This window comes from Vreelandella sp. EE27, from assembly GCF_968206495.1.
The window spans coordinates 3051899-3108996 of record NZ_OZ309109.1; the positions used below are offsets into that span (position 1 = coordinate 3051899).

Genomic DNA, 57098 nt, shown 5'->3' on the forward strand with positions numbered 1-57098 from the left:
ATAGAGGTACTGGATGGCCGCCGCGTCGTAGAGCATCGGGCCTTCCGGATTCACGTAGTTGTACGTGTAGCTACCGTTGCCACTCTCTTCGAAGATATAGCCCATGTCGCGGTAGGGGCTATAGGACATCACGCTCAGTTGGTAGGTGTCTTCCGAGCCGGGAACGACCACGCCCGAGCCCGACTGCTCGAAGGAGTGCTTCAGCCCCAGGGCGTGGCCGATCTCATGCACCAGCGTATGGAAGTCGTAGGAGCCTTCTGCAAAATCGCTGTTCTGACTCGCGGTGTTGATCCACACATCGCCGCCCACCTCGCTGACGCTATAGTCCACCAGGTTGCCCTGCCAGTCGTTACGGTATTGAGCAATGGAGGGGTAATAAGCCCAGGCGGCGGCGTTATCGGTCACCGCGCCGGAGAAGCCAAAGCGCAGGTCGCCCTGGGTCTGAGCGTTGTCTGCCACTTCGACGAAATTGATATTGGCGACATCCGCCCAGGTCTGCAGCGCCTGGCGTACGGCCTGTTGCTGAGCGGCATCCAGCCCCACCAACTGGTTGGGTTCGCCACTGCCGTAGTTGGCCTGCCAGGTACTGGTTCGCACATTGGGAAAACTGTAGGTCAGCGTCACGCCATTACCTGACCCAACGCCCCACGCCGAACCGCCCAGTAGAGAGTCGATCATGTCATCGCCGGAATAGGCATACGTTTCATCGTAGCCGCGGCCGCCAAACTGCTGCGTCAGGTTGTAGTCGGAGACGTACTCGCTGCCATTGACGAACTCCACCCCCTCCATGGCCGTCGCTTGCGTGGCGCTCACCTGTGCCTGCGCCGTGTGGTTTTTTGATGCGTCCGCGAAGCTTCGTACTGCGTCTTGAAAATACTTCATTCCTGACTACTCCCCTGCCAAGCATATTGAATAATTAGATGAGTCATTATTGGTCTAAGCCGAAAGGCTTAGACGTTAGCTTAACTTAACTATTCATAGCCGTCAGTTACCCTTTGCCTTTCCTTTGCCTTTCATTTCCTGGCCTGCACGACGTGGCACGGGGGGGAATGCAAAAGCCCCGGCCTTAGCCGGGGCTTTTTAAACGCTGCCTCATACGGGCTAACGCCGGGGTGCTATCAAGCGTCCGGCAGCGCCGCGATCACCATGATCTCGACCTTCCACTCCGGCCTGGCGAGTTTGGCCTCGGTCGCGGCGCGCACCGGCGGCGTGTTGGCGCCGATCCAGGCTTCCCAGGCGGCGTTCATCTGGTCGAACTCGGCCATGTCGGTGACCCACACCTGGGCGGAGATCAGGTGCACTTTCGAGGAGCCCGCTTTTTCGAGCAGCTCGTCGATGCGCGACAGCACCTGCTCTGTCTGGCCTTTCATGTCGGCGCTGGCATCGCCCGGCACTTGGCCTGCCAAATAAACGGTGCCGTTGTGGATCGCCACCTGGCTCATGCGGGCGTTGCTGTCGTGATAGGTTACGCTCATGTCTTTTCTCCCAACCGTGATTAAAGATGCTTTGGGATAGTACATGAAGCAGTGGCGGGCGTGTCGAGAAACGCGCCCAGGGCAATGCGCGGGCACGGCGCAAAGGGCTTGCGCCTGAAAGGCTATTTAGCAGGACATAAAAGTAGTAGGGCGTAGAGTAGTAGCGCAGAAAACAGCAGGGCATAAAAAAGGGCCTGACGAAAAACGTCAGGCCCTCAAAAGATGGTACCGGTGGCCAGACTCGAACTGGCACGCCTTTTACAGCGGCGGATTTTGAATCCGCTGCGTCTACCAATTCCGCCACACCGGCAATGGCTGGGCATTATACGGAGAATCGCCGCCAGGTCAATCACATCGACTGACTTTATGATGCGAAAGCGCTATCCTATGGCGCCTGTTTGATCACTGAAAAGAGCTTGCCCATGCAGCGCGCGGACTTCCACTTCGAGCTACCCGATGAGCTGATTGCTCGCTACCCCTCCGAGCAGCGTAGCGACTGCCGTTTGTTGTGCGTCGATGCCGAAAACGGCGCGCTTGCGCATCGCCAGTTCACGGAGCTGACCGAGCTTTTGGCGCCGGGCGATCTACTGGTCTTCAACGACACCCGCGTGATCCCTGCCCGCCTGCACGGCCACAAGGCCAGCGGCGGCAAGGTGGAAATGCTTTTAGAGCGCCCGCTGGATAGCCACCGGGGGCTTGCCCACCTGCGCTCGAGCAAGTCGCCCAAGCCTGGCACCGAGCTGATCTTTGAAGGCGACATTCGCGCCGTGGTGGAAGCCCGCCATGATGCGCTGTTCGAGCTGCGCTTTTTGGGCGAGACGCCGATGATCGCGCTTCTGGAACGCCACGGCCATATGCCGCTGCCGCCCTATATCACGCGGGAAGACGAGCTAAGTGATCGCGAGCGCTACCAGACCGTGTACGCCCGCCGCGAAGGCGCGGTCGCCGCCCCGACGGCGGGGCTGCATTTCGATCAGCCGCTGCTGGACGCGCTGGCCGAAAAAGGCGTGGACAGCGCCTTCGTCACGCTGCACGTGGGCGCGGGCACCTTTCAGCCTGTGCGGGTGGACAACATCCTCGAGCACCACATGCACAGCGAGTGGATCGAGGTGTCCGAGGCGACCTGCCAGAAAGTGCGCGACACCCGCGCAGCGGGCAACCGGGTCATCGCCGTGGGCACCACCAGCGTTCGCTGTCTGGAAAGCGCCTGCCAGAAAAGCGCCGATGGCGAGATCGCCCCTTATAGCGGCGAAACCGATATCTTCATCTACCCGGGTTACGAGTGGCGCTGCGTGGATGCGTTGATCACCAACTTCCACCTGCCGGAATCGACGCTTTTGATGCTGGTCTCCGCGTTTGTGGGGTACGCGCATACCATGCACGCCTACCAGGCAGCGGTGGACGAGCGCTACGCCTTTTTCAGCTACGGCGACGCCATGCTGCTGACCCGTTGAGCACGCCTTCTTTTATTAGCGCTTCACCGACGATTATTGACGAGTACGACAATGCGAAATGAATGCTTTATGCGCTTCGAGCGCCTGGCGGAAGACGGCCGCGCTCGGCGCGGGCGCCTGCACTTTCCCCGCGGCACGGTCGAAACCCCGGCGTTCATGCCGGTCGGCACCTACGGCACCGTGAAAGGCATGACGCCGGAAGCGGTCAAGGAGATCGGCGCGGAGATCATCCTGGGCAACACCTTCCATTTATGGCTGCGCCCGGGCACGGAAGTGATCGAAGGCCACGGCGACCTGCACGATTTCGCCCAGTGGGATAAGCCGATTCTCACCGACTCCGGCGGCTTCCAGGTCTTTTCGCTGGGCGAGACCCGCAAGATCACCGAGCAGGGCGTGCACTTTCGCTCGCCGGTGGATGGCAGCAAGGTCTTCATGGGCCCGGAAGAGTCGATGGCCGTGCAGCGCTCGCTGGGCTCGGACGTGGTGATGATTTTCGACGAGTGCACGCCCTACCCGGCCACCTTTGACGAAGCCGAGAAGTCCATGGAGCTCTCGCTTCGCTGGGCCCAGCGCTCCCGCGATGCTCACGGCGATTCGCCTTCGGCGCTTTTTGGTATCATCCAGGGCGGTATGCACCCCGATCTTCGCGAGCGCTCGTTGAAGGGCCTTTTGGAGATCGGCTTCGATGGCCTGGCGATCGGCGGACTTTCCGTCGGCGAGCCCAAGGAAGAGATGATCAAGGTGCTGGACTATCTGCCCACCTGGATGCCGGACGACACCCCCCGCTACTTGATGGGTGTGGGCAAGCCCGAGGATTTGGTGGAAGGCGTGCGCCGCGGTGTGGACATGTTCGACTGCGTGATGCCGACCCGCAACGCGCGTAACGGCCATCTTTTCGTCTCCACGGGGACGGTCAAGATTCGCAACGCCACGCACCGCCACGACACGCGCCCACTCGATGACGAGTGCGACTGCTATACGTGTAAAAACTTCTCGCGCGCCTACCTGCACCACCTGGATCGTTGCAACGAAATGCTGGGCTCGATGCTCAATACGATCCACAACCTACGGTTCTATCAGCGCGTCATGGCGGATTTGCGCGCGGCAATCGAAGCGGGTACATTGACCGCCTTTGTGGAAGGGTTTTATGCCCAGCGCGGCCTGCCCGTGCCACCGCTTGCGAATTGATCGCCACGCGCTTTGGCGCGTGGTTTAACCGCTTCACCCATTAACGTCTAACCCAGGAGTTCGCTCGATGCTGGATTTCTTTATCTCCCCGGCGCATGCCGAAGGAGCCGTCGGCGGCGGCGGCGGGATCGCCCAAATCGTCATGTTGGTCGGTTTCGTACTGATTTTCTACTTCCTGCTGTGGCGCCCGCAGGCCAAGCGTGCCAAGCAGCACAAGCAGCTGGTGACCAGCCTGGACAAGGGCGATGAAGTCGTCATCGGCGGCGGCCTGGTGGGCCGTGTGACCAAGGTGTCGGATGAGTTTCTCACCCTGGAAGTGTCCGAAGGCACCGAAGTGAACGTGCAGAAAAACGCCGTGGCCGCGGTGCTGCCCAAAGGTACTATCAAGTCCATCTAATCATTGCCCCACCCTGCCGAACGTGCCAGCCACCCCGGCACGGGTGACATGGTCGATGATGGTAAACGTTGCCGTACGTGGTTCGACCGCGTACGGCAATTCCGTATGTCATTGAAGGCAGGGCTTACATGCTCAACCGTTACCCCCTGTGGAAGTATCTACTGATACTGGTCGTCTTGATCGTTGGCCTTATCTACTCGCTTCCCAATTTATTTCCCGCCGACCCCGCCATTCAGGTAAGCAGCGCCCAGGGCGACACCCTCGACGAACGCGAGATTTCGCGCGTCCAGCAGGCGCTGGCCGATAACGACATCGACGTGACCGGCACCGAACTGCAAACCGGCCAGTGGCTGATTCGCCTGCAAAGCGACGACGACCAGCTCAACGCTCGGGATGTAGCGTCTGAGGTACTCGGGCCCGACGCGACCGTGGCGCTGAACCTGGCCGACGCGACCCCCGGCTGGCTGCAGGCGTTTTCCGCCTCGCCCATGACCCTGGGTCTGGATTTGCGTGGCGGCGTGCACTTTTTGCTGGAAGTGGACATGGACGCGGCCATTACCCAGCGCCTGGAAGTCAACGCCAGCGCCATGCGCGAGCTTCTGCGCGATGAGCGTATCCGCTACCGCAATACCGAAATCGACGGCCAGTCGCTCTCGCTGGACTTTGCAAGCTCGGATGACCGGGACGCCGCAAGACGCCTGATCAGCCGCGAATTCCCCGACTTCGATTACGCAAGTGAAGGCAGCGGCCGCTCATCGACACTGGTAATGTCGATGAGCGATCAAACCGTCAGCGAGATCCAGGACTACGCGGTCAACCAGAACCTGACCACCCTGCGCAACCGGGTGGACGAGCTGGGTGTGGCGGAGCCCATGGTGCAGCGCCAGGGGCCGAGTCAGATCGTGGTCGAACTGCCCGGCATTCAGGATACCGTGGCCGCCAAGCGCATCGTGGGCGCGACGGCGAACCTGGAATTCCGCCTGGAAGCGCGCAACGACACCCCGGACATGGAAACCGAAACCCACGTGTTTCGTAACCAACCGGGGCGCTCGGCGGAGCTGATGCGCGATGTGATCATCACCGGCGACAGCGTTTCGAGCGCGAGCAACAGCTTCGATGAAAACGGCCGCCCCCAGGTCAACATCAACCTGGACGGCACCGGCGGTACGCTCATGAACCGCGCCACGCGCACCAATATCGGGCGCAACATGGCGGTGCTGTTCATCGAGCACAAAAGCGAAGACACCGTGGTCACCGACCCGGACACCGGCGAAGAGACCATCGAGCGCGAGCCCTACGTGGAGCGCGGCCTGATCAGTCTGGCGACTATCCAGAGCGCGCTGGGTAACAGCTTCCGCATCACCGGCCTGGACTCCCCCACCGAAGCCGCCGAGCTTGCGCTGCTGCTGCGCTCCGGCTCGCTGGCCGCGCCTATCTACTTTGCGCAAGAGCGTACCATCGGGCCAAGCCTGGGCGCCGAGAACATCGAGCGCGGCCTGCTATCGGTACAGATCGGCCTGCTGTTGGTGGTGCTGTTCATGCTGGCCCGCTACAAGGTGTTCGGCGTGTTCGCGACCGTGGCACTGGGCTTGAACCTGACCATGCTGGTCGCGGTGATGTCGATGCTGGGCGCCACGCTTACGCTTCCCGGCATTGCGGGTATCGTACTGACCCTGGGGATGGCGGTGGACGCCAACGTGCTGATCTTCGAGCGCATCCGCGAAGAGCTTAGAAACGGGCTGTCGATTCCCCAGGCGATTCACGCCGGCTACGAGCGCGCCTTTACCTCGATCGTCGATGCCAACATCACCACGCTATTGGTGGCGGTGATTTTGTTCTCGATCGGCACCGGTCCGGTGAAAGGCTTTGCCGTAACGCTCTCAATCGGCATTTTGACGTCGATGTTCACCGCGCTGATGGTGACGCGCGCCATGGTCAACCTGACCTACGGCAGCAAACCCGTCAAAAAGCTATGGATCTAATCACCATGTTCCGGATCCTTGCGCTTCGCCCCGACTTCAAGAGGTGGTCATGAAACCCCTATCACACCTGCAAATCGACTTCATGGGTCGGCGGAAGTTGGCGTTTATCGCCTCCGCCATCATGCTGGTCGTGTCGATCATCGCCATCGCCGTTTTCAACCTGAACCTGGGGCTGGATTTCACCGGCGGCACGCTGATCGAAGTGCGCTACGGCGCAGCGCCGTCGTTGGATGCCGTGCGCCAGCTACTGGAAAGCAACGGCTTCCAGGACGTCTCGGTACAAACCTTCGGTGCCTCCACCGAGGTGTTGATTCGCCTACAGCAGGCGTTCGACCCGGACGTCGGTACCGAAGTGGTCGGCCTTTTACGCGAAAGCGGCGACAGCGTTAACCTGATTCGCGCCGAGTTCGTCGGCGCCCAGGTGGGCGATCAGTTGCGCGATCAAAGCGGGATGGGCCTGATGGTAGCGCTTGGCGTGGTCATGCTCTACGTCGCCCTGCGCTTTCAGTACAAGTTCGCTATTGGTGCGCTGCTGGCCCTGGTGCACGACGTCATCATCGTGGTCGGCGTATTCGCGCTGTTCCAGCTCGACTTCAACCTGACCGTGCTGGCGGCGATTCTGGCGGTCATCGGCTACTCGCTCAACGACACCATCGTGGTTTACGATCGTATCCGCGAATCGATTCGCACCTCGCAGATCGACGATATGCCGCAGATCTTCAATGAAGCGATCAACGCCACGCTGTCACGCACGCTCGCCACCTCCGGTACCACGGTGCTGGTACTACTGGCGCTGCTGATTCTGGGCGGCGACATGATCCAGAACTTCGCCGTGGCGCTGCTCATCGGCATCGTGGTGGGTACGTTCTCCTCGATCTACATTTCCGGGGCGCTGCTGCTGCCGCTGAAACTCTCGCGGGAAGATTTGATCCCGACGAAGAAAGTGATCGACGAAGAGGAAGAAGAGCTGCCGTAACGGCGCTTTTCGACCCCAGGGCTCGACCAAAAAAAGCCCCTGCCGGGAAACCGACAGGGGCTTTTTACGATTCACTACTTACCACTCACTATTTACCACTTACCACTCACGATTCACGATTCACGATTCACGATTCACGATTCACAACTTACGATTCACCACTCACAAACATCAAACGTGCGGCGCCAGCTGCTTGATCAACGCCTTGTAGAGGCGCGGGCCGGCGGCCATCAGCTGGCCTTCGGGCTTGATCGAGGGCTGGCCTTGCAGCGTACCGGTCAAGGCACCGGCTTCTTTTAGCAGCAACGAGCCCACGTGCAGATCCTGCTCTTCGAGACCGAGCACGAAGAGGCTATCCACACGCCCGCAGGCAAGCTCGCAGATATCCAGCAGGCCGCTACCGGTGGCAATCAGCGTGTCGGTTTGCGGGGCTACGTGCTGGGCCACGCTCAAATAAGCGGGAAGATGGGTATCGCGTAGCCAGGAAGGCGGCAGGCTCATCGCCATGCGGGTACCGGGAAGCGCGGTCGATTTGCTGACGCGCATACGCTTGTCGTTGTGCTGGGCGCCGCTGCCGCGGCTGGCGATGTACTCGTCGTCGCCGAAGGGGGAAATCACCACTGCGTGTTCCGGGCGGCCTTTTTTAAGACACACCACGGAAAGTGCAAAGCCTTTACCCGCCACGGACAAATTGGAGTAGCCGTGAAGCGGTTCGATGTTCCAGACGATGTCGGCGCCGTCGCCTTCGCCCGCCTTGTGCGGGGTATAGCGGCCGCTTACGCCGTGCTGCGGGTAGCCGCGCTGGAGCTGGTGCACCACGGTGGCTTCCGCCTTGCGCGCGGTGTCTTCTAAAAGCCGCTCGAGGTTGGACTCCTCATGAGCGTTTTCGATACGCTCGCGAACGCGTAAAAATTGTTCAACGGCGCTACGCGCAGCGCGCAGCGTAAACTGGACCATCGGATTCATGATCAAACCTTGCACAGTGATGTTAAAGAACGGCGGCACAGAAAGGGTGAACGTGCCTTTGGCGCGCAATTCTAACAGAGCCCCCTCGGGCTTGCTATCGACTCATGATAAACTGCGCGCTTAACGTCACTACCGAGCCTTTTCATGCTTGAGCGCATCCGCATCGTTCTTATCGGCACCAGTCATCCCGGCAATATCGGCGCCGTTGCCCGCGCCATGCACAATATGGGACTCGCGGACCTCCGTCTGGTCGCACCGCGCTGCGAGGTCATCACCCAGGACAGTATCTCCCGCGCCTCGGGGGCGGACCATCTGCTGCACAGCGCCCAGGTGGTGGGCAGCCTCGAAGAGGCGGTCGCGGACTGCACGTTGGCCGTCGGCGCCAGCGCCCGTTCGCGCACCCTCCCCTGGCCGATGCTCTCGCCGCGCGAGCTGGGCGATACGCTTTCCACCGAGTGCCGGGCGGATAACGCCCAGGTAGCGCTGGTATTCGGCCGCGAGGACAGCGGCCTGACCAACTCAGAGCTTCAGCGCTGCCACGCCCACGTGCATATCCCCACCAACGCGGACTTCAGCTCGCTGAATTTGGCCGCGGCCGTGCAGGTGATTAGCTACGAATGCCGCGTGGCCTGGCTTGCGGGCCAAGAGGCTTCGCCAGTCGAAAGCGACGATACGCTTGCCACCCATGAAGAGCTCGAGCGCTACTTCGAGCACCTGGAACGCACGCTGATCACCATCGATTTTCACGACCCGGAAAAGCCCCGTCAGCTCATGGCCAGGTTAAGGCGGCTTTACCTGCGCGCGCGGGTCGAAAAATTCGAGATGAACATTCTGCGCGGCGTGCTCACCGCCACGGAAAAAGCGGCGGGCGAAAAGCCGCGCTAAACTGACGCCACGAACTCAAAGGCCGCGGCCCGGGGCGCGACTCTGTCGTGCGCCCGGCGCCCTGGCCTAACGAAAATGCGCTGTTGCCTGAACGAAGGACCCCCCATGTTTGAACGTTTGCGTGAAGATATTAATAGCGTGTTCGACCGCGACCCCGCGGCGCGCAACTTCCTCGAGGTACTCACCAACTACCCGGGCCTTCACGCGCTGCTGCTTCACCGCGGCGCTCACTGGCTCTGGAAGAAAAACCTCAAGTGGCTGGCGCGCACGATTTCGACCTTCGCCCGCGCTCTGACCGGCATCGAGATCCACCCGGGGGCGACCATCGGGCGTCGCTTTTTCATCGACCACGGCATGGGCGTGGTGATCGGTGAAACCGCGCTGGTCGGCGACAACGTAACCCTCTACCAGGGTGTGACCCTGGGCGGCACCAGCTGGAATAAAGGCAAACGCCACCCGACGCTAGGCGACGGCGTCATCGTCGGTGCCGGGGCAAAGATTTTGGGGCCGTTCACCGTAGGCGCCGGGGCGAAGGTGGGCTCCAATGCGGTGGTCACCAAGGAAGTACCCGCCGGGGCGACCGTTGTGGGGATTCCCGGCAAGGTCGTTCAGCGCCCGGACCCGGACGTGGAAGCCGCACCCGAGGTCGACCCGGCCCGGCGCGAGGCCATGTGCCAGAAATTCGGCTTCGACGCCTACGGCGTGAGCCAGGACATGCCCGACCCGGTGGCGCGCTCCATACAGGCGATACTCGATCACATGCACGCCGTCGACGGACGCATGGAGCGCATGTGCGCAACCCTTGGCAAGCTCGACGCCAGCTACCGCGAAGGCCGCCTGCCCGAGCTCAACGACGAGGATTTTGCCGGCGTGCTGGACGAACACGAAACCGGCTGCGAAGGCCTTGAGCCCGGACCCACGACGCCGCCCCCCGCATCCAAGACGGACGATACCCAGCGCTAGCCTGACACCCCCGCCCGGCAGGCGCCCGGAAAGTCACTGACCATAATAGTTGACCAAAGTACTCGGGATTTCCCATAATGGTCCTCTATTTTTGTCAGTGCGCCCAAGGTTGGCACCGGGATTTCCTATGCGTTTGACCACCAAAGGCCGTTACGCCGTGACGGCGATGCTCGATTTGGCGCTTCACGCCGAGCAAGGCCCCACGTGTCTGAACGATATTTCAAAGCGTCAGGAGATTTCGCTTTCGTACCTGGAGCAGCTGTTTGCACGGCTGCGCCGGGCGGGGCTGGTCAAAAGCGTGCGCGGCCCCGGCGGCGGCTATCTGCTGGTCCGCGAACTCGACGACATCAGCGTCGCTCAGGTGATCGACGCGGTGAACGAAAGCGTCGATGCCACGCGCTGTCAGGGTATGTCGGATTGCCAGCAGGGCGATATCTGCCTGACCCACTACTTATGGTGCGAGCTCTCCGGTCAGATTCGCCAGTTTCTTGATGACGTCACACTGGGCCAGCTCGCCAAGCGCCCGGACGTCTTGCAAACGGCGACTCGTCAGCGCCACCGCGTCGATGCGAGCATCCTCGCCTCTTCCCAATGATTTAAAACGCCGCTGGAACCCATGACGACGACTTCCGCCCCCCCGCTTCCCGTTTATCTGGACTACGCCGCCACCACACCGGTGGATGAACGCGTGGCCGCTGTCATGCAGCGCTACTTGACGGTGGATCAGCTCTTCGCCAACCCGGCCTCGCGCAGCCATATGCTGGGCTGGCAGGCCGAGCAGGCCGTCGAGCAGGCGCGCCGCCAGGTAGCGGATACGATTGGCGCAGACCCCAGGGAAATCGTCTGGACCAGCGGCGCAACGGAAGCCGACAACCTGGCGCTGACCGGTTTCATGCGCGCCAATCGCGAGCGTGGCATGCACCTGGTGACCTCGACCATCGAACACAAGGCGGTGATCGATACCGCCAAGGCCCTGGAGCTCGAGGGCTTCGAGGTCACCTGGATCACGCCGGGAAGCGATGGCCGCACCACGCCAGAACAGCTCAAGGCGGCGCTTCGCGACGACACCATCCTGGTCTCGCTAATGGCGGTGAACAACGAACTGGGCGCGGTCAACGACATTGCCGCACTCGCCAAAACGGCCCACGAATTCGGCGCGGCGTTTCACACCGATGCCGCCCAGGCGGTGGGGCGTATTACGCTCGACGCCGCCGCCCAGGAAGTCGACCTGATGTCGCTTTCCGCGCATAAAACGTATGGGCCGAAAGGAATAGGCGCGCTTTACGTGAAACGCCATCCGGATATTCGTGTCGAAGCGCTTATCCACGGCGGTGGCCACGAGCGCGGTATGCGCTCGGGCACGCTGCCCACCCATCAGATTGCCGGTATGGGCGAGGCGTTTGCATTGATGCGCGAGGTCGGCGAGGCCGACCAGGTCAACATCGCGCGCCTGAACGCACGGTTTTTGAAAGGCCTTGAAGGGCTGGGCGGCGTGCACGTCAACGCGGCAAGCGAGCACGCCGTGCCCAACATCGTCAACGTGGCGTTCGAAGGCGTGGACGGCGAGCCGCTTTTGATGGCGCTGCGCGATCTGGCGATATCCACCGGCTCGGCCTGTAACTCTGCAAGCGTCGAACCCTCTTATGTATTACTGGGCACCGGTATCCCGCGAGAGCTCGCCCACTCATCGCTGCGCTTTAGTTTTGGGCGCTTTACGACCGAACACGAGATCGATCATGCGCTTGGCCTGATCCACCATGCGGTGAGCGGTTTACGCACACCGCCGCGCTAAGGCCGAAACGTTCAAGGAGCATGCCAATGGCAACACTAACGATTACCCAGGACGCCGCTAAACAGATCCGTCACGTGCTCGATGAGCGCGGTCAGGGCCTGGGGCTTCGCGTCGCCGTCAAACCAAGCGGCTGCTCGGGCTATAGCTACGTGCTGGACTTCGCCGACGAAGCGAAAGACGACGAAGTACGCTTTGAAGAGCATGGCGCCAGCGTCTATGTCGACCCGCAGGCACTGGAAATGCTCGACGGCAGCGAAGTCGATTACGTCAGCGAAGGCCTCAACCGCTACTTTCGCTTCAACAACCCCAACGTCAAGGATGAGTGCGGCTGCGGCGAGAGTTTCACCGTTTAGCCGAACCGGTATTCATCCCCGCTGGGAGGCGCTATAATCGCGCCCACTTGGCTTGGCGCTTGGCGTCTGCCACGAGATTTTTGCGCCGCTTCATGATGAAGCGGCACTTTCTGTTATATACCCTCTAAGGAGCTACACCATGGCGACCGAACGCACTCTTTCCATCATCAAGCCCGATGCCGTTGCAAAAAACGCGATTGGCGACATCATCGCGCGTTTTGAAAGCGCCGGTCTGCGCGTCGTTGCCGCCAAGATGCTCCATCTTTCCGAAGAGAAAGCGGGCGGTTTCTACGCCGAGCACAAAGAGCGCCCCTTCTTTAAAGATCTGGTCGGCTTCATGACTTCTGGCCCGGTCGTCGTTCAGGTACTGGAAGGCGAAGGCGCCGTTGCCAAAAACCGCGACCTGATGGGTGCGACCAACCCGAAAGAAGCCGAAGCGGGCACTATCCGCGCCGACTTCGCTGAAACCATCGACGCCAACGCCGTTCACGGTTCCGACTCCGCTGAAAGCGCCGAGCGCGAAATCTCTTACTTCTTCGGCAACGACGAAATCTGCCCGCGCTAATCCCGCGCTGGCGTTTCACACGCGTTGCTGGCCATTTTTGCGGGGGTTCGCCCCCGCCCTTTCCAAGCGCTGAGCCATGACCACCACCGTAGCCCAACATACGCCGGATGCGACCGTCGCCTCCAAGTCCTCCTCTGATGCATCCGCTGCACCGGCGCTGCAAAATCTGCTGGGGCTTTCCCGCGCGCAGATGGAAGCCTTCTTTCTATCGATTAGCGAGAAAAAATTCCGCGCCGCCCAGATGATGAAGTGGATTCACCAGGAGGGCGTCGACGATTTTGCCGCGATGACCAACCTTTCCAAAGCGCTGCGCGAGAAGCTCGCCCAGGTGGCGGAAGTTCGTGGGCCGGCGGTGGTGTACGAAGGCACCTCGACGGATGGCACTCGCAAGTGGGTGCTCGAGGTGGAAGATGGCAGCTACGTGGAAACGGTGCTGATCCCGGCGGAAAACGGCAAGCGCCGTACGCTCTGCGTCTCCTCCCAGGTGGGGTGCTCGTTGGACTGCAGTTTCTGCTCCACGGGTAAGCAGGGCTTTCAGCGCAACCTGACCGCCGCCGAGATCATCGGCCAGGTGTGGGTCGCGCAACGCAGCGTCGGCCCGCGCCGCGACACGGCCAACCGCCCGGTGACCAACGTGGTCATGATGGGTATGGGGGAGCCGCTTCTGAATTTCGACAACGTCGTGCCAGCCATGAAGCTGATGCTCGACGACAGCGGTTACGGCCTCTCCAAGCGCCGGGTGACGCTTTCCACCTCCGGCGTAGTCCCCATGCTCGACAAGCTCGGCGACGAGATCGACGTGAGCCTGGCGATCTCGCTGCACGCCGCCAATGACGAGCTCAGAAACGAGCTAGTGCCGATCAACCGCAAGTACAACATCCGCGCGCTTTTGGATGCCTGCCACCGCTACCTGGCCAAGTGCCCGGAAAACCGGCAGGTGACGATCGAATACACCCTGATCAAGGATGTGAACGACCAGCAGGAGCACGCCGAGCAGCTCGCCGATCTGCTCAAGGAACTTGCCTGCAAGATCAATTTGATTCCGTTCAACCCGTTTCCCAACTCAGGGTACGAGAAGCCCTCGCGCAATCAGGTCATGCGCTTTCAGCAGTGGCTTTACGACCTGGGTTACAACGCCACCGTACGCATGACGCGTGGCGACGATATCGACGCCGCCTGCGGGCAGCTCGTGGGGCGTGTGAAGGACCGCACCAAGCGTAGTGCGCGCCATATTCAGTCGGTACAGCTCGACGCCGACTAACGCGCCTTGACTTCCATCCGGCACAGCGCTTTGATGGACCCTGTTTCGACCTGGCATAATGGTCTGATAAACATCGGCGTTTGGTTAACATCGACGTTTGATAAAGCCCGTCACCTGAGACGGACCGGCGTCGAGCAGGTAGCGGTTTAACATTCACCCACGAGGGCGTACATGATTGACGGTAGGCGCGCGACCCCCTTTAGAGTATCGATACTGCCCGTGCTGCTGGGTAGCCTGATGCTCGCCGGGTGCGCGACGACCAGCACGCCTTCCTCGCAGCGCACCGGTCAGGACGCTGCCAGCGCCTACAGCGAACTCGGCATTGCCTACCTCGAGCGCGGTAATCTTCCCCGCGCGCTTAACGCCCTCGACCGCGCCCTCGAAGCCGACCCGCAAAATGCCGAGGCACTTCAAGGCATGGCGCTGGTCTATCAGCAACAGGGCGAGAACGCGTTGGCCCAGCGCTATTTCCTAAAGGCCGTCGAGGCGGCGCCCTCTTTTACCCGCGCGCGTAACAACTACGCAGCGTTTTTATACCAGCAGGCCCGTTTCAACGAGGCCTGCGAGCAGTTGGAGCTCGCGTCCCAGGACGCTCAGTACGCCAACCGCGCCCAGCTTTTTACCAATTTAGGGCAGTGCTACGTGGCGTTGAACGATGTCAACCGCGCCCGCGAGCGGTTCGCGCGTGCCCAAAGTATCGACCCGCGAAGTCCGCGCGGGTATTTAATGTTAGCCGAATTGGAAGCTTCTCAGGGCAATTACGACCGCGCCTGGGCACCACTGCAAAGTTACCTGCAGTTGGCCGGCCCCGACCCACAGGCGCTAACACTGGCCGCCACGATTGCCCGCGCCCGCGGCGATGAACAAGCCGCCGCGGATTATCAGCGTCGGTCACTGGACGGCCCAGCGCCCTGATCACCTAATTATTGAAGGATGCTCAGCCATGAGCGACACACATTTAAACGAGAATATAACGACCTCGACCGCTTCGACCGCCTCTCCCGGCGAGCTGCTCAGCAGTCAGCGTGAACAGCTTGGCGTACCGCTCACCGACGCCGCCCTGGCGCTGAATCTGCGCCCCGCCGTGGTCGAAGGGCTCGAGCGCGACCACTACGATGAGATCCCCGTGGTCACCTACCGGCGCGGCTACCTGCGTTCCTACGCCAAATACCTGGGGATGGATGAGCGGGTCGTGCTGGAAGCGTATCAGGCGCGCTTTGGCACTGCCGACGCCGAGCGCAAGGTAACGCCAGTGACGACCTCGCGGCCCCCGTCGCGGGCCGGCGCTTGGCTCTTTAAGCTGGTGACGCTATTAGTGATTGCCGGGCTGATCGGCGTGACGGTGATGTGGTGGCAAAGCCGTGGCGGCAGCGAACCGCCGAGCATGGGTGCCACGCCCTCGTCCGAAGAAGAGAGCCAGTTCGCCACGCCGGAAAACGATGCGGCCGCGGATCTTCCTGACACGCCGGTCTCCTCCCCCGAGCCAAGCGATGCCCAGAACGGCGCAGACGAAGCAAGCGCCGAGCAAGCGTCGGTCAGCGAGCCCGAGCCGGTGCAGCCGTCCGAGACCGCGATCGAATCGGCCCAGACGATTGCCGCTACGCAAGCGGAAGGCGGCGAAGAGCAGGCTCAGACAGACGCCAGGACGATGGCACTGACCTTTAACGAGCAGTCCTGGACCGAAATTTTCGATGCCACCAATCAGCGCGTTTTCGTGGGCCTGCAAACACCGGGCACCACGGCTACAGTTGAAGGCGAACCGCCTTTTCGACTCACCATCGGTAACGCCACCGGCGTGGAACTGATCTACCTGGGCGAGAGTGTCGATCTTGGCCAGCGCGCCGGTGCCAATAACGTTGCCCGATTTACTCTAGGAGAGTGATCCGTCTTATGCACGCCCCTTCTCCAATCAAACGCCGAGTGTCCCGCCAGATCCACGTTGGCAAGGTGCCGGTAGGCGGCGATGCACCGATTGCGGTGCAGAGCATGACCAATACCGACACCCTGGACGTGGACGCCACCGTCGGCCAGATCCAGCAGCTGGAAAAAGCCGGCGCCGATATCGTGCGCGTATCAGTACCGGACATGGACGCCGCCGAAGCCTTTGGCCGCATCAAGCAACGCGTTGACGTGCCGCTGGTGGCGGATATCCACTTCGACTACAAGATCGCCCTGCGCGTCGCCGAGCTGGGGGTGGACTGCCTGCGCATCAACCCCGGCAACATCGGCCGGGAAGATCGCGTCAAGGCGGTGGTCAACGCCGCCCGGGATAACGGCATTCCGATTCGTATCGGCGTCAACGCGGGCTCGCTCGAGAAAGACCTGCAGAAGAAGTACGGCGAGCCGACCCCGGAAGCGCTGGTGGAATCCGCCATGCGCCACATCGACTACCTCGACCGGCTCGATTTCCACGATTTCAAGGTCAGCGTCAAGGCCTCGGACGTGTTCATGGCGGTCGCGGCCTACCGGGACCTGGCCAGCCGCATCGAACAGCCCCTGCACTTGGGCATTACCGAAGCCGGCGGACTGCGCTCGGGCACGGTGAAATCGTCGATCGGCCTTGGCATGCTGTTGATGGATGGCATCGGCGATACCATTCGCGTGTCGCTGGCCGCCGACCCGGTCGAGGAGATCAAGGTCGGTTTCGACATGCTCAAGAGCTTGAAGCTGCGCGCCAAGGGGATCAACTTCATCGCCTGCCCCAGCTGCTCGCGCCAGAACTTCGACGTCATCGACACCATGAACCAGCTCGAAGAGCGCCTGGAAGACGTGATGACGCCGCTCAATGTTTCGGTAATCGGCTGCGTGGTCAACGGCCCCGGCGAGGCCAAGGAGACCGATATCGGTCTGACCGGCGGCTCACCGGCCAACCTGGTCTATATCGACGGTAAACCGGCCAGCAAACTACGCAACGACCACCTGGTCGACGACCTGGAAGCGATGATCCGCGAAAAAGTTCGCCTCAAACAGCAGCAACAAGACGACGTCATCACGCGTAGCGTGTAACGCCGTAAAAGACGGGCAGCCCCGCAAGAGGCTGCCCGTGCTTATAAGGAGTCTTCATTGAGCAAGTCCGGTGCTAAAAAGATTCAAGCCATTCGTGGTATGAACGATCTATTGCCCAGCGAGAGCCCTCGCTGGCAATTTTTTGAGGCGAAGGTGCGCAACCTGATGCAGCGCTACGCTTTTGATGAAATCCGCATGCCGATCGTCGAGCAAACCGCGCTGTTCGCCCGTTCGATCGGTGAAGTGACCGACATCGTCGAAAAAGAGATGTACACCTTCGAGGACCGAAACGGCGACAGCCTGACGCTGCGCCCGGAAGGCACCGCCAGCTGCGTGCGCGCCGCCATGGAGCACGGCCTGCTCTACAACCAGACCCAAAGGCTTTGGTACCAGGGCCCGATGTTTCGCCACGAGCGCCCGCAAAAGGGCCGCTACCGCCAGTTCCACCAGGTCGGCGTGGAAGCCTACGGCTTCGAAGGCCCGGATATCGACGCCGAGGTGATTTTACTCTCGGCGCGTCTTTGGCAGGAACTGGGCCTAAGCGAGCACGTGACCCTCGAGCTCAACTCGCTGGGCTCGCTCGACGCCCGGGCGGCCTACCGTGACAAGCTCGTCGCCTACTTCAACGAGCACCAGGACGTTCTCGACGAGGACTCCAAACGGCGCCTGGAAAGCAACCCGCTGCGTATTCTGGATTCCAAGAACCCGGCCATGGCGGACATGCTCGACGGCGCGCCGCAGCTGATGGATCACCTGGACCAAGCGTCGCTCGAGCACTTCGAGCAGTTGACGGCACTATTGGAAGCCGCGGGTATCAAGTACGTGGTCAACCCGCGCCTGGTGCGCGGGCTGGACTACTACTCGCGCACGGTATTCGAGTGGACCACCACGGCGCTGGGGAGCCAGGGCACCGTGTGTGCCGGCGGGCGCTACGATGGCCTGGTCGAGCAGTTGGGCGGCAAGCCCACCCCGGCGGTGGGGTTTGCCATGGGCATCGAGCGGCTGATTTTGCTGCTGGAAACCCTCGATTTGGTCCCCGCAGAAGCTCTGGGCGGGTGCGATGTCTACCTGCTGGCGATGGACGATAGCGCCACCACCGCCGCGCTGACGCTTGCCGAACGGCTACGCAATGAACTGCCGAGCCTTGGCCTGCAACTTCACTGCGGCGGCGGCAGTTTCAAAAGCCGCATGAAAAAGGCCGATAAAAGTGCCGCCCGCGTGGCGCTGTTGCTGGGCGAAGACGAAGTGGCCAATCAAACGGTCACACTCAAGTTCCTGCGCGAAGAGCGCGAGCAGCAAACCCTCGAGCAGAGCGCGCTGGTCGATACGCTCGACGCACTCATCGCCCGCTAAGCGCTTGACCATTCAAAGGCCGCAAGGCCCGGTGGGCCAAACCGGCCTACCCACTATGCCAGAACAAGGAGGCCGCCCGTGGCGGAGCTGAGAAGCGAAGAAGAACAGCTTGATGTCATCAAGCGCTGGTGGAAAGAGAACGGCACCTCGCTGCTCGCCGGCGCTGTGATCGCTGCGGCCGGGGTATTCGGCTGGCATGCCTGGCAGAACTACCAGGAAGGCCAGGCAGCGGCGGCCTCGGTGCGCTACCAGCAGTTGATGACCATCAGCAACGCGCCGGAGCAGAGCACCGAGCAGTTCGAAACCGCGCGTAGCCTGGTCGACGAGATCAACGATGATCACGGCGGCACGCTCTACGCCGAGCTTGCGCTTTTGATCGAAGCACGCCTGGCCGTCGAGCAGAACGACCTGGACGGCGCTCGGGAAGCGCTCGAGCGCGCGGCGAACAACGCCTCGCGGGATTACGTGAAAAGCCTTGCCCAGCTGCGTCTGGCCCGGGTGGAAATCGCCCAGGGTAACCCGGACCGGGCGCTGTCGCTGCTGGACGAGCCGATGGCCGACTCGCTGGCCGCGCAGCGCTTTGACGCCCGCGGCGACGCCTATGCAGCCCTAGGCGATACCGATAACGCCCGCACGGCCTGGCAAGAAGCCCTGGCCCTGGATGGTCAGAACCAGTCGCTTTACGGCATTCAGTTTAAGCTAGACGACCTTGGCGCCGAGGAGGCGACCTCCTGATGACGATCAGCCTTTCAAAACCGTTATTCAATAAAGCGCTTCTGCGCGCCACGCTAGGCGCGGCAGCGCTGGTAATGCTTGCCGGCTGCGCCAGCAAGAGCGAACCCGCTTTCACGCCGAAGGAGCTCACCAGCTTCAACGAAACCACGAACGTGGAGAACGTCTGGCGACAAAGCGTCGGCGACGGCCTGGGGCGCGCTCGCTACCCCATCGAGCCCACCCGCGAAGGCAACACCGTGTTCGCCGCCGACGCCCAGGGCGTGGTCATGGCGTTCAACGCCAATAACGGCGAACGCCAATGGCGTATCGAGCTCGACACGCCGTTATCCAGTGCGCTGAACGCCATTGCCGGCCAGCTATATCTTGCTACGCGCAACGGCGAAGTGATCGCGATCGACCAAAACGATGGCAGCATCAACTGGCGTTCGCGGGTCTCCAGCGAAGTACTCGCCGCGCCCCAGGCCAATCAGCAGCTGCTGGTCGTGCAAAGCGTCGACGGCCAAATTACCGCGCTCGATCGCCAAACCGGCCAGGAGCGCTGGGTCTACACCAGCTCCCAGCCTGCGCTTACGCTGCGGGGTACCGGCACACCGATGGTGATCGACCCGGTCACGTTCGTGGGTCTGGCCAACGGCCGCCTGGCTACGCTTGATAACCGTAGCGGCCAGCCGCTTTGGGACATGCAGATCGCCACACCCCGCGGGCGCAGCGAAGTCGAGCGGCTGGTGGATCTTTCCGGCCAGCCAGTCCTAAGCCAGGACGGGCGCCTGTTCGTCACCAGCTATAACGGCCGCGTCGTAGCCCTCGAGGCGACCCAGGGCGGCACGCTTTGGGAGACCAGCCTCTCTAGCCGCCACACGCCGGTACTCGTCGGCAATACGCTGTTCGTCGTCACCGACGACAGTCAGGTCGTGGCGCTGGATGCCAACAGCGGCCAGGAAATCTGGCGCAACGACGACCTGGAAGATCGCTGGCTGACCGCCCCCGCCTTTGCCGATGGTCGCCTGGTCGTCGGTGACTTCGAAGGTTACGTGCATCTCATCGATGCCCGCGAAGGCAACATTGTCGGCCGTACCCGGGTGCACAAGTCGGGCATCACCCTGCGCCCGGTCACCGAAGGCAGCACCATTCATGTACAGGCCAACAATGGCCGGCTGCAAACGTTGGAACTCACTCCATGACACCCGTCATCGCTCTAGTCGGTCGGCCCAATGTGGGCAAATCGACGCTGTTTAACCGCCTGACACGCTCGCGGGATGCCCTCGTGGCCGATTTTCCCGGTCTTACCCGCGATCGTAAATACGGCAACGGCCTGCTGGGTAACAAGACCTACACGGTCATCGACACCGGCGGCATTAGCGGGGACGAGGAAGGCATCGACGCGGCCATGGCCGAGCAGTCGCTGGCCGCGATCGACGAAGCCGATATCGTGCTGTTTCTGGTCGACGGCCGCTCGGGGCTTAACGTCGCCGACGAGGCGATCGCCAACCACCTGCGCGTCAACCAGAAGAAAACCTGGCTGGTGGTCAATAAAACCGACGGGCTCGAAGAGCACTCGGCGATGGGGGATTTTTGGGGTCTGGGCCTTGGCGATCCCTGGCCGATCGCCGCCGCCCACGGGCGCAACGTGTCGCTTTTGATGGACACCGTGCTCGAGCCCTTCCCCGCCCGCGACGAAAGCATTCCGGCGGATACCGGCAGCAAGGGTATTCGTATCGGCGTGATCGGCCGGCCCAACGTGGGTAAATCTACCCTGGTCAACCGGCTGCTCGGCGAAGACCGGGTGGTGGTGTTCGACGAAGCCGGCACCACCCGCGATGCCATCGAGATCCCCTTCGAGCGCCGCGGCAAGCCGTTCGTGCTGGTGGATACCGCCGGCGTGCGGCGGCGCAAGAACGTCAGCGAAATCGCCGAGAAGTTCTCGATCATCAAAACCCTCGATGCCATCAAGGAGTGCCACGTAGCGGTGATGGTGCTGGATGCGCGCAGCGGCCTGGTCGAGCAGGACATGCACCTGCTGGATTACGTGCTGACCACCGGCCGGGCGCTGGTGCTCGCGGTCAACAAGTGGGACGGTCTTGAGAGCGACGCCAAGGAGAAGATGCGCTCCGAAATCAAGCGCCGCCTGGGCTTTGCCGACTACGCCGAGATGCACTTTATCTCCGCGCTACACGGCACCGCGGTGGGGGATCTCTACCCGTCCATCGAGCGCGCGTTCGAGGCGGCCAACGCCCACTGGTCGACCAACCGCCTGACCACGCTCTTACAAGATGCCACCAGCCAGCATCCGCCGCCCATGATCAACGGCCGGCGTATCAAGCTGCGCATGGCCCACCAGGGCGGCAGCAACCCGCCGATCATCGTGGTCCACGGCAACCAGACGAGCTCCTTGCCCGAAGCCTACCGGCGCTATCTGACCAACACCTTCCGCAAGGTGTTGAAAGTCCGCGGCACCCCCATGCGTTTCGAGTTCCGCTCCGGCGACAACCCCTATGATCACATGGCCGGCGCCAGCGACAAGGAAAAAGCCAAAAAGCGCGAGCTGGACCGCACCAAGGAAGCACGCCAGAAGCGCCGCTAATACGAGCCTGACGCTTCTCTAAAAACGCCTGCTGAGCTATTCAGCGGGCGTTTTTTTATGGTGCCCGCCCACCCCGGCAGCGCGTTGCGCTGCATCGCTGGCTGAAGCCTGCTCCTACAATGGATGGGTGCACGGCTTTATTGTAGGAGCCCAATTCATTGGGCGATGGCGGCGCCAGCCGCCCTTACTCGATGGAACCTCCTGACGCGCCACGCCACTTAACCCCGGCAGCGCTGTGCGCTGCATCGCTGGCTAAAGCCTGCTCCTACAATGGATGAGTGCACGGCTTTATTGTAGGAGCCCAATTCATTGGGCGATGGCGGCGCCAGCCGCCCTTACTCGATGGCGCCCGCTGGTGCGCCAGAGCCACCTACCCCGGCAGCGCTGTGCGCTGCTTCGCTGGCTGAAGCCTGCTCCTACAATGGATGAGTGCACGGCTTTATTGTAGGAGCCCAATTCATTGGGCGATGGCGGCGTCAGCCGCCCTTACTCGATGGCGCCCGCTGGTGCGCCAGAGCCACCTACCCCGGCAGCGCTGTGCGCTGCTTCGCTGGCTGAAGCCTGCTCCTACAAGAGATGGGTGCACGACTTTATTGTAGGAGCCCAATTCATTGGGCGATGGCGGCGATAGCCGCCCTTACTCGATGGATCGCACTGACACGCCACCGCCCACCCCGGCAGCGCTGCGCGCTGCATCGCTGGCTAAAGCCTGCTCCTACAATGGAGGGGTGCACGGCTTTATTGTAGGAGCCCAATTCATTGGGCGATGGCGGCGTCAGCCGCCCTTACTCGATGGCGCCCGCTGGTGCGCTACCGCCTACCCCGGCAGCGCGTTGCGCTGCATCGCTGGCTGAAGCCTGCTCCTACAATGGATGAGTGCACGGCTTTATTGTAGGAGCCCAATTCATTGGGCGATGGCGGCGTCAGCCGCCCTTACTCGATGGAGCCTACTGGTGCGTTATAGCCACCTACCCCGGCAGCGCGTTGCGCTGCTTCGCTGGCTGAAGCCTGCTCCTACCACCCCTTTTGCCCCAGGCCCACCGTAGGAGCTGAATTCATTCGGCGATGGCGGCGATAGCCGCCCTTACTGGATGGGTTGCGTTCGCCCGCTTAGGGGCCATGTGATAAACCAGTTGACAAACATCACCGCTCTACCTCAAATGGCCTGGCTTTTCATTGCTGGCCCTACCACCTTTCGCCCTTCACAGGAGGGACTCATGGCTCATCTTGCGCGCCGTTGGCGCTGGCTAACGCTTCTAAGCCTGGCAAGCCTGCTCACCGGCTGTCTGGCGCTTCCTCAAACCAGCCTTTTTGCTTTTCGCTTGGCGGTCACGTCCTTGGGTGTCGAGAACGTGAAGGTGGGGCCTTATGATCTGAACGCGGGGTTCGACACTACTAACTTGTCGAGCCTGATCGCGTCCAGCCTGGGGTCGGGTAGTTTGCCGATCCAGGCGACCATGGCGCTGGGGCTTGGCCTGCCGGCGGGGATGCCGGCGGTCAATATGTCGGGGTTCAACTGGACGTTGGATATGCCCGGTGCGGATCCAGTCTCCGGGCGCTACGCCGAGGAGGTTTCGCTAACGCCGGGGGACGGGGCGAATTTGCGCCTGCCGGTGTCCTTCGACGTGCTGGCCACCGACCCGCAGCGTCTTCGCCCGATGATCAACCTGGCGCAGCAGTTGGCCTCCCACGGCTCGCTCCCCGCAGGCAGCGAGCTGGCGATTACGCCGGGGAACCTGCGCGGGCTTGGCATGACCCTGCCATCGGGGCTGTTCACGCCGACCATTCGCCTCAACGTGGGCCAGGACGGCCAGCTCACGCCGGTACGTTAAAGCCCCTGGCGCCCGACCCAGTGGGCGGCAAACTGCCAGGCGGCGCGCCCGCTGCGTCCGCCGCGCAGCGTGGCGAAACGAACCGCCTCTTCGCGGGCGGCGTCGTTCCAGGCGTCTTCGCCGCCCAGCTTTACGACCCAATGAGCGCAGACGTCCAGGTAGGTCGCCTGGTTGAAAGGATGAAACCCAAGCCACAAGCCAAAGCGATCCGAAAGCGAGATTTTCTCTTCGACGGCGTCGCCGTGGTGAAGCTCTTCCCCCACCAGCTGCGAGCTTTGGTTATCCGCCATCGATTCCGGCAGCAGGTGGCGGCGGTTGGAAGTCGCGTAGATCAGCACGTTCTCCGGCGGGCCGGTTAGCGCGCCGTCCAGCACGCTTTTGAGCGCCTTGTAGGCGTCGTCGTTGCCCTCGAAGGAAAGGTCGTCGCAGTAGACCACGAAGCGATGCGGAGTATGACGAAGCTCCTCGACCAGCTGCGGCAGGCTTGCCAGGTCATAGCGGTCGACCTGGATCAGGCGCAGGCCATCCGCCGCCAGCGTATTGATCAGCGCGCGAACGATCGACGATTTGCCGCTCCCCCGGGAGCCCCACAAAAGCGCGTGATTGGCGGGCAAGCCCTTCAAAAACGCCCGGGTGTTATCGAGGAGCGCCTTTTTTTGCCGTTCGATGCCGAGCAAATCATCCAGTGTCGTGGTATCGCGTGGCGGTACCGGCACCAGCCGCCCACCCAGCGGATGGCGCTGCCACAAAGCAGCGCTTTGAGTGGACCAATCCACCGGCGCCGGCGCAGGAGGAAGCCAGTGCTCGGCGCGCTCTAAAAGGCGTGTAAGGCGCCTGGTTAATTCGTCATCCATACTTGCCCTCCCAATACGTTATGATAAAACTACCGTCATCGAACCGTTCATACCATTTACCCACAAGGAATCTTTCATGCGTTGGCTTCGCCCTTTCGCCGTTACGGCTTTGTGCGCTTCACTTGCGGCCTGTAGCACCTCGCCGACCGGCCGCTCGCAGCTTCTGCTGCTCTCGGATGCCGAGCTCAATCAGATGGGCCAGCAGGCCTTCGCTCAGTACCAGCAGGATGTGCCCATGGGGGATCAGGCAAGCCTTCGCTACGTACAGTGCATCACTAACGCCATCGTCGATGTGCTGCCCAGCGAACAGCGCAATTTGGACTGGCAGGTGCGCGTATTCGAATCCGAGCAACCCAACGCTTTCGCGCTGCCCGGCGGCTACATGGGCGTGAATACCGGCATGCTCGATTTGGCCACCAGTCAGGACCAGCTCGCCTCGGTGGTAGGCCACGAAATCGGCCACGTGCTGGCCAACCACGCCAACGAGCGCGCCTCGACCAAGAGCGCGACCTCGCTAGGCCTTTCGATGATTTCGAGCACCTCGGGCATGCAGTCCGCGGGCGGCCAGCAGCTGATGGGCGTGCTGGGTATGGGCGCCGAGTACGGCATCGCGCTGCCCTTCTCCCGCCGTCATGAAAGCGAAGCGGACATCATCGGCCAGGACCTGATGGCCCAGGCCGGGTTCGACCCGCGGGAAAGCGTCACCCTTTGGGAAAACATGCAGGCGGCCTCCAGCGGCGGCGCGCCGCCGGCCTGGATGTCGACCCACCCAAGCCAGGACCAACGCATCAGTGGGCTACAGTCCGGCATGGGCCAGGCCATGGCCACCTATGAGCAGGCCAGAAGCCAGGGCCGCACGCCGAACTGCTCGCGCCCGTAGCCCCTAACGCGGCGTGCCCAAGGCGCGCCGCGTTCAGCCGGCAAGCGATTGCCTAAGCATCTCGCGCACCGACGCGGTATCCGGGCGCACGTTGCGCCAGAGGAAAAATGCCTCTGCGGCCTGCTCGACCAGCATGCCCAGGCCATCTACCGTGGTGGCACCGCGTGTACCAGCCCACTGCATGAATACCGTCGGCTCTGCCCCGTACATCATGTCGTAGGCGTAGCCCCCGGGGTTGAACAGCACGTCCGGTAACGGCGGCAAATCGCCGGCCAGGCTTGCGCTGGTGCCGTTGATCACCAGATCGAACGTGCCGAAAAGCGCGTGATACCCGCCCCCGCTTGTCTTGCCTAAATCCGCGAAATCCCGAGCCAGCGCTTCGGCCTTGTCAGCCGTGCGGTTGGCGATCACGATTTCCTGCGGGCCTTCGTTCAACAGCGGCTCGAGCACGCCGCGCACCGCGCCACCGGCGCCCAGCACCAGAATGCGCGCATCGCGAAGCGCCACCCCTTGGGCTTTTAGATCCCGCAGCAGGCCAACGCCGTCGGTATTGTCGCCATAGACGCGGCCGTTTTGGCCGTTGATCAGGGTATTCACCGCACCGGCGCGCCGGGCGCGCAGGCTGAGCGTATCGCACAGCGCAAAGGCATCCTGTTTGAACGGCACGGTCACGTTGGCACCATACCCGCCCTGGTGGCAAAACTGCTGCCAGGCGGCGGTGAAGCCGTCGAGCGGGGCAAGCTCGGCGGTGTAGCGCAGGGCCTGACCGGTTTGCTCGGCGAAGGCCTGATGAATCATTGGCGATTTGGAGTGTTTGACCGGGTTACCGAGCACACAGTAGTGATCGCTCACGGGCTCACTCCCAGGTTTTTGGCCTCGGTCAGCCAATCGCGCGGGGTCAGGTAGTCGTCCAGGTGCGCCTCGGGGCTGCCGGAACCTGGGGTATAGCCATACTCCCAGCGGGCCAGCGGCGGCATCGACATCAAGATGGACTCGGTGCGCCCGCCGCTTTGCAAACCAAACAGCGTCCCCCGGTCCCACACCAGGTTGAACTCCACGTAGCGCCCGCGCCGATAGAGCTGGAATTCGCGCTCGCGCTCGCCCCAGGGCGTATCACGGCGGCGCTCGATAATCGGCAGGTAAGCCTTTAAAAAGCTATCGCCCACGGCGCGCTGAAAGGCGAAGGCGTGCTCGAAATCCGGCGCGTTCAGGTCATCGAAGAAGAGCCCCCCTACACCGCGGGTTTCATCGCGATGCTTGAGGTAGAAATACTCGTCGCACCACGCCTTGTAGCGGGGGTAAACCTCGTCGCCAAAGGGCGCGCAGGCGTTTTTGGCCACCTGGTGCCAGTGCACCACGTCTTCGAACACCGGGTAGTACGGGGTGAGATCGATGCCGCCGCCAAACCACCAAACCGGTGCCTCGCCCTCTTTTTCGGCGATGAAAAAGCGCACATTGCCGTGGCTGGTGGGCACGTGCGGGTTCTCCGGATGCAGCACCCAGGACACCCCCACCGCGTGGAAGCTGCGCCCGGCCAACTCCGGGCGCGAGGCGGTCGCCGAGGGCGGCAGCGTTTCACCAAACACGTGGGAGTAGTTGACCCCGCCCTTTTCGAAAATCGCGCCGTTTTCGATCACCCGCGAGCGCCCGCCGCCGCCGGCTTCACGCTCCCAGCTCTCTTCTCTGAACGTGCCGCGGCCATCGGCCTGGGCAAGACCTTCGCAGAGCCGGTCCTGCAGGTTCATCAGGTACGTTTTAACGTCGTCAAGGTGCTCGTGGGCCACAGTATCTCCAAAGCCGTGCCTGAAAGGGTAGACGCTTATGGTAAGGGGTAAGGCGCAAGGGGTGAAGGGGCAATCGAACGGCTCAGGCGCGGCCCTGAAACCGCGTCAGCGCCCGGCGGTAGGCGCCGCTGCGTACCGCGCGGCTGATCAGGGGCATCGCGCCTTTGATGCTGGCGCGAACGAGCCGGCGCTGGAGCTTCGACATATCGAGCTCGAGCTGGCGCGCGGCCCATTCGGGCAGAAGGTCGATCCCCGCGCGCATAAAAAGCGCCCCGCCCGGGCGCAATATCAGATGCCGCGGCGGCGCGGCCAGCAGCACCTGGATCACATCCCGGGTGCGCTCATCGCACACAAGCTCGCCGCGCTTCGTTTCGAGGTACGCCGCGACCGCCTCTCGACTGTCGGGCACGTCGCGCGCGCCCAGTGCCTCGGCGATGCAGGCGGTTTCGAAAAAGTAGCGGTCCTGGTCGGCCGCGCTCAGGTTCGGGTTGCGGTATAGCAGGTGGCCGGCCATGAAGCGGCTCATTTCCGCGACGTGCACCCAAGTGAGCAGGTCCGGGTCATCGGCGGCGTACGGGCGGCCGTCGGCGGCCTGGCCGCGCACATGGGCATGCACCCGGCGCACCCGAGCAATCGCCTCTTCGGCCTGCTCGAACGTACCGAAACTGGTGGTGGCGATAAAGTCGCTGGTACGCCGCAGCCGGCCCACCATGTCGTGGCGAAAGTTGGAATGGTCCCACACGCCGGCCAGCGCCAGCGGGTGCAGCATCTGCAGTAAAAGCGCGCTGATGCCGCCGCACATCATCGGCGTGAAGTCGCCGTGGATGTTGCGCACCAGGCCGTCCTGGGGAAAAGGTCCCGGCGCCTGGCCGGCCCGCTCCGCGCCCAGCCGCGCTACCATGGCGTCCATCAGGAAGGTGCTCATATCAGGAGCGCAGCACCTTGCCGGAGGCCAGGTCGCGAATGGTGCTGGGGCGCGCCTCAGCGCCCAGCTCGCCGGGCAAAATGGCGCCAAGCTCCGCGCCAAACAGCATCTGCACCTCTTGCTCGGTCATGGCCGGTGGCTCGCCCGCACGGTTGGCCGAGGTGGACACCAGCGGCCCGCCAAAGGCGTCGCACAGCGCTTTCAAGCCAGGATGATTGGTGACCCGCAGCGCCACGCTTTGGTGGGCACCGCGCACCAAAGCGTGGCTGCGCCCGTTGTCCGGCACAAGCCAGGTGTTGGGGCCGGGCCAGCTCGCCGCAAGCGGGGCGTGCAGCGCAAGCGGGAGCCCGGCAAGCCAGGGGCCGAACTGCTCGATGCTGGCCGCCACCAAAATGACGCCCTTGGCGGGGTCGCGCTCTTTCATGCGCATCAAGTGGGTGAGTGCTTGCTCGTTGTCCGGGTCACAGCCAAGCCCCCACACCGCCTCGGTCGGGCACGCGACGACGCCGCCTTCGCGAAGGGCTTGGGTCGCGCGTTGAAGTTCCACCGTCGATCTCATCAAGGCCTCCTTTGAGTATTCGGCGTAGCCAGCCAACGTGGGTTTATCTTACCACGGCCTAGCCAAGGCGCACCCAGCCGCCCGCCTGCTGGGCTACAAGGCCATCGAGCTCCAGCATCAAAAGGCGCTGCTGGCACTCGCCCACGCTTTGCGCGGTATGTTGCACCAGCAGGTCGATGGGGGTCGGGGCCGACGAAAGCGCGGCAAGCAGCGCATCCGGCGGCGGGCTTTCAGCCGAGTGACTCATGGCCGTCAAAGATTCGGTTGGGGGTTGTGCCGGCGTTTGGGCTGCGGGCATGTACGCCGGCGCCCAGTGGCCAAGCTCATCGAGCATATCGTCAACGTGGCGTGCCAGGGTCGCGCCGCTTTTTAAAAGCGCCAGACTGCCCTGGGCCTGGACGTTATGAATCGAGCCCGGCACGGCGAAGAGCTCGCGGCCCTGCTCCAGGGCAAGCCTTGCACTCACCAGGCTGCCGCTTTTCTCGGTGGCCTCGACCACCAGCGTGCCCAGCGAAAGCCCGGTGACGATACGATTGCGCCGCGGGAAAAAAGCGGGCCGCGCTTTGGTGCCGGGCGGGTGCTCGGCCAGCACCAAAGCGCCGGGGGTTTGGCTTAGCTGCTCATAAAGCGCGCGGTGGCTCGCCGGATAGATGATATCCACGCCACCGCCCAGCACCGCCACGGTGGCGCCCCCTTCGTCGAGGGCGGCTTGCTGGGCCAGCCCGTCTACGCCCAGCGCCATGCCGCTCACCACGCACCAGCCGCGCCGGGCCAGTTCCCGGGCGAAGTGCCGAGCGTTTCGCCCACCTTCGCCGGTCGGCTTGCGGGTACCGACCATGGCGATACTCGGCCCTTTGAGCGCGTCGAGATCGCCCAGCGCCCAAAGCACCGGCGGCGGGTCGGGTAGCTCATCGAGTAAAGCAGGCCAGTGGGGGTGGCCCGGATGAAGCACGTGGCGCCGCGGCCCACCGGCGAGCCAGTCGAGCGTGGCGTTCACCCGCGCCTGCAGCGGGCTTTTAGAAGGATGATCGAGCCAGAGCCTTAGTGCACTTGCCGCCGGACCCGGCAATGCGGCAAGCCACCCCTGGGGCCAGCTGGGCTGGCGCTGGGTCAGCGCCTTGATGCGATGGGCGCCCATCCCCGGTAGCGCCTCCACGGCAAGCCATGCGTTCGTATCCATTCCCGCCCCCTTTTACACCTGTACACCTAGCGCTCGGGTGAGCGCACCTCGTCGCCTATCGCCAATACGTTGGACGCCTGCATGACCAGCGCATAGCTCATACGGTTATAGGGCTTGAATATCATGACCAGCCCGCTTTGCGTATTGGGCAGCTGAAAAAGCTCCCCGGTGCGCGGGTCGTTGATGAGCTCGCCCTGCTGGTCCACGCGCAGTACGTGGCCCGGCTGCAGGCCGTCCTCGGTCCCCAGGTCCAGCGCCACGATTTGCAGCCTGCCGATAAAACGCACCCCGCCGGGGGCGGCGATAATGTGCCCGGCCACGTCATTGAGCGGGGCGCGCGGCTGAAAATCCGCCTCGAAGGTATCGTCCAGCGTGAGCAGGATATCGTTGTTGCGCACCTCCTGCTGGGCGCTCAGCACCTTGACGCTTGCGATCTCGCCCTGCTGGCCGACCCGTTGCGCTTCGCCGATATAGACGAGCTCGCGCCCCAGGGTTTCGCCCTCGCCAGACAGGTAGGGCTCGCCGGGGCGATAAAAACCCATGCGCGTGTCCGCAGGGAGCTCGCCGCGCACGTAAAGCGTGTCACCAGCGCCGCTGATGAAGCGCTCGTTCTCGCCGCCCACCACGTAGCCAAGCTCGCGAAGCGGCTCATTGGCCTGTTGAACGCGGTGCTGGCGTAAAAATACATCGACCACCTCGCGGGGCAGCGCCGTTACGGCCTCGCGGGGCTCGACCCGGCGCACCTGGGGCGAAAGCTTCACCACCGGGCGCCCGGGCTCGAAATCAAAACAGGGGGCGCCGGCGCAGTCGCCAAGCACGAGGGTATCGCCTGGGTAGATACGATGAGGATTTCGAATCTGCGGGTTGGCCTGCCAAAGCGTGGGCCACTGCCAGGGGGCACGTAGAAAGCGCGCCGAAATATCCCAAAGCGTGTCGCCCTGTACGACGGTGTAGCGCTCGGGGGCGTCGTCGCGGATACGCTCCCAAGCCATTGCGGCACTGGCGGCAAGCGAGCCCCCCAGCAAAAGCGCGACGAAGGCGCTATAACGAAGGGATTTTTTAACGGCCATGGCGATTCCCTGAAAGGGGTGAGAGCGGTAGAAGACACGCCTGCGCGCATGCCCAGAAGTACCGCCAGCATGATATAGTGGCCTATAGTAAAGCACATAGACGCGCTAACCCAATTGAGGCAGGGGCGCGGGCGACTTTCAAGCGCGGTCATTGACCCGCCGCCGGAACCTGTCGCGGTTTTTAACCTCTATTCTAGCCCCTGTTTTGAAACCACAGATTGAATAACGGTGATAGTAACGCCATGGCTACACGTCCCATTCTCGAATTTCCCGATGAGCGCCTGAGAACCAAGGCGAAACCGGTTGAGACCGTTGATGACAGCGTCCGCCAGCTCGTCGACGATATGCTGGAAACCATGTACGACGCGCGCGGCATCGGGCTTGCCGCCACCCAGGTCGACGTTCACCAGCGCGTGGTGGTGATGGACGTCTCTGAAAACGGTGACGCGCCGCTGGTGTTGATCAACCCGCGCTACGAGCCGATCGGCGAAGAGAAAGAGCCGCTCTCCGAAGGGTGTCTGTCGATCCCCGAGCACTACGCCGAGGTGCCGCGTTTTCTCAAAGTCAAACTCAATGCCCAGGACCGCAACGGCGAGGCCTACGAGCTCGAAGCCGATGGCCTGCTCGCCCACTGTATCCAGCACGAGTACGACCACCTTGAAGGGGTACTTTTCGTCGACTACCTCTCGGCGTTGAAGCGCGACCGCATCATGAAAAAGATGCAAAAGCGCCACAAGCTGCAGGACGCCTAAGCGATCAAAAAGCCGCCCACCGGGCGGCTTTTACGCCCCTCTCGCTATTTTCTGAAAAAAGCCCGAACAGGTAGACCCATGCCCCCACTGCGCGTCGTCTTTGCCGGCACCCCGGATTTTGCCGAATCACACCTTGCCGCCCTGCTCGAAAGCGGCCACCAGGTGGTAGGCGTTTATACGCAGCCCGACCGGCCCGCTGGGCGTGGGCGCAAGCTTACCCCTGGCCCGGTCAAGCGTCTGGCCCTCGAGCACGAACTGCCGGTCTATCAGCCGATGAGCCTGAAAGACCCCGCCGCCCAGGCCGAGCTCGCCGCTCTCGAGGCCGATATCATGGTGGTCGTGGCCTACGGGCTTTTGCTCCCCCAGGCAGTCCTCGACATCCCGCGCCTTGGCTGTATCAACGTTCACGCCTCGCTGCTGCCCCGCTGGCGCGGCGCCGCGCCCATTCAGCGCGCCATCGAAGCCGGCGACGCGGCCTCCGGCGTAACCATCATGCAGATGGACGCAGGCCTAGACACCGGCGCAATGCTCAGTGAAATACGCACGCCGATCACCGAGCACACCACCGGCGGCGCGCTCCACGACCAGCTCGCCGAGGACGGCGCCAGGGCGCTGATCGAAACGCTCGACGCTTTGCGCCAGGCGAGCGCCACGGCCACGCCCCAGCCGCTGGAGGGCGTCACCTACGCGGCCAAGCTGAGCAAGGCGGAAGCCGAGCTCGACTTCACGCAAAGCGCCGATGTGCTGGCGCGCAAAATCCGCGCCTTCAACCCCTGGCCGGTCGCCTGGTGCGCGCTGGGCGATGAGCGCCTGCGCCTTTACATGGCCCGCGCCGAAGGCCCGGCCGCGCATTCATCCGCCCCGGGCACGCTGCTAGCCCACGGCGACGATCATCTGCGCATCGCCTGCGGCGAGCACGGCCACCAGGTGCTGTGCGTTAGCCACGTGCAGCTCCCCGGCGCCAAAATGCTGCCGGTCAGCGCACTACTCAACGCCCCACAGCCCCGGCTTGCCCCGGGCAGCCAGCTGGGCACGCCAACGATCGAACAGACGCATAACGGAGAGAACTCATGAGCGCCAAGCGCCCCCAGGAAGGCAGTGGCCAGGAAGTGCGCGCCGCCGCCGCGCGCGCGCTGACGCCGGTCCTCAACGAACAAGGGTCGCTGGCCGGCCTTGATGAGCACAGCGTGATCGCTCGGGACCGGGGCCTTTTAAAAGAGCTCTGCTTTGGTAGTTGCCGCCGCCTGCCGCGCCTTGAAGCGCTGGCCGCGAAACTTCTCAAGCAGCCGTTCAAAAAGCGCGATCAGGATATTCACGCGCTGTTATTGATCGGCATCTACCAGCTTTTGTACATGCGGATTCCCGCCCACGCGGCGGTGGGTGAAACCGCTGGCGCGGCGCGGCTTTTGAAAAAAGAGTGGGCCACCCGGGTATTGAACGGCTGCCTGCGCCGGCTTCAGCGCGAAAGCGAGGCACTGCAAGCCGAGGTGGACCGCGACGAAAGCGTGGCGTTGGAACACCCGCCCTGGCTTTTGAAAGTGCTGCGCGAGGCCTGGCCCGAGCAGTGGCGCGAAGTGGTAGAGGCCAACAACCACCCCGGCCCCATGACCCTGCGCGTCAATCAGCGCCAGCTCGACCGCGAGGCGTACCTTGGCAAGCTGGTCGATCAAGGGCTCGACGCGCACCTGTGCGCCCACGCCCCGGACGGCATCACGCTGGAAACGCCCTGCGACGTCTCGATACTGCCAGGCTTCAAAGAGGGCTGGGTCAGTGTTCAGGACGAGGCGGCCCAGCTGAGTGCGGCGCTTCTGGGCCCGGCGCTTGCGCCCCGCCCCGGCGCCCAGGTGCTCGATGCCTGCGCCGCCCCCGGCGGCAAAACCGCCCACCTGCTCGAGCAGTTCGATATCGCGCTGACCGCCATCGACATGGATAACCAGCGCCTGGCCCGGGTCGACGATACGCTCAGCCGGCTCAAGCTCAGCGCCGATTTGCGCCACGCCGACGCCGCCGAGCGCGACTGGTGGAGCGGCACGCACTTCGATGCTATTTTACTCGATGCGCCCTGTTCGGGCACCGGCGTGATTCGCCGCCACCCGGATATCAAAAAGCTGCGCCGTCAAAGCGATATTGGCCAACTGGCCAAGCTCCAGGCCTCGCTTTTGGATAACCTGTGGGGCCTTTTGCGCCCGGGCGGCACGCTTTTGTACGCGACCTGCTCGGTGCTGCCCCAGGAGAACGCCCAACAAATCGAGGCGTTCATCAGCCGCACCCCGGATGCGAAAGCCACCACCCCGTCGGACGTGGCCTGGGGCGAGACGAGCGGCCACGGCCGCCAGCTCTTTTCGCAACAAAACAGTCACGATGGCTTTTTTTATGCCAGGCTGGAAAAGCGTTTGGCGTAACCAGGCGCTCGAAGCCGTTTATTCACCACAAGGATGAAAATCGTATGAGTAATCATATCTACAAGCACGTAGAGATCACCGGCTCTTCTGAAACCAGCATCGAAGACGCCGTGCAAAACGCCCTCGCCAAGGCGTCCGAGTCGATCGATCATATGCGCTGGCTGGACGTCATCGATACCCGCGGGCATATCGAAAACGGCCGGGTAGCTCATTGGCAGGTGACGGTGAAGGTCGGCTTCACCCTGGATTAATTTCCTCACTGCTTTTCGACGGCGGCTGGTTTACACTGGCCGCCGTCTTTATTTGCGGCGCCCTTTCGCTCTTTTCATTAAAACGCCGGCGCTTTCAATGGAACCGATTCAGCCATGAAAATCATCATTCTTGGCGCCGGCCAGGTCGGCGGGGCGCTGGCCGAACACCTCGCGCGCGAAGAGAACGATATCACCGTGGTCGACACGGACACGGCCAAGCTCAGAGAGCTTCACACCAAGCTCGATATCCGCACCGTGACCGGCGCCGGTTCCTACCCGATCATCCTGCGTCAGGCGGGCTGTGAAGACGCCGATATGCTGATCGCGGTGACCAACTCCGACGAAGTCAACATGATCGCCTGCCAGGTCGCGCATACGCTGTTTCGCACGCCGACCAAGATCGCCCGGGTACGCGCCACGCCCTATCTTACCCGCAAGGGGCTATTCGCCCACGAAGCCATCCCTATCGATGTATTGATCAGCCCCGAACAGGTGGTGACCGACCACGTGCGCCGCTTGATCGAGCACCCCGGCGCCCTTCAGGTGCTGGAGTTCGCCGGCGGGCTCGTTCAACTGGTGGCGGTGAAGGCGTTTTACGGCGGCCCGCTGGTGGGCCAGGACCTGGCGTTTTTGGGCCGCCACATGCCCAACGTGGATACCCGCGTCGCGGCCATTTACCGGCGCAACCGGCCGATCATTCCGCGGGGCGATACGATCATCGAGGCCGATGACGAAGTGTTCTTCCTCGCCGCCCGGCGCGACATTCGCGCGGTGATGAGCGAGCTTAGACGGGTCGAGCGCGGTTTTCGCCGAGTGGTCATCGCCGGCGGCGGCAACATCGGCGAGCGCCTGGCCGAGCATCTGGAGCACAGCCACCAGGTCAAGATCATCGAGCACAGCCTTACGCGCTGCACGAACCTTTCCGAACGCCTCGACCGTACCGTGGTGCTGCACGGCAGCGCCACCAGCAAGCGGCTTTTGGAAGAGGAGAATATCGAGGATTGCGATATTTTCTGCGCGTTGACCAACGACGACGAGGTCAACATCATGTCGTCGCTTTTGGCCAAACGGCTGGGGGCAAAAAAGGTGCTGACGCTGATCAACAATGCCGCCTACGTGGATCTGGTCCAGGGCGGCGAGATCGACATCGCGATCTCGCCCCAGCAGGCGACGATCGGGAGCCTTTTGACCCACGTGCGCCGGGGCGACATCGTCAACGTGCACTCCCTGCGCCGGGGCGCGGCCGAGGCAATCGAGGCCATCGCCCACGGTGACAAGCAGTCTTCCAAGGTGGTCGGCCGGGCGGTGCGCGATATCGGCCTGCCCGAGGGCACGACCATCGGCGCGATGGTGCGCGGCAAGGAGGTCATCATCGCCCACGGTGACGCCGTGGTGGAAAGCGGGGATCACGTGATTTTGTTCGTGATCGACAAGCGCCGGATTCGCGACGTCGAACGGCTTTTTCAAGTCGGCCTTACGTTCTTTTAAACACTGTCCAGGAGCCGTTCGATTCCATGAGCCTGCGGGTCATTCTACGCATTTTAGGGCTGCTGTTGATGCTCTTCAGCCTTACCATGTTGCCGCCCACGCTGATGTCGCTATGGTTTCGCGATGGCGTCTGGTACGCCTTTATTAGCGGCATCGCGATTACCGTGGCCACGGGCCTGCTGCTCTATCTGCCCAACCGGCGCGCGCACAAGGAGCTGCGCATTCGCGATGGGTTCATCATCGCGGCGATGTTCTGGACGGTGCTGGCGTTTTTCGGCTCGATCCCGTTGATGCTGTTCGGCGACGCCGCCCTCGATTTCACCGACGCGGTGTTCGAGTCGTTCTCCGGGCTCACCACCACCGGGGCCACGGTGATTACCGGCATCGACTTTCTGCCCGAATCGATTCGCTACTACCGCCAGCAGCTTCAGTGGTTGGGCGGCATGGGGATCGTGGTACTGGCGGTGGCCATTTTGCCGACACTGGGCGTGGGCGGCATGGCGCTTTACCGCACCGAGATTCCAGGCCCGCTCAAGGACTCCAAACTCACCCCCCGCATCACCGAAACCGCCAAGGCGCTCTGGTACATTTACGCCACGCTGACCATGGCGTGCCTAGTGGCCTATATGCTGGCGGGCATGAACTGGTTCGACGCGCTCGGCCACAGCTTTTCGACCGTGGCCATCGGTGGGTTCTCCACCCACGATGCCAGTATCGGCTACTTCAACAACGCCGCCATCGAGTTGATTTGCGTCGCCTTCATGCTGATTTCGGCGTTCAGCTTCAGCCTGCATTTCATCGCCTGGCGGGAGAAGCGCCTGCTGCACTACTTCGAAGACCCGGAAGCGCGCTTTCTGATGCTGTTTCTAGCGGGGCTGGTCACCATCGCGACCTTCACGCTTTGGTTTACCGGCACCTACGACACCCTTCACGGCCTGCGCCACGCGCTTTTTGAGGTGGTCTCGGTGGCCACGACCGCCGGCTTTGCGGTGGCGGATTTTTCCGGCTGGCCCGGGGCGCTGCCGTTCATGCTGTTCGTGGCCGCCTTCATCGGTGGCTGCTCCGGCTCGACCGCTGGCGGCATGAAGGTGATTCGTATCATTTTGATTTTAAAACAGGGCATGCGTGAGGTAATGCGCCTGATCCACCCCAACGCGGTCATCGCGGTCAAGGTGGGCAAGGTGAGCGTGCCGGACAGCATCGCCCAGGCCGTCTGGGGCTTTTTCTCCGCCTACGTGATGCTGTTCTTTTTGATGCTGGTTGGCGTCATGGCGACCGGCGTGGATCAAATCACCGCCTGGTCCACCGTTGGCTCGGCGCTCAACAACCTGGGCCCGGCGCTTGGCGAGGCAAGCGAACACTACGGCGACATGCCGGACCTGGCCAAGTGGATTCTGGTACTGGCGATGCTTTTAGGCCGCCTCGAGATCTTTACCGTACTGGTTCTGTTCACCCCCGCGTTCTGGCGCCGCTAAGCCGCGAGGGCCCCCTTTTTTAGTGAGACAACCATGATTGATGACGACGCACCCTCCTCCACCGAGCCGCCCCAGGCGCTTCCGGCGACCAGCGGGCCCTTGAACACCGTTGAAATAGGCGCGACCCGCTACACCCTGCTGGGCACCGCCCACGTATCGGCCCAAAGCGCCGAGGACGTCACGCGGCTGCTCGATAGCGGCGCCTTCGATGCTGTGGCCATCGAGCTTTGCGAGGCCCGCCACCACAGCATGACCCACCCGGACGCGATGGGCGAGCAAGACCTTTTCCAGGTGTTCAAGCAGGGCAAGGCGGGCATGGTGGCGGCCAGTCTCGCCCTGGGCGCGTTTCAGCAGCGCATCGCCGACCAGTCCGGCATCCAGCCAGGTGCCGAGATGCGCGCGGCGGTCGAGGCGAGCCAGAACCACGGCTTGTCGCTTTTGATGATCGACCGCGACGTGGGCGTGACGCTAAAGCGTATCTACAGCAACGTGCCCTGGTGGCAACGCTTTTCGCTGTTTACCGGGCTGCTCGGCAGCGTCATGTCCCGCCAGGACGTGTCCAAGGAAGAGATCGAAAAGCTCAAGGAGGGCGACATGCTGGAGGCCACCTTCAGCGAATTCGCCGCCGAGTCGGAAAACCTCTATACCCCTTTGATTCGCGAGCGCGACCGTTACATGGCGCTGCGCCTGGCCGAGCAAGCCCCGCCCGGGCGCTACAAGAACGTGCTGGTGGTGCTGGGCGCCGGCCACTTGAAAGGCACCACGGAGCACCTGAATGCGCCGCTGCCCGAGACACCCAAAACCGAGCGCGAAGCGCTCGAGACCACGCCGCCGCCTTCCAAAATATGGAAGGCGCTGCCCTGGCTCATCACCGCCCTGGTGATTACCGGCTTCGCGATCGGCTTTTCGCGCAATACCGAGCTTGGCTGGCAGTTGGTGCTGGAGTGGTTCTTGATCAACGGTATTCTCTCCGGCGGGGCGACCATTATTGCGTTGGCCCACCCGGTCACGGTGATCACTACCTTCTTCGCCGCCCCGCTCACCTCGCTCAACCCAACGATTGGCGCCGGGTTCGTGGCCGCCGGGGTCGAGCTTTACATGCGCAAGCCCAAGGTGCGCGATTTCTCTTCGCTGCGCCACGACGTGACCCAGTTGAAAGGCTGGTGGAAAAACCGCGTGTCGCGCACGCTGCTGGTGTTCATTCTGGCAACGCTGGGCTCGGCGGTGGGCACCTGGGTGGCCGGCTTTAGAATCGCCGGTGCGCTGTTTGGCAGCGCCGTGTGAACAACATCGAGCGCGCGCCCTGGCAAGCGGATGCGCTGCTGCTATTGGTCACGATGGTGGCAGCGGCGGGCTGGATATTTTCCAAGGAGGCGCTAGCGGGTATGCCGCCGCTGCTGTTCATCGGCACCCGCTTTTTGCTTGCCGGGCTGGTGCTGCTCGGCTTTGCCTGGCCATCGCTTGCCAGGCTGCCCGCGCGGCGTATACGCCGCGGCCTGTTCGTGGGGGTGCTGTTTAGTGCCGCCATTGGCTTTTGGATTCTTGGGCTTAGCCACTCCGACCATCTGGGCGAAAGCGCCTTTATCAATAGCCTGGGGATTTTGCTGGTGCCGGTGGTCGCGCGGCTGCTGTTCGGTGACCGCCCGCCCCGCTCGACCTGGGTGGCGCTGCCGGTCGCCTTGGCGGGCTTTGCGCTGCTCTCACTCAACGCAGGCTTCCGGTTAGAAGCCAGCCAGCTCTACATGGTGTGCGCCGCGCTCTGCTTTGCGTTTTTGATCAACGTCAACACCCGCGTGGTGCGCCACGTACCGGCGCTGGCGCTCACCACGCTGCAACTGCTCGCGGTGGGGGTGGTGTTGAGCGTTACGTCGCTGCTGGTGGAACATCAGCCGGTGGTGCTCAGCACCTCGATTCTGGGCTGGTTCATGGCCAGTGCGCTGCTGGCCAGCGCCCTGCGCTTTTTCCTGCAGATCACCGCCCAGGGCATGACCACGCCCAGCCACGCCTCGGTGATACTCATGCTCGAGGCGGTGTGGACCGCGCTACTCGCCGGCTGGTGGTTTGGCGAAACCATGTCCCTGCTACAGCTTCTGGGGTGCAGCCTGATTTTCGCCGCGCTGCTGATCAACCGCTGGTTTTGGGTGCGCAAGGTGCTGCTGCGCTGGCTGCCTAACTAGCCCTGCGCCTTGCGCGCCAGCAACCGCCGCATGGCCGGGGTCGGCTCGTCGATCTTGCGATAGAAACGGCTCTCCGCGTAGCTATCGTTGAACACGTCGAAGTAATCGTCCAGCACGCTCGCCGCGTCCTCGTCGCCGGCCTGGCGCAGAAGCTCGGTGGCCACTTCCGCGGTGCACAGGTGCGCGCGGGAGGCGGGCTTTCTTAGCCGGTAGCGGGTTTCGCGCTCGGTATGTAGCGGCAGCACCGGCAGCGCGTCCAGGTAAGGGCTTTTGCGAAACATGCGCCGCGCCTGGCGCCAGGTACCGTCCAGAATGATAAATACCGGTATGCGCGCCTCCCGCTTGGCGCTGTGCACGGCGTCGATCCCCACCACGCGTTCGGCGTAGTCCGGGTGGTCATCCGGAAAGATCACGAAAGGCGCGTAGCGCGGGTCCTCGAGCAGCGCGATCAATTCCGGGTCCGGCGCGGTGCGATACCAGGTAAATACCCGGGTTTGCGCCAGCACATCGCCAATCAACCGCCCGGTATTGGTCGGCTTGTAATGCTCGAGGGAATGGGTGATCAGCCATACCTGGGCGTGGCTTTGCGCCACGGCCTTGTAGGGGCACAGGCAGTTGAGCTTGGGCAGGTTACAGCCTTCACAGCGGATCACGAAACTGCCACGCGCCTTGAACTCGCGCCGCGGCGGTTGAGGATGCTCGGCCGGCGCATCCTGTTCACAGGTAGTATCAGAGGCAGACATCCGCGCACCCAGTTAGTCAAAGGGCGCCGAGTATAAAGCAGCGCCCGGCGCGTGACGAGCCAGACCCGCCTGCCGGGGCCAGTGAAAGCGGGCGGGGCGCCCGAGACCCAACGCCCGCCCCCGGATCAGGAGAGCTCGAAACTCCTCTGGCGACGCCACTGGTTGACCAGCGCCGGCACGCCCTCTCCGGCGGTGGTGTTGATCGCCAGGACACCGGGCGGGGTCAGGGCATCCGCGTCCGGGTCGATCAGCGCGCAGGGGGTTTCCGCACCGATATAGGACAAAAGCGAGGCGGCGGGCATGACCGCAAGCGAGGTGCCCACCACCAGAAAGAAGTCCGCCTGGCTTGCAAGCTCACAGGCCTGGTCGAAAAGCGGCACGGATTCGCCGAACCAGACCACGTCCGGGCGCAGCTGGCTGCCTTTGTCGCACACCTCGCCCAGGGCGATATTACCGGTGACCGGGTAGCGCAGCCGCGCATCGACGCTGGAGCGCGCCTTTAGAATCTCGCCATGAAGATGCAGCACTTGAGAAGAGCCTGCGCGCTCGTGCAGGTCGTCGATATTTTGGGTAATGATCGAAACGCTGAAGCCATCCTGCTCGAGGGCGGCCAGCGCCTTGTGCGCCGCGTTGGGTTTGGCTTTACGAATCTGCGCGCGGCGCTGGTCGTAGAAGGCCAGCACGCGCTCGGGGTCATCGCGAAAGCCTTCCGGGGTGGCGACCTTTTCGACCGGGTGTTCTTCCCACAGGCCGTCGCTTGCGCGAAACGTCTTGATGCCGCTTTCCACGCTGATGCCAGAGCCGGTAAACACGACCAGGTGCGGCAACGACACCGCCTGTAAGTGGCTGCCGTCTGCGGGCTCGCTTGTCAACATAACGCCCTCCTTTGCCATTCAAAGGGCCGCTCGAACTAAAGTGAAGGCGGCCGGAAATGCTTGTTAGCCTAGGCGATATGCCGGATAAAAAACAGTCAGTCGGCCACCAGAAAGTTACGTGTCGATCCGATGCCCTCGACCACGTCGTCTTCGCTGCGATCCTTGAGCTTGACGCCGGAAAGCTTACGCTCGCGCGCCTCCTTCAATAGCAGCAACAGCTTGCGGGCAGCGCTTTGCATATCGAGCCCTGCCGGGCGCACGTTGGAGATGCAGTTGCGCCGGTCATCCTTGAGGCCCACTTCCGGCGCCCAGGTCATGTAGAGGCCCAGGCTATCCGGCGAGCTAAGCCCCGGGCGCTCGCCAATCATGACCAGCACGGCATCGGCGTTCAAAAGCGCGCCGACCTCGTCGCCAATGGCGACCCGCCCCTGCTCGACGATGCTAAGCGGCGCGAGGGTCCAATCGAGCGCGTCTTCCTCGAACGCCTGGTAGAGCGCTTGTAAAAACGGCGCGCTGTTTTGCTGCACGGCCAGCGCCGAGAGACCATCGACGACCACCACGGCCAGGTCGGCGCGCTCGGTGGTGGCGTGCTCCTTGAGCCGCCCGTGGGAGTCGTCGTCGAGCCGGCGGCCGTAGTCCGGGCGCTGTAGATACGTGGCCCGGTCCTCGGCGTGACTGTGCAGCGCTATCGGGGCGGTTTCGAGGGCGAGCGCCTCGGTCAATGTCTCGCTCAGGGCCTCTAGCGCTAGCGGGCAGTGCACCGCGTCCTGAGCCTGGGCGTGGGCCAGCTGGAATTCCAACAGCTTGCTGGTGGGCAGGCTCACCCCGGCCCGGCCCAAACCAATGCGCGCGTCGGTAAAGGCGCGCAGCGTCTGCCAGGGGTTTTCGACGACGACCGGCTCGTGGCGGTGTGGGCTGTCGGTGGGCGTTCCAGGCGTTGGTTTAGTGTTCATGGCGGGCCTTCCCGGGTAGATGGCGCAGGCTATTGGCAAAGGCGGCGGGCAGGCCCTCGCTCAGCCGGTGGGCGTCGATATCGCTGAAAATCTGCATGCGCGAAAGCCACTGTTCGAACTCCGGCGCGGCCTTGAGCCCGAGCGCCCGGCGGGCGTAGAGCGCATCGTGAAACGAGGTGGTCTGATAGTTGAGCATGATGTCATCAGAGCCTGGAATGCCCATCACGAAATTACACCCGGCGACGCCCAGAAGCGTGAGCAGGTTGTCCATGTCGTTCTGGTCGGCCTGGGCGTGGTTGGTGTAGCAGACGTCGCACCCCATAGGGACACCCAAAAGCTTGCCGCAGAAATGATCCTCGAGCCCGGCGCGGGTGATCTCTTTACCATCGAAGAGATACTCCGGGCCGATGAAGCCGACCACAGTATTGACCAGCAGCGGGCTGAACTTGCGCGCCACACCGTAGGCGCGCGCTTCGCAGGTTTGCTGATCCAGCCCATGGTGGGCGTCGGCGGAGAGCGAGCTGCCCTGGCCGGTCTCGAAGTACATGACGTTGCGCCCCACCGTGCCACGATTGAGCGACTGCGCCGCGGCTTCTGCCTCGGCAAGCGTTGCCAGATCGAAGCCGAAACTGCGATTGGTGGCTTCGGTGCCGCCGATGGACTGAAAGACCAGGTCCACCGGGGCGTTTTGCTCGATCGCTTCCAGCGTATTGGTCACGTGGGTCAGCACGCAGGACTGGGTGGGAATCTCGTACTTCTGAATCACCTCGTCCATCAGGCGCATCAGCTTCACGCTTTGGGCGACGTTGTCGGTGGCCGGGTTGATGCCGATCACCGCGTCGCCACTGCCGTATAAAAGCCCGTCCAGAATACTCGCCGCGATACCGGTTACGTCGTCGGTCGGGTGGTTGGGCTGAAGCCGCGTGGAAAGCCGCCCGGGTAGCCCCAGGGTGTTGCGAAACGCGGTACTCACATGACACTTCTTGCCCACCAAAATCAAATCCTGGTTGCGCATCAGCTTGCTCACCGCGGCGGCCATTTCCGGCGTGATCCCGGCGCGCACACGCTCCAGCACCTCGGGGGTGGCCTGGTCCGACAACAGCCAGTTGCGAAAATCGCCCACGGTCAAATGCTTGATGGGCGCAAAGGCGCTGACGTCGTGGTCGTCAATGATCAGCCGGGTGATTTCGTCGTCTTCATAAGCAATCAACGCCTCACTCAAAAACGTGGTGAGCGGAAGCTCCGCCAGGACCATCTGGGCGACCACGCGCTCCTCGGCGCTTTGTGCCATCACACCGGCCAGCCGGTCGCCGGCGCGCGCCGGGGTGGCCTTCGCCATCAGCTCGGCAAGGCTTTTAAAGCGGTAGCAGCGGCTACCCACTTGGGTGTGGTAGTTCCCGGCCATGGGGAGTCTCCTTCGCGCTCGTGGGTCCTCGACACCTGGCACGCAACGACCAGCGGCCAGCATCGGAACCGTTTATTGGCTTTTCTCCACCTTAGCGCTAACCGCCCGCTTCGCCTATCAAGTTTCGGCAAATCCGGCGCCCTTCCCTGCGCCACGCGGCGAACCGGCGACGACCCAATTCACGCCTGGCCCCCGAGCCAACGACGGGCGAAATCCTCCGGGGGCAACGGCTGGTCGAAGTAGTAGCCCTGGCCCTGGATACAGCCCATGTCGATCAGCGGCTTGATCTGCGGCGGGCTCTCGATCCCTTCGGCGATCGTCTCCAGACCCAGGGTGTGGGCCATGGCGATAATGGTGGCAACGATCATTCGGTCGTTTTCGCTGGTGAGCATGTCGCGGATGAACGAAATATCGATCTTGATCTTGTCCACGGCGAAGCGTTTCAAATAGGCAAGCGACGAGTAGCCGGTGCCGAAGTCGTCGATGGCCAGGCCCATGCCCTGCTCCTTGAAGTGGCGGGTCATCGCAACGGCCTCTTCGGGGTTGATCATGATGCCGCTTTCGGTCAGCTCCAGGCTCAGCGCGGACGGGGCGATCTGGTAGGTGCTGCAGTTTTCGAGCAGCGCATCGGCCAGGTCGCTGTCGTCGAACTGATCCGCCGCTATGTTGATCGCCAACTGCCCGCGAAACGTGAGCCCCTGCGCCTTCCAGTGGGCAAGATGCTGGCAGGCTTTTTCGATCACGCAACGGCCCAGCGCTATCATCATGCCGCGCTCTTCGGCCAGCGGAATGAAAACCCCCGGCGAGATGCTGCCAAGCACGTCATCCTGCCAGCGGCATAGCGCCTCGGCACCGATCAACTCGCCGGTTTGCATATCCACCTGCGGCTGAAAGTGCAGGCTCAGGGTTTTATCGGCGATCGCGGCGCTCAACCGTTTGGCCATGTCCAGTTTTTCGCGCATGACCTGCTCCATCCAGGGCTCGAAAAGGCGCGTATTGACTGGCTGCCGCTTGGCCTGGTACATGGCGGTATCGGCGTACTTCAGAAGGCCCTGCGCGCTCGTCGCCTGCTCCGGAAACAGCGATATACCCACGCTTGCGCTGAGCTCCGCCGAGTGCTGTTCGACGACGATCGGGACTTCGAGCGCCTTTTGAAGCGATGCGGCAACGTCGTGAGCCGCCTGCTGGCCGGTGTCACGGCAGATGACGACGAACTCGTCGCTGCCCAGCCGCGCCAGGTAGTGTTGATCGCCGAGCACCGCCGCGAAACGCTGGGCCACTTCGCTGAGCACCATATCGCCCCCGTGGTGGCCAGCCGTGTCGTTCACCTCCTTAAAATGATCGAGCCCCAATAGCAGCAGCGCCAGCGGCCGAGGCGGCCTGGCCACAACGTACTGGGACAGCTGGCGAATGAAATCGGCGCGGTTGGGTAGCTGCGTGCCTTCATCCCGGTAGGCCAGCTCGCGGATACGGCTCTCGTCTTGCTGACGGGAGAGCTCCGAGGCGACCCGGGCGGCAAATATCTGCAGTACTTCTCGGGCAATGTGGGTGTGCGTCAGCGCCTGCTCGTACATGACACCGACGATACCGATCGGCTTGCCCTGGGCGTCATCCAGGCGGTGGCCGATATAGCCATTCACCCAATCGAGCGCGCCGTTGGCCTCGCGGGGCATGCGCACCGAAGCGCCTTCCAGCACGATACACTCGCGGTTCGCAATGACGTCCTCACACGGCACCCCCGTCAGGCGATAGCGAAGCCCGGGCTGCTCCTCGCCGTTGACGTGAATCGATACCATCGTGGCGATATCGGGGTCCTCTTTGTCCAGCGTGGCGATAAACCCGACCTCTGCCGAGAGCGCGGTCGCCATGTGCACGGTCAGTTGCGACAAAAAGGCCTTGCCGTGGCCGGCGGACACCGCGGTGGCCACGTGGGTCACCACATGCTGAATGCTCTGCTCGTTTTGGCGGCGCAGAAAATTGTCCAGCCCGAACGCGATATCGTTGGCCAGGTCGCCGAGGATCTTGAGCTCTTTTTCGGAAATGGCCGCGTCCTGGGCGTGGTAGCAACTCAGCACGCCCAGCGGAACATCGCGAAACATCAGAGGCAGCGCAATAAACGCTTTGACGCCGAGGGCCAGCAGCGCCTCCTTGAGATTCTCGTTGACCCCGCCGGTGTTCGTAAGCTCACTCACCACCAGGGGGTGGCCCTGCTCGAACGCTTTTTGGGTGACGACGCGGCTATAGCGTTTGATCATGAGTTGGCGTGGGCTGCACCAGGCGACTTCCTCGCCATCCCGGTCCGCCATGGCCGTGACGCTCAGCGAATCCGCGCGCTGCGTGGCGTCGGGCCGGCTGACCCAGGCCGCGGCATAGCCACCGGTGCCCACGGCCACATCGCAACAGCCTTGCATCAAGGCGGCCTCGGTTGGGGCATTGAACACCGCCTCGCCGCCTTCGCTTAAAAGCTGAAGCGCCCGGCGCTGGCGGTCGATATGCACTTTCGCGCTGGCCCCCGCCAATTGGCGCGAGAGCTCGACCCCCGCCAGGGAAGCCGCAATCCGCAGCGTATCGATGGCGAAATCCGGCAGGGACAAGGGTGAGGAGTGAATGAGCGCTACGACGCCGAGCCAGTTGGCGTCGGCATCCAGCATGGGCACACCCAAAAAGCCTTCGGCCGAGAGCGCCGCAAGATGCGGATCATCAGGAAACTGCTCACAGACACCTTGGCTTACCATGAATTCGCAACGGCGATTGATTTGGGCGCACACGGCCCCTTTGATCGAGTACGGTGCTTCACTTATCCACTGCCCATTCGAGTAAAACGCCAGCGGCGATACGAAGCTCCCATGGGCATCGATACGGGCGATAAACACGTGATCGACATCGAGCAGCGACGCTAATGAAAACGTAAGGTGTTGAAAAAATTCTTCCCGGCCACTGCTGATTAAACTTCTTGATAACTGCTTTAAAACATCCGGTGCAGAGTCAGGAAACATGATATGAAGCGCCTTCAAATTGATCAGTTAACGGCATTTAAGCCCATGCCTTAAAACAACATTGTTCGCCTGCTCTATTTCGTCAATGTCGCGCCCCCTGAACGGCGGGTCTTGGGTAACAGTGTAACAACTCCCCTAATGTATCGGATTCCCCGCCGTTCAAATACCGCCCACCGTCGGATCGCCGCTACTCGGGTTTTGAGGTTTGGACGGTGATGCCGCTTGGCCAATGCCAAACTCGGTGCAGCAGGTCGTCGGTTGGAACCGGGCGCAAGAGCGGCTCGTGGAAATGAGCAACGGCTGCATCTGCTGCACGCTGCGTGAAGACCTTCTTTTAGAGGTCGGCCGACTCGCTAAAGAGGAGCGCATGCGCGCCGCCTTCGAGACGTGCCTTTTATCGGAAGACGAACGTCTCGCGGGCGTCGAGGCCTGGACAACATTGCCGGGCCCTTTTCCCTACCTGGGAGTGAAAATATCCCACCTACCACGGAGAGGCTCACGCCTCTTTGTTCGCTTATAATCCCACCACGGCGGGCCTTCCCGGGTACGCTATCCCCTCAAACGCCTGGCGCCGTGGGTTTTGCGGAAGTGACCAACGCCGACATTGCGCGTGATATCGTTGTCGTATTTCCATCCTGGCGGGTGATGGCCAATGAGCTGGCCTACGGCGCTAACCGGCCAAGGGGCACGGCGCCTGGCGGCTTTTCCAGCTCAGCCCTTCTCCTGGACCGTGCCTTGCGTTCCTTTACCCAACGAGAGCCTTCGATGTTTCATTTTGCCGTTTCGCTGCCCTGCCTGATCGTAATCATTCGCTTCATTGCACCCCTTGGCTGGCCGCTGTGGGTCAAGCTGGCACTGAGCGTGTTACTGCTGGCGGTGTCGCAGCATCACCTGTTGACCCAACTAGCCTTCGGCAGCATGTTTTCACCGGAAGTGCCGCGCGCGGTCGTACTGGCCGTCAATACGCTGTTCGGCGCCATGATTTTTCTGGCGCTGATGCTGCTGGTCACCGACGCCGTTACCGCGCTGCTGGCGCTGGCTAAAGGACACCTGCTCGCTATCCCCGCCGCGCTTCGCTATACGCTGGCCGTCCTCGCCCTTGGCATTGCCGCGTTCGGCGTTAGCCAGGCGGCAAGGGTGCCGCCGCTCAAGGATGTCGAGATCGCGATCCCCGGGCTGCCCGAGGCCTTCGAGGGTTACCAGATCGCTCACCTGACCGATCTACACATCAGCCGGCTGTTCGAGCGGCCCTGGGTTGAGGAAGTAGTGGCGCAGACCAACGCGCTGGGCGCCGATGTCGTTTTGATTACCGGGGATTTGATCGATGGCCAGCTGGCGGCGCGCCGCGACGATGTCGCCCCGCTCGCCGGGCTTTCGGCGCCGGACGGGGTGATCGTAAGCCCGGGGAACCACGAATACTATTTCGGCGTCGAGCAGTGGCTTTCGCACTATCAGACGCTGGGTATGCAGATACTCGCCAACCAGCACACCGTTATCGAACGCGACGGGGCCGCACTGGTGATAGCGGGGGTGACGGACGCCGCCGCCACCGGGCGCGGGCGCCCGGGGCCGGATTTAGCCCAGTCGCTGGAAGGAGCCCCACCGGAGGCGGCGGTGATTTTGCTCGACCACCAGCCGCGCAACGCCGCCAGGGCCGCCGCGCAGGGCGTCGACCTACAGCTCTCAGGGCACACGCACGGCGGCATGATTGTGGGGCTCGATCGGATCGTCGCCCGCGCCAACAACGGCTTCGTATCCGGGCGTTATGAGGTCGATGGCATGACGCTTTATCTGAATAACGGCACCGCGCTGTGGCCGGGTTTCGCCCTGCGTTTGGGCAAACCTTCCGAGCTTACGCGGATTACGCTGCGCCAGGAGTAAGCCAGACTTTTTGTACGCGCAAAGGGGATACTTTTTCGTCGAACACAGTCGATCGCATCCATTGCGCTTCAAGCGATCACGAGCAACCATCAACGGCGCTTCTTCCCTCAAGTCCAGCCCGACGTCGAGGCAACAGCGCTAGAGACGGGGTCTTTATCTCCTTGGCGCTCGATAAAGGAGACACCATGATCAAGACACAAGGAATACTCCCGGTCGCAAGAACCGGGATAGACCCGCCAACATAGCCCAAATCGACCCGTTATATCTTCGACGTGCGTATTGAGAGCCATCTTTGTCTTATCGCTTGCCAGCGCCCGAGCCTTTGACTCATAAATTTTTCAAGGCACTACCATTTAGCCGTAAAGTCGCTCGAGTTCTTCAAACAACCCTTCGAGCCCCTGACGCTGCTCAGCATGCGCTTCAGGGTATTCACTCTTCGGAGTAAATGCATTTTCTACCATTTCATCCCATTCCAGAACACGCTCAATGGTGGCTTTCCAGATAGCCGGTTCGCCGCCCAGGTATTCATTGATCTGTTCCCCAACCACTGAGTGAAGAGAAGCAAACAGCGCAGGGTCACCTGAGGGCGGTAAATCGGGACGAGCGGTTAGGTGAATTCGATACCTGAGCTGGCCTGCATAGCACCAGAAAGCGGCCTCTTCTTTATCGCCCCTGGAGAAGAGTTCAGCGGCATACTGGTAATATTCAGCCGGGTGTGAGCTTGATGCATCGCCAGGGGCAAACGTTGTGTCGGTGACAGTATCCGAGAAAACGGGGGGTGATAAGAAGGCCATAGTGATGACCATTAAAAAGCAAAGCGTTGTAATTCGTTTCATTTTATCCGTGCCCTTTTTGTAAATTTCAAGATAGATCCCATTACGCTCAACCTGGCGGCCTATTGGTGCTATTACCTATCGGCACGCCGAGGCAACAACGCCAGAAAGAGCGGCTGTATCTCCCTGGCGTTCGATGAAGAAGAGAACATGATCAGAACGCAAGGCAGGATCACGGCCACCAGCGCAGGCATGGGCACCACGTTAAAGAAATAGCCGATCGCGACCGCGAAACTGGCCAGACCTGCAAGCGTGACCCAGATGGATCCCTTGCCTGTGGTTTTTTCAATGCTCTCGACATGCTCCTCGAATGCCGCCTTCTGTTCTTCATTGAGGGGCAATTCCGCATGGCACTTGGGACACACCACTGGTTTGCCTTCCTGTAGTGCTTTGGTCTGTTTCCAGTTGGCCGGCCATTTATGATGGCACCCCTGGCACGTTAGAACGGCAAGGGTACCCATTGGCCACTTCTTTTCTGTCATGACACGATCCTTACTGATGGTAATCCGAAACTGGCTGGGCGTTGCTTCTGAAGGGAAACGATGGGTAGGCCTTTTGGCGGGCCGCGGGCACCGCGACGCCAAAGTGTTGGGCGATATCGCCCATTTCGATGAATTTCTCGCCACGCAAGTAAGCTGCCCGTAATAGCTCGCTTAGCTCGGTGACTTCTTTCGACGGGGTAGCCCACCGGGACTTCGGCAAGGGTTTCGACCACTCGGCCAGCCAGTCATGGGGCACGGCTTTCGGCAGAATGTGTTTCATGCGGTATTCGGTGTACCAGTGGGCAAAGCGGGCGTGTTCCCACAGCCGTTTGCGACGGAAGCGCCGCCAGCGGGCGGGGTCATTGGTGCGTTCGCACTCGGCCTTTTCACGGGCCACGTAGGCGTCGTACCACTCGACGCCCCACTCACGGGCGGCAGGTGTGATGGCCTCGGTACCTTCTTCCATAAAGCGGCGGATGTACTCCCACTGGGACAACGCACCGGGCAGGCCACCCACGTTGACGATGATGCCCGCCCCGGGCAGTGTATAGCCCGGCCGCTCTGGATCCGGAGGTAGCAGCGCAAAATTCCAACCGAAGCCGGTGACGGCTCCTGGTCCCAGGTTAGGATTGAAGCCACATACCGCGACGACATCTTCCAAAGGCACCAATACCGTGCGCCGTTCACGTTTGAAAAGCCGACAGAGGGCGTCATAAACAGGCGGATAAACGAAGAAAAAGGCCATGGCACCGATATGCAGTAACGTCAAACCAATAGGGAAACTTTCCCGAGCACTGCGCAGCCATTCGCCAATTTCAATGACTCCCATTCCTCCTGGTGCCGCTGCAGCTACGCCAGCCGCAGACGTTAACCACAAATTTTGAGGTGCGGGAAGCCAGAAGCGCCCCGGGGGATCCACTACAAAGGCAACTTCACGACGCTGACGGTTTAAACGAATAGGAGGAATGCGTTTGAGTAATGTATTGATCCAGATAATGCTTAAAATGAACACAAATAAAAAACCGAAATACAGCCCCCCCCACCAGAATGCCAGTACTTGGCTATAAGCCGTGTTTTTTATCACTGCCATACAAAACACCACTAAAAAAAAGCCGTTCATAAACACAGTCCCGACGCTTAACATATGTCCTGCCGTCATCATGCTGTCGGGACTTGCGCCCTGACGAATATCCATATTGACATCATCGTGGTGTACATCGATATGGGCTACATCTACCGCATGCTCGCTATCTACAGGCAGCGGTAAGGGGCTTAAACAGTATTGCTCGCCCCCGGCGCGGCTTTCGTGCTCGCCGGCGCGCATGGGGGGCACAGCAGAGCGAATATTCGTCTTGAACATAGTGACCTTATGCGGTGATACGCTGGCGTCGATAAGCTTCGGCAAACACCATTTCAATCGGCAAGGCCGGGTCTTGCTCGCGAATACGCTTGACCTCTTTGGACAATCTCACCAACTCATCGCTTGGTTTGGCCCACTGTTCTTCGGGCAACGGTTTCGACCATTCAATCATCTCAGGCGGCAGCAGGTTAGGGCGTGCCTTACTCAAGCGGCGGTTGTCCCATTCGGTCAAATAGCCCGGCAGATTCCAAAGCTGAATAATATCCATCGCGTACCAGGCGCCCCAGTAGAGCCAGCCGATCTCGCCGGTGGCGCGGCGTTCATTCATTCGCCGGCGCGCCCGGCGCAGGGTATGTACGCCTTCCCAGGGGGGATCGTTTTCTTCGCGCGCGGTTAGCGGGTCCTGTATTTCGGCATGGGTGTTCACCTCATACTCCATATAGGCACGTATAGCTTCCCATTGGCTGATCGCCAGCGGTTTGGCGAAGGTCATGAACTCGATTTTTAGCCAATGCCCCGTTTCAGGATGCGCGTAGCCCATGCCTACGCCAAACTGTTGCTGCACGCCGTACTGAGTGACGCCGCGTGCCTCGACCACCCAGGCCATGAGGGACTCCCAGGGCACGATGACTGTTTCTTGTGTTTCTTCTACTACGAAACAGACTTCGCGACGCTGGCGGTGAAAGCGAACGGGTGGCGTATTGCGTATGCTTTTAAGCGCTGTCCAGTGGCCTGAATACATTATTAAAAAAACTGCGCCTCCTCCCGCTAAACCTACCCAAAATCCATATGTATAGTTACCTAAAATAAAATCAAATGAAGCGTCAGGTAGCAGCAGCCAAAAAACAGTTGGGAAAACGAACGAAGATAATAAAAATAATCCAAAAGCCGCCCCGGTAAGCAGCTGCCAACCAAAAACATCCATGTATCCCCCGCCAACGTCCAGCCATACCTCGTTGAGGCTACTAATTGAACCATTTAAATCCAGCGCCTGATGGCTAGTGGGCAACGGTTTGGGGGAAAGATAGGTAATACGCCCCCCTGGGAGGGGTTGAGTCTCTCCTGCCTGATGAGGTTGATGAGTATCTGGCTGTGGCAGATCCGGTGCCTTTAAACTCATTGTTTATATCCTGGTTTTCCGCCATGTCTTTATTTTTTCTGTCCTGGTCCAGCCAATCTCTTCATACCGCCTGCCTCGCGCCCAAACAAAAACGTGGGATAAGGGTCTCGACGAGGCGTTTCGGGCGTGATGTTAAAACGCTTTTCGATATCGCCCAACTCACTGAACGTCTCGCCGCGCTGATAAGCGGCGTGCAAGTGCTCGCTAAGTGTCTTAAGCGCCGCCGATGGCTGGACCCACTGGGGTTCGGGTAAGGGTTTTGACCACTCGGCCAGCCAGTCATGGGGCACGGCTTTCGGCAGAATATGCTTCATGCGGTATTCGGTGTACCAGTGGGCAAAGCGGGCGTGCTCCCACAGCCGCTTACGACGGAAGCGCCGCCAGCGGGCCTTGTCATTGGTGCGTTCGCACTCGGCCTTTTCACGGGCCACGTAGGCGTCGTACCACTCGACGCCCCACTCACGGGCGGCAGGTGTGATGGCCTCGGTACCTTCTTCCATAAAGCGGCGGATGTACTCCCACTGGGACAGCGCCCCCGGTAGCCCGCCCACGCTAACGATGATGCCCGCCCCCGGTAGCGTATAGCCGGGGCGCTCCGGGTCCGGGGGTAGCAGGGCAAAGTTCCAGCCAAAGCCGGTGATGGCCCCTGGCCCCAGGCTCGGGTTAAATCCACACACCGCTACCACGTCTTCCCAGGACACCAATACCGTACGGCGCTCGCGCTTGCAGAGTCGGCAGATGAAATCGTAAAGGGGAGGATAAACGAAGAAAAAGGTAAACCCGCCGACATGCATCAGCATAAAGCCGAAGGGAAAACTCTCACGAGCACCGCGCAGCCACTCACCTATTTCAATGAGGCCCATGAAGCCAGAAATATTCACAGCAAAGCTAGCCGCCGACGCTAGCCAAAGATTGTGAGGGGCGGGCAGCCAGAAACGACCTGGTGGATCGACCACAAAGGCTATTTCTCGACGTTGGCGGTTCAAACGGATGGGCGGCATACGCTTAAATAGCGTATTGAGCCAAAGAATCGCAAGGGTAAAGACAAATAGAAAACCTGTATACAGCCCCCCACCCCATACTGCAAATGCTAACTCTTGCATCGTATTTTTCATAAGAGTAGCCAAAACAAGTATCAAGCAAAAACCACTCATAAATAGCGTTAAACCACTTAGCATATGTCCCGCCGTCATCATGCTATCCGGGCTGGCACCTTGGCGAATATCCATGGTGGCGTCATCGTGGCGCACGTCGATATGCGCCACATCCACGGCGTATTCGCTATTCACCGGTAGCGGCAAGGGGCTGAGGCAGTACTGCTCCCCCCCTGCGCGGCTTTCCCGTTCACCCGCGCGCATGGGGGGGCAGCGTAGAGCGAATATTCGTCTTGAACATAGTGACCTTATGCGGTGATATCCTGGCGTCGATAAGCGTCGGCGAACACCATTTCAATCGGCAAGGCCGGGTCTTGCTCGCGAATACGCTTGACCTCTTTGGACAATCTTACCAATTCATCGCTCGGTTTGGCCCACTGTTCTTCGCCAAGAGGTTGTGACCACCGTGTCATTTTGGTTGGCAGCACATTGGGCCGCGTTTTTATTAGCCGTTTGTTTTCTCTTTCGGTCAAATAACCCGGCAAGTTCCAGAGCTGAATGATGTCAATAAGGTACCAGCAGCTCCAATACAACCAGCCGATTTCGCCCTCAGCTCGGCGCTGGTTAATACCACGGCGGGCATTGTGCAGGGAGTGTACGCCTTCCCAGGGGGGATCATTCTCGCCCCTGATAACGTTAGGGTCTTGTATATCAGCCAGTGAATTAACCTCGTATTCCATATAGGCACGGATCGCCTCCCAATGGCTGATGGCCAGAGGCTTTGCAAAGGCCATAAATTCAAGCTTTAGCCATTGGCCTGTCTCTGGGTGCGCGTAGCCAAATCCCATGCCGAACTGCTGCTGAACGCCGTACTGGGTAACGCCCCGGGCTTCTACCACCCACGCCATCAGGGATTCCCAAGGCACTATTACCGTTTTGCGTGTACCTTCTAATACAAAGCAAACTTCCCGACGTTGGCGATGAAAACGTACCGGAGGAGTATGCCGCAAACGGCTAAGAGCAATGCAGTGCCCTAGATACATCAGCAGAAAGACGGCCCCTCCCCCACCGAGGCCTACCCAAATACCAAATTTGGCTAACCATAAAATAAAATCAAATGGTGCATCAGGCATCATCAACCAAGCTAGGCTGGGCCCAAACAGAGCTGAAAAGAGAAACAAACCAAACGTTACGCCAGTAAGCAGTTGCCAGCCAAAAACGTCGGAATACCCCCCACCAACGTCCAGCCATACCTCGTTGAGGGTGCTAATCGTACCGTTTAAATCCAGCGCCTGATGGCTAGTGGGCAACGGTTTGGGGGAAAGATAGGTAATACGCCCCCCAGGGAGGGGTTGAGTCTCTCCTGCCTGATGAGGCTGATGAGTATCTGGCTGTGGCAGCTCCGGTGCCTTTAAACTCATTGTTTATATCCTGATTTTCCGCCATGCCTTTATTTGTTCTGTCCTGGTCCAGCCAATCTCTTCATATCGCCTGCCTCGCGCCCGAAAGGAAACGTGGGATAAGACGTTTGCTGAGGCACTTCAGACGTTATGCCAAAGCGTTTTTCGATATCGCCCATCGTGCTGAACGTTTCGCCACGCCGGTAGGCGGCGCGTACGATGGTGCTGAGCTGGACCTGAGACGCCGAGGGGGTGGCCCGCTCTTCGGGCGGCAGGGGTTTGGACCATTCAGCAAGCCAGCCCTTGGGCACCGCCTGGGGCAGAATATGCTGCTCGCGATAGTCGGCATACCAGTGCGCAAAGCGGGCGAGCTCCCACCGTTTGCCGCGCCGAAAACGTCGCCACTTTTTCGGCTCGTTGGTACGCTCGAAATACCCCCTGGCCTCGGTCATCTCATTGTTGTACTTCTCCATCCAGGATTTGTCACTTTGGGCAGAGATGGAGCTGGGACCTTCTTCCATAAAGCAGCGTATATATTCCCATTGCGCCAACGCCCCCGGATAGCCGCCTACCCCGCACGAGATCCCGCCGCCGGGCAGCGCATAGCCTGGGCGCTCGGGGTCGGGGGCCAGAAGCTCAAACTCCCAGCCAACGCCGGAGATGCCATAGGGCGATAGGTGTTGGCTGACCCCTGCCAGCGCCACCACGTCTTCCCAAGGAACGATGACCGTACGACGCTCGCGTTTGCAAAAGCGCGATACCGTGTCGTAAATGAAAGGGTAAACAAACATTAACGCGACTGTCGTTATATGGATTAGCACAAACCCGATAGGAAAGTGCTCGGTTCTGCCGTAAAACCAGTCATGAATCTCAAAAAGGGCTACGCCCACGCTGAAGGCGGAAAGAAACGAAACCACTGACCACCACACCACATTTTCCGGTGCTGGCATCCAAAAACGCCCCTTGGGCGCCACGACAAACGCCACTTCTCGGCGGTGGCGATTCAAGCGTACCGGCGGCGTCCTTCTAAGAGCGGTGTTCATGAAAGGGATGGCAAAATTACCCATCACCAATAAAATTATATACGAGAGTAAAAATATAAATAAAAATATCGTTATATAGCCCCCCCCTCTCATCGCAGCAACCCATAACCCGAACAGAGACACGAAAATCACAAAAACGCCCCCACCTGTCACACAGGTCCCAGCCATCATGGTTGCTTCCGGGTTTGACCCTGGGCGGAGATCCATCACGGCATCGTCGTGGTACACATCGACTTTGGTTACGTCGTGGGCAAGCTCACTATCGGTGGGCAGGGGGAGCGGGCTCAGACAATACTGCACGCTGCCGCCTTGTCTTGCCCACTGGCCCGCGCGCAGCGGCGCGGGGCTGGTTGATTTATATTGTTTCAATCAGGGTCTCCTGAGAATGAGAAGAAGGTTTCCTGAGCCATCGATAGCTCGTCATCACCTTATGGCGGCCTACTACCGGCGAATATTGCGGCGATACTTCTCTTCCTGGATCTGCTTCACCTCAGCTTCACTCATATCCCGCCAGTAGCGAGGGTTGCGGCCCTTGCGCTCATCCACTTCCGCCGTTTTAGGGTCGTTGGGTCGATGAATTTCCAGCGCGGGCACATCCGGCAAAGGCTGGGAGACATCCATATAGCGCTGGATAAACTGCCACGCGGCAATCATTTCGCCACGCATATTGCCGGGTGGAAATTGCGCATCCAGCTTCTGGCGAACACCCGTCCCGGGGTGGAAAAGCTGCAGTGAATAGGTCGAACTGCCCTGGGTATCCGGCGAACTCGCGAGGTAGGCATCAAACTCATAGAAAGGGGCCGACACGCGTTCTTCCCAGGCTTTTTTAGGGAGCGCGCGGGGTATTCAGTGTACCAGTGAGCAAAGCGGGCGTGCTCCCACAGCCGCTTGCACCGGAAACAACGCCAGCGGGCAGGGTCGTTGGTGCGCTCGCACTGGGCCATTGCGCCAAGCAGGCCGCCCTACTGACGATGATACCTGCCCCTGGCAGTGTGAAGCCTGGCCACCAGGATCTTATGGTAGCGGCACAAAGTTCCAGCGTTGGCATATCTGTTATGAGGCTTGATTCAAGCCAATCGTCAGGTCAGGTTGATTATCAAACAGCATCTTCAACAGAGAGAAAACAACCAGTCCGACCGGCATATAAAGCATAAAACCGAGCCCGCCGAAATAAAGGGAGACGATAAGCCCTCCTATAGTGTAGGGCACCATAAAGACGAACATTGCTTTACCGAATCGCTCTTTCTTCTTCATTAAAGCTGCCAGAAGGCCCTCTTCTTCTGCTCCAATCAGCAGCTCGCTTTCACAGTTTGGGCAAGTGGTCGTTTTGGATTCTAAAAGATTAGTGATCC

54 protein-coding genes, 1 tRNA gene and 1 pseudogene (2 of these 56 running past the window's edge) are annotated in these 57098 nt (G+C 61.5%); 31 read left to right on the forward strand and 25 right to left on the reverse strand.

Going from position 1 to position 57098, the window contains the following annotated elements:
• From ACWHVV_RS14250 to ACWHVV_RS14260, 3 genes are all read right to left on the reverse strand, one after another.
• Positions 1-813: the 5' portion of a M10 family metallopeptidase gene (locus ACWHVV_RS14250; RefSeq protein WP_447926823.1), read on the reverse strand. It extends 501 nt beyond the left edge of the window; 813 of the gene's 1314 nt are visible here — the first part of the coding sequence; the start codon lies at positions 811-813; its stop codon lies beyond the left edge, outside the window.
• Positions 814-1118: 305 nt separating this feature from the next.
• Complete coding sequence (locus ACWHVV_RS14255) at positions 1119-1475, reverse strand: RidA family protein (RefSeq protein WP_447926824.1); 357 nt, start codon at positions 1473-1475, stop codon at positions 1119-1121.
• Positions 1476-1698: 223 nt separating this feature from the next.
• Positions 1699-1785, reverse strand: a tRNA-Leu gene (locus ACWHVV_RS14260).
• Positions 1786-1897: 112 nt separating this feature from the next.
• Between ACWHVV_RS14260 and queA the strand changes: the two genes are divergently transcribed.
• The 5 genes from queA (at position 1898) to secF (ending at position 7472) form a co-directional block, all read left to right on the forward strand.
• A complete protein-coding gene (gene queA, locus ACWHVV_RS14265; protein WP_447926825.1) occupies positions 1898-2929 on the forward strand; it encodes a tRNA preQ1(34) S-adenosylmethionine ribosyltransferase-isomerase QueA in 1032 nt (343 codons plus the stop codon).
• 69 nt (positions 2930-2998) lie between these two features.
• On the forward strand, positions 2999-4117 hold the full coding sequence (gene tgt, locus ACWHVV_RS14270; RefSeq protein WP_447529711.1) for a tRNA guanosine(34) transglycosylase Tgt: 1119 nt from the start codon (positions 2999-3001) through the stop codon (positions 4115-4117).
• A 67-nt stretch (positions 4118-4184) separates the two neighbouring features.
• Positions 4185-4514 carry a preprotein translocase subunit YajC gene (gene yajC / locus ACWHVV_RS14275; RefSeq protein ID WP_447529712.1) on the forward strand — a complete coding sequence of 110 codons (330 nt, stop codon included), beginning with the start codon at positions 4185-4187 and terminating at the stop codon, positions 4512-4514.
• A gap of 128 nt (positions 4515-4642) precedes the next feature.
• On the forward strand, positions 4643-6496 hold the full coding sequence (gene secD / locus ACWHVV_RS14280; protein WP_447926826.1) for a protein translocase subunit SecD: 1854 nt from the start codon (positions 4643-4645) through the stop codon (positions 6494-6496).
• 49 nt (positions 6497-6545) lie between these two features.
• Positions 6546-7472 (forward strand): protein translocase subunit SecF, encoded by a 927-nt coding sequence (secF, locus tag ACWHVV_RS14285; RefSeq protein ID WP_447926827.1) that lies wholly within the window; start codon positions 6546-6548, stop codon positions 7470-7472.
• A 171-nt stretch (positions 7473-7643) separates the two neighbouring features.
• Here the strand turns inward: secF and ACWHVV_RS14290 are convergent, their stop codons facing one another.
• Complete coding sequence (locus tag ACWHVV_RS14290; protein WP_447894124.1) at positions 7644-8438, reverse strand: inositol monophosphatase family protein; 795 nt, start codon at positions 8436-8438, stop codon at positions 7644-7646.
• A gap of 144 nt (positions 8439-8582) precedes the next feature.
• Here ACWHVV_RS14290 and trmJ point away from each other — a divergent pair, with 144 nt between their 5' ends.
• From trmJ to ACWHVV_RS14365, 15 genes are all read left to right on the forward strand, one after another.
• The gene (gene trmJ, locus ACWHVV_RS14295; RefSeq protein WP_447926828.1) at positions 8583-9323 is read left to right on the forward strand and encodes a tRNA (cytosine(32)/uridine(32)-2'-O)-methyltransferase TrmJ; all 741 of its coding nucleotides are present in this window, start codon (positions 8583-8585) and stop codon (positions 9321-9323) included.
• Between the two features lie 75 nt (positions 9324-9398).
• A complete protein-coding gene (gene cysE, locus ACWHVV_RS14300; RefSeq protein WP_447926829.1) occupies positions 9399-10286 on the forward strand; it encodes a serine O-acetyltransferase in 888 nt (295 codons plus the stop codon).
• 127 nt (positions 10287-10413) lie between these two features.
• The gene (iscR, locus tag ACWHVV_RS14305) at positions 10414-10881 is read left to right on the forward strand and encodes a Fe-S cluster assembly transcriptional regulator IscR (RefSeq protein ID WP_447529719.1); all 468 of its coding nucleotides are present in this window, start codon (positions 10414-10416) and stop codon (positions 10879-10881) included.
• A gap of 21 nt (positions 10882-10902) precedes the next feature.
• Positions 10903-12078, forward strand: coding sequence for an aminotransferase class V-fold PLP-dependent enzyme (locus tag ACWHVV_RS14310; protein ID WP_447926830.1), 1176 nt, complete (start codon positions 10903-10905; stop codon positions 12076-12078).
• A 26-nt stretch (positions 12079-12104) separates the two neighbouring features.
• Positions 12105-12431, forward strand: coding sequence for a HesB/IscA family protein (locus tag ACWHVV_RS14315; RefSeq protein WP_447529721.1), 327 nt, complete (start codon positions 12105-12107; stop codon positions 12429-12431).
• 139 nt (positions 12432-12570) lie between these two features.
• The gene (ndk, locus tag ACWHVV_RS14320) at positions 12571-12996 is read left to right on the forward strand and encodes a nucleoside-diphosphate kinase (RefSeq protein WP_447529722.1); all 426 of its coding nucleotides are present in this window, start codon (positions 12571-12573) and stop codon (positions 12994-12996) included.
• A 76-nt stretch (positions 12997-13072) separates the two neighbouring features.
• On the forward strand, positions 13073-14257 hold the full coding sequence (rlmN, locus tag ACWHVV_RS14325) for a 23S rRNA (adenine(2503)-C(2))-methyltransferase RlmN (protein ID WP_447926831.1): 1185 nt from the start codon (positions 13073-13075) through the stop codon (positions 14255-14257).
• A 171-nt stretch (positions 14258-14428) separates the two neighbouring features.
• Complete coding sequence (gene pilW, locus ACWHVV_RS14330; protein ID WP_447926832.1) at positions 14429-15172, forward strand: type IV pilus biogenesis/stability protein PilW; 744 nt, start codon at positions 14429-14431, stop codon at positions 15170-15172.
• A gap of 28 nt (positions 15173-15200) precedes the next feature.
• Positions 15201-16139: a RodZ domain-containing protein gene (locus ACWHVV_RS14335; protein ID WP_447926833.1), complete on the forward strand. Its 939-nt coding sequence runs from the start codon at positions 15201-15203 to the stop codon at positions 16137-16139.
• Between the two features lie 8 nt (positions 16140-16147).
• Positions 16148-17263 (forward strand): flavodoxin-dependent (E)-4-hydroxy-3-methylbut-2-enyl-diphosphate synthase, encoded by a 1116-nt coding sequence (gene ispG / locus ACWHVV_RS14340; RefSeq protein WP_447926834.1) that lies wholly within the window; start codon positions 16148-16150, stop codon positions 17261-17263.
• A gap of 57 nt (positions 17264-17320) precedes the next feature.
• Positions 17321-18616 (forward strand): histidine--tRNA ligase, encoded by a 1296-nt coding sequence (gene hisS, locus ACWHVV_RS14345; RefSeq protein WP_447926835.1) that lies wholly within the window; start codon positions 17321-17323, stop codon positions 18614-18616.
• Positions 18617-18694: 78 nt separating this feature from the next.
• On the forward strand, positions 18695-19351 hold the full coding sequence (locus ACWHVV_RS14350; RefSeq protein WP_447926836.1) for a YfgM family protein: 657 nt from the start codon (positions 18695-18697) through the stop codon (positions 19349-19351).
• The gene (gene bamB, locus ACWHVV_RS14355; RefSeq protein WP_447926837.1) at positions 19351-20532 is read left to right on the forward strand and encodes an outer membrane protein assembly factor BamB; all 1182 of its coding nucleotides are present in this window, start codon (positions 19351-19353) and stop codon (positions 20530-20532) included. The genes ACWHVV_RS14350 and bamB overlap by 1 nt, the downstream gene beginning before the upstream one ends.
• The gene (gene der, locus ACWHVV_RS14360) at positions 20529-21932 is read left to right on the forward strand and encodes a ribosome biogenesis GTPase Der (protein ID WP_447926838.1); all 1404 of its coding nucleotides are present in this window, start codon (positions 20529-20531) and stop codon (positions 21930-21932) included. The genes bamB and der overlap by 4 nt, the downstream gene beginning before the upstream one ends.
• A gap of 1217 nt (positions 21933-23149) precedes the next feature.
• The gene (locus ACWHVV_RS14365) at positions 23150-23764 is read left to right on the forward strand and encodes a hypothetical protein (protein WP_447894131.1); all 615 of its coding nucleotides are present in this window, start codon (positions 23150-23152) and stop codon (positions 23762-23764) included.
• Here ACWHVV_RS14365 and ACWHVV_RS14370 read toward each other — a convergent pair.
• Positions 23761-24618 (reverse strand): ATP-binding protein, encoded by an 858-nt coding sequence (locus ACWHVV_RS14370; RefSeq protein WP_447926839.1) that lies wholly within the window; start codon positions 24616-24618, stop codon positions 23761-23763. The two genes, ACWHVV_RS14365 and ACWHVV_RS14370, sit on opposite strands and share 4 nt — an antisense overlap.
• Before the next feature lie 76 nt (positions 24619-24694).
• Here ACWHVV_RS14370 and ACWHVV_RS14375 point away from each other — a divergent pair, with 76 nt between their 5' ends.
• Entirely contained in the window at positions 24695-25498 is an 804-nt protein-coding gene (locus tag ACWHVV_RS14375) for a M48 family metallopeptidase (RefSeq protein WP_447926840.1), read from the forward strand.
• A 33-nt stretch (positions 25499-25531) separates the two neighbouring features.
• Here ACWHVV_RS14375 and aroE read toward each other — a convergent pair whose 3' ends face one another.
• The 6 genes from aroE to ACWHVV_RS14405 form a co-directional block, all read right to left on the reverse strand.
• Complete coding sequence (gene aroE / locus ACWHVV_RS14380) at positions 25532-26350, reverse strand: shikimate dehydrogenase (RefSeq protein ID WP_447926841.1); 819 nt, start codon at positions 26348-26350, stop codon at positions 25532-25534.
• Complete coding sequence (gene hemF, locus ACWHVV_RS14385; protein WP_447926842.1) at positions 26347-27282, reverse strand: oxygen-dependent coproporphyrinogen oxidase; 936 nt, start codon at positions 27280-27282, stop codon at positions 26347-26349. Before hemF ends, aroE begins: the two co-directional genes overlap by 4 nt.
• 82 nt (positions 27283-27364) lie before the next feature.
• Positions 27365-28207 carry an oxygenase MpaB family protein gene (locus ACWHVV_RS14390; protein WP_447894135.1) on the reverse strand — a complete coding sequence of 281 codons (843 nt, stop codon included), beginning with the start codon at positions 28205-28207 and terminating at the stop codon, positions 27365-27367.
• A 1-nt stretch (position 28208) separates the two neighbouring features.
• Positions 28209-28766: an L-threonylcarbamoyladenylate synthase gene (locus ACWHVV_RS14395; protein WP_447926843.1), complete on the reverse strand. Its 558-nt coding sequence runs from the start codon at positions 28764-28766 to the stop codon at positions 28209-28211.
• Positions 28767-28824: 58 nt separating this feature from the next.
• Positions 28825-29946: a DNA-processing protein DprA gene (gene dprA, locus ACWHVV_RS14400; RefSeq protein ID WP_447926844.1), complete on the reverse strand. Its 1122-nt coding sequence runs from the start codon at positions 29944-29946 to the stop codon at positions 28825-28827.
• Positions 29947-29972: 26 nt separating this feature from the next.
• Positions 29973-31016: a LysM peptidoglycan-binding domain-containing protein gene (locus ACWHVV_RS14405; protein ID WP_447926845.1), complete on the reverse strand. Its 1044-nt coding sequence runs from the start codon at positions 31014-31016 to the stop codon at positions 29973-29975.
• A gap of 242 nt (positions 31017-31258) precedes the next feature.
• Between ACWHVV_RS14405 and def the strand changes: the two genes are divergently transcribed.
• The 8 genes from def to ACWHVV_RS14445 all read left to right on the forward strand — a co-directional run bounded on the left by def (position 31259) and on the right by ACWHVV_RS14445 (position 39561).
• Positions 31259-31768, forward strand: a complete 510-nt coding sequence (gene def / locus ACWHVV_RS14410) for a peptide deformylase (protein WP_447926846.1) — start codon at positions 31259-31261, stop codon at positions 31766-31768.
• A 78-nt stretch (positions 31769-31846) separates the two neighbouring features.
• A complete protein-coding gene (gene fmt, locus ACWHVV_RS14415; RefSeq protein ID WP_447926847.1) occupies positions 31847-32842 on the forward strand; it encodes a methionyl-tRNA formyltransferase in 996 nt (331 codons plus the stop codon).
• A complete protein-coding gene (gene rsmB / locus ACWHVV_RS14420; RefSeq protein WP_447926848.1) occupies positions 32839-34170 on the forward strand; it encodes a 16S rRNA (cytosine(967)-C(5))-methyltransferase RsmB in 1332 nt (443 codons plus the stop codon). The genes fmt and rsmB overlap by 4 nt, the downstream gene beginning before the upstream one ends.
• A gap of 44 nt (positions 34171-34214) precedes the next feature.
• Complete coding sequence (locus ACWHVV_RS14425) at positions 34215-34421, forward strand: dodecin (protein WP_447529743.1); 207 nt, start codon at positions 34215-34217, stop codon at positions 34419-34421.
• Between the two features lie 114 nt (positions 34422-34535).
• A complete protein-coding gene (gene trkA / locus ACWHVV_RS14430) occupies positions 34536-35909 on the forward strand; it encodes a Trk system potassium transporter TrkA (RefSeq protein WP_447926849.1) in 1374 nt (457 codons plus the stop codon).
• Between the two features lie 26 nt (positions 35910-35935).
• Positions 35936-37384, forward strand: a complete 1449-nt coding sequence (locus tag ACWHVV_RS14435) for a TrkH family potassium uptake protein (RefSeq protein WP_447926850.1) — start codon at positions 35936-35938, stop codon at positions 37382-37384.
• A gap of 33 nt (positions 37385-37417) precedes the next feature.
• Complete coding sequence (locus ACWHVV_RS14440; protein ID WP_447926851.1) at positions 37418-38668, forward strand: TraB/GumN family protein; 1251 nt, start codon at positions 37418-37420, stop codon at positions 38666-38668.
• On the forward strand, positions 38665-39561 hold the full coding sequence (locus ACWHVV_RS14445) for a DMT family transporter (protein WP_447926852.1): 897 nt from the start codon (positions 38665-38667) through the stop codon (positions 39559-39561). Before ACWHVV_RS14440 ends, ACWHVV_RS14445 begins: the two co-directional genes overlap by 4 nt.
• Here the strand turns inward: ACWHVV_RS14445 and ACWHVV_RS14450 are convergent.
• The 5 genes from ACWHVV_RS14450 to ACWHVV_RS14470 all read right to left on the reverse strand — a co-directional run bounded on the left by ACWHVV_RS14450 (position 39558) and on the right by ACWHVV_RS14470 (position 46533).
• Positions 39558-40304: a tRNA-uridine aminocarboxypropyltransferase gene (locus ACWHVV_RS14450; protein ID WP_447926853.1), complete on the reverse strand. Its 747-nt coding sequence runs from the start codon at positions 40302-40304 to the stop codon at positions 39558-39560. The two genes, ACWHVV_RS14445 and ACWHVV_RS14450, sit on opposite strands and share 4 nt — an antisense overlap.
• Before the next feature lie 125 nt (positions 40305-40429).
• Positions 40430-41179: an SIR2 family NAD-dependent protein deacylase gene (locus ACWHVV_RS14455; protein ID WP_447926854.1), complete on the reverse strand. Its 750-nt coding sequence runs from the start codon at positions 41177-41179 to the stop codon at positions 40430-40432.
• Between the two features lie 95 nt (positions 41180-41274).
• On the reverse strand, positions 41275-42132 hold the full coding sequence (gene eutC, locus ACWHVV_RS14460; protein ID WP_447926855.1) for an ethanolamine ammonia-lyase subunit EutC: 858 nt from the start codon (positions 42130-42132) through the stop codon (positions 41275-41277).
• Complete coding sequence (locus ACWHVV_RS14465; RefSeq protein WP_447926856.1) at positions 42122-43537, reverse strand: ethanolamine ammonia-lyase subunit EutB; 1416 nt, start codon at positions 43535-43537, stop codon at positions 42122-42124. The genes eutC and ACWHVV_RS14465 overlap by 11 nt, the downstream gene beginning before the upstream one ends.
• A gap of 179 nt (positions 43538-43716) precedes the next feature.
• Positions 43717-46533, reverse strand: a complete 2817-nt coding sequence (locus tag ACWHVV_RS14470; RefSeq protein ID WP_447926857.1) for a bifunctional diguanylate cyclase/phosphodiesterase — start codon at positions 46531-46533, stop codon at positions 43717-43719.
• Between the two features lie 253 nt (positions 46534-46786).
• On the opposite strand from ACWHVV_RS14470, the pseudogene ACWHVV_RS14475 reads away from it, so the two are divergent.
• Both ACWHVV_RS14475 and ACWHVV_RS14480 read left to right on the forward strand, forming a co-directional pair.
• Positions 46787-46900 (forward strand): annotated as a pseudogene (locus ACWHVV_RS14475) (GTP-binding protein); the annotation flags it as partial.
• Between the two features lie 398 nt (positions 46901-47298).
• Positions 47299-48414 carry a metallophosphoesterase gene (locus tag ACWHVV_RS14480; protein ID WP_447926858.1) on the forward strand — a complete coding sequence of 372 codons (1116 nt, stop codon included), beginning with the start codon at positions 47299-47301 and terminating at the stop codon, positions 48412-48414.
• 353 nt (positions 48415-48767) lie between these two features.
• Here the strand turns inward: ACWHVV_RS14480 and ACWHVV_RS14485 are convergent, their stop codons facing one another.
• The 9 genes from ACWHVV_RS14485 to ACWHVV_RS14525 all read right to left on the reverse strand — a co-directional run.
• A complete protein-coding gene (locus ACWHVV_RS14485) occupies positions 48768-49250 on the reverse strand; it encodes a hypothetical protein (protein WP_447926859.1) in 483 nt (160 codons plus the stop codon).
• A gap of 71 nt (positions 49251-49321) precedes the next feature.
• Complete coding sequence (locus ACWHVV_RS14490) at positions 49322-49729, reverse strand: hypothetical protein (protein WP_447926860.1); 408 nt, start codon at positions 49727-49729, stop codon at positions 49322-49324.
• A gap of 10 nt (positions 49730-49739) precedes the next feature.
• The gene (locus ACWHVV_RS14495) at positions 49740-51134 is read right to left on the reverse strand and encodes a hypothetical protein (RefSeq protein WP_447926861.1); all 1395 of its coding nucleotides are present in this window, start codon (positions 51132-51134) and stop codon (positions 49740-49742) included.
• Positions 51097-52209, reverse strand: coding sequence for a hypothetical protein (locus ACWHVV_RS14500; RefSeq protein ID WP_447926862.1), 1113 nt, complete (start codon positions 52207-52209; stop codon positions 51097-51099). The genes ACWHVV_RS14495 and ACWHVV_RS14500 overlap by 38 nt, the downstream gene beginning before the upstream one ends.
• 29 nt (positions 52210-52238) lie before the next feature.
• A complete protein-coding gene (locus ACWHVV_RS14505; RefSeq protein ID WP_447926863.1) occupies positions 52239-53090 on the reverse strand; it encodes a hypothetical protein in 852 nt (283 codons plus the stop codon).
• 521 nt (positions 53091-53611) lie between these two features.
• Positions 53612-54724 carry a hypothetical protein gene (locus ACWHVV_RS14510; protein ID WP_447926864.1) on the reverse strand — a complete coding sequence of 371 codons (1113 nt, stop codon included), beginning with the start codon at positions 54722-54724 and terminating at the stop codon, positions 53612-53614.
• A gap of 29 nt (positions 54725-54753) precedes the next feature.
• Positions 54754-56115 (reverse strand): hypothetical protein, encoded by a 1362-nt coding sequence (locus ACWHVV_RS14515; protein ID WP_447926865.1) that lies wholly within the window; start codon positions 56113-56115, stop codon positions 54754-54756.
• A 72-nt stretch (positions 56116-56187) separates the two neighbouring features.
• Positions 56188-56553 (reverse strand): hypothetical protein, encoded by a 366-nt coding sequence (locus tag ACWHVV_RS14520; protein WP_447926866.1) that lies wholly within the window; start codon positions 56551-56553, stop codon positions 56188-56190.
• Positions 56554-56799: 246 nt separating this feature from the next.
• A protein-coding gene (locus ACWHVV_RS14525; protein ID WP_447926867.1) for a hypothetical protein crosses the window boundary here: on the reverse strand, positions 56800-57098 show its 3' portion. Its footprint extends 103 nt past the window's final position; only the last 299 of its 402 coding nucleotides appear in the window; its start codon lies beyond the right edge, outside the window; the stop codon is at positions 56800-56802.

Excerpts from the sequence above, each read along its gene's own strand:
- ACWHVV_RS14255 (WP_447926824.1), bottom strand. The coding sequence starts at position 1,475 with ATGAGCGTAACCTATCACGACAGCAACGCCCGCATGAGCCAGGTGGCG.
- queA (WP_447926825.1), top strand. The coding sequence starts at position 1,898 with ATGCAGCGCGCGGACTTCCACTTCGAGCTACCCGATGAGCTGATTGCT.
- tgt (WP_447529711.1), top strand. The coding sequence starts at position 2,999 with ATGCGCTTCGAGCGCCTGGCGGAAGACGGCCGCGCTCGGCGCGGGCGC.
- yajC (WP_447529712.1), top strand. The coding sequence starts at position 4,185 with ATGCTGGATTTCTTTATCTCCCCGGCGCATGCCGAAGGAGCCGTCGGC.
- secD (WP_447926826.1), top strand. The coding sequence starts at position 4,643 with ATGCTCAACCGTTACCCCCTGTGGAAGTATCTACTGATACTGGTCGTC.
- secF (WP_447926827.1), top strand. The coding sequence starts at position 6,546 with ATGAAACCCCTATCACACCTGCAAATCGACTTCATGGGTCGGCGGAAG.
- ACWHVV_RS14290 (WP_447894124.1), bottom strand. The coding sequence starts at position 8,438 with ATGAATCCGATGGTCCAGTTTACGCTGCGCGCTGCGCGTAGCGCCGTT.
- trmJ (WP_447926828.1), top strand. The coding sequence starts at position 8,583 with ATGCTTGAGCGCATCCGCATCGTTCTTATCGGCACCAGTCATCCCGGC.
- cysE (WP_447926829.1), top strand. The coding sequence starts at position 9,399 with ATGCGCTGTTGCCTGAACGAAGGACCCCCCATGTTTGAACGTTTGCGT.
- iscR (WP_447529719.1), top strand. The coding sequence starts at position 10,414 with ATGCGTTTGACCACCAAAGGCCGTTACGCCGTGACGGCGATGCTCGAT.
- ACWHVV_RS14310 (WP_447926830.1), top strand. The coding sequence starts at position 10,903 with ATGACGACGACTTCCGCCCCCCCGCTTCCCGTTTATCTGGACTACGCC.
- ACWHVV_RS14315 (WP_447529721.1), top strand. The coding sequence starts at position 12,105 with ATGGCAACACTAACGATTACCCAGGACGCCGCTAAACAGATCCGTCAC.
- ndk (WP_447529722.1), top strand. The coding sequence starts at position 12,571 with ATGGCGACCGAACGCACTCTTTCCATCATCAAGCCCGATGCCGTTGCA.
- rlmN (WP_447926831.1), top strand. The coding sequence starts at position 13,073 with ATGACCACCACCGTAGCCCAACATACGCCGGATGCGACCGTCGCCTCC.
- pilW (WP_447926832.1), top strand. The coding sequence starts at position 14,429 with ATGATTGACGGTAGGCGCGCGACCCCCTTTAGAGTATCGATACTGCCC.
- ACWHVV_RS14335 (WP_447926833.1), top strand. The coding sequence starts at position 15,201 with ATGAGCGACACACATTTAAACGAGAATATAACGACCTCGACCGCTTCG.
- ispG (WP_447926834.1), top strand. The coding sequence starts at position 16,148 with ATGCACGCCCCTTCTCCAATCAAACGCCGAGTGTCCCGCCAGATCCAC.
- bamB (WP_447926837.1), top strand. The coding sequence starts at position 19,351 with ATGACGATCAGCCTTTCAAAACCGTTATTCAATAAAGCGCTTCTGCGC.
- der (WP_447926838.1), top strand. The coding sequence starts at position 20,529 with ATGACACCCGTCATCGCTCTAGTCGGTCGGCCCAATGTGGGCAAATCG.
- ACWHVV_RS14365 (WP_447894131.1), top strand. The coding sequence starts at position 23,150 with ATGGCTCATCTTGCGCGCCGTTGGCGCTGGCTAACGCTTCTAAGCCTG.
- ACWHVV_RS14370 (WP_447926839.1), bottom strand. The coding sequence starts at position 24,618 with ATGGATGACGAATTAACCAGGCGCCTTACACGCCTTTTAGAGCGCGCC.
- ACWHVV_RS14375 (WP_447926840.1), top strand. The coding sequence starts at position 24,695 with ATGCGTTGGCTTCGCCCTTTCGCCGTTACGGCTTTGTGCGCTTCACTT.
- ACWHVV_RS14390 (WP_447894135.1), bottom strand. The coding sequence starts at position 28,207 with ATGAGCACCTTCCTGATGGACGCCATGGTAGCGCGGCTGGGCGCGGAG.
- ACWHVV_RS14395 (WP_447926843.1), bottom strand. The coding sequence starts at position 28,766 with ATGAGATCGACGGTGGAACTTCAACGCGCGACCCAAGCCCTTCGCGAA.
- dprA (WP_447926844.1), bottom strand. The coding sequence starts at position 29,946 with ATGGATACGAACGCATGGCTTGCCGTGGAGGCGCTACCGGGGATGGGC.
- ACWHVV_RS14405 (WP_447926845.1), bottom strand. The coding sequence starts at position 31,016 with ATGGCCGTTAAAAAATCCCTTCGTTATAGCGCCTTCGTCGCGCTTTTG.
- def (WP_447926846.1), top strand. The coding sequence starts at position 31,259 with ATGGCTACACGTCCCATTCTCGAATTTCCCGATGAGCGCCTGAGAACC.
- fmt (WP_447926847.1), top strand. The coding sequence starts at position 31,847 with ATGCCCCCACTGCGCGTCGTCTTTGCCGGCACCCCGGATTTTGCCGAA.
- rsmB (WP_447926848.1), top strand. The coding sequence starts at position 32,839 with ATGAGCGCCAAGCGCCCCCAGGAAGGCAGTGGCCAGGAAGTGCGCGCC.
- ACWHVV_RS14425 (WP_447529743.1), top strand. The coding sequence starts at position 34,215 with ATGAGTAATCATATCTACAAGCACGTAGAGATCACCGGCTCTTCTGAA.
- trkA (WP_447926849.1), top strand. The coding sequence starts at position 34,536 with ATGAAAATCATCATTCTTGGCGCCGGCCAGGTCGGCGGGGCGCTGGCC.
- ACWHVV_RS14435 (WP_447926850.1), top strand. The coding sequence starts at position 35,936 with ATGAGCCTGCGGGTCATTCTACGCATTTTAGGGCTGCTGTTGATGCTC.
- ACWHVV_RS14440 (WP_447926851.1), top strand. The coding sequence starts at position 37,418 with ATGATTGATGACGACGCACCCTCCTCCACCGAGCCGCCCCAGGCGCTT.
- ACWHVV_RS14450 (WP_447926853.1), bottom strand. The coding sequence starts at position 40,304 with ATGTCTGCCTCTGATACTACCTGTGAACAGGATGCGCCGGCCGAGCAT.
- ACWHVV_RS14455 (WP_447926854.1), bottom strand. The coding sequence starts at position 41,179 with ATGTTGACAAGCGAGCCCGCAGACGGCAGCCACTTACAGGCGGTGTCG.
- eutC (WP_447926855.1), bottom strand. The coding sequence starts at position 42,132 with ATGAACACTAAACCAACGCCTGGAACGCCCACCGACAGCCCACACCGC.
- ACWHVV_RS14465 (WP_447926856.1), bottom strand. The coding sequence starts at position 43,537 with ATGGCCGGGAACTACCACACCCAAGTGGGTAGCCGCTGCTACCGCTTT.
- ACWHVV_RS14470 (WP_447926857.1), bottom strand. The coding sequence starts at position 46,533 with ATGTTTCCTGACTCTGCACCGGATGTTTTAAAGCAGTTATCAAGAAGT.
- ACWHVV_RS14480 (WP_447926858.1), top strand. The coding sequence starts at position 47,299 with ATGTTTCATTTTGCCGTTTCGCTGCCCTGCCTGATCGTAATCATTCGC.
- ACWHVV_RS14485 (WP_447926859.1), bottom strand. The coding sequence starts at position 49,250 with ATGAAACGAATTACAACGCTTTGCTTTTTAATGGTCATCACTATGGCC.
- ACWHVV_RS14490 (WP_447926860.1), bottom strand. The coding sequence starts at position 49,729 with ATGACAGAAAAGAAGTGGCCAATGGGTACCCTTGCCGTTCTAACGTGC.
- ACWHVV_RS14500 (WP_447926862.1), bottom strand. The coding sequence starts at position 52,209 with ATGAGTTTAAAGGCACCGGATCTGCCACAGCCAGATACTCATCAACCT.
- ACWHVV_RS14510 (WP_447926864.1), bottom strand. The coding sequence starts at position 54,724 with ATGAGTTTAAAGGCACCGGAGCTGCCACAGCCAGATACTCATCAGCCT.